General features: G+C 34.6%; 46 protein-coding genes and 2 pseudogenes. 12 read left to right on the forward strand and 36 right to left on the reverse strand.

The features are described 5' to 3' along the window. Positions 1-186 precede the first annotated feature (186 nt). A complete protein-coding gene (gene aspA, locus ACQKP0_RS24390) occupies positions 187-1617 on the reverse strand; it encodes an aspartate ammonia-lyase (RefSeq protein ID WP_427408408.1) in 1431 nt (476 codons plus the stop codon). Positions 1618-1805: 188 nt separating this feature from the next. Continuing rightward, the gene (locus tag ACQKP0_RS24395; protein ID WP_427408409.1) at positions 1806-1943 is read right to left on the reverse strand and encodes a hypothetical protein; all 138 of its coding nucleotides are present in this window, start codon (positions 1941-1943) and stop codon (positions 1806-1808) included. A 240-nt stretch (positions 1944-2183) separates the two neighbouring features. Between ACQKP0_RS24395 and ACQKP0_RS24400 the strand changes: the two genes are divergently transcribed. Continuing rightward, entirely contained in the window at positions 2184-2486 is a 303-nt protein-coding gene (locus ACQKP0_RS24400) for a hypothetical protein (RefSeq protein WP_427408410.1), read from the forward strand. 29 nt (positions 2487-2515) lie between these two features. Here the strand turns inward: ACQKP0_RS24400 and ACQKP0_RS24405 are convergent. After that, positions 2516-2737: pseudogene (locus tag ACQKP0_RS24405) on the reverse strand (VOC family protein); the annotation flags it as partial. A gap of 94 nt (positions 2738-2831) precedes the next feature. Continuing rightward, positions 2832-3728 (reverse strand): DMT family transporter, encoded by an 897-nt coding sequence (locus ACQKP0_RS24410; protein WP_427408411.1) that lies wholly within the window; start codon positions 3726-3728, stop codon positions 2832-2834. A gap of 159 nt (positions 3729-3887) precedes the next feature. Here ACQKP0_RS24410 and ACQKP0_RS24415 point away from each other — a divergent pair, with 159 nt between their 5' ends. Continuing rightward, positions 3888-5336, forward strand: coding sequence for a PLP-dependent aminotransferase family protein (locus ACQKP0_RS24415; RefSeq protein WP_427408412.1), 1449 nt, complete (start codon positions 3888-3890; stop codon positions 5334-5336). A gap of 179 nt (positions 5337-5515) precedes the next feature. On the opposite strand, the gene ACQKP0_RS24420 is transcribed toward ACQKP0_RS24415, so the two are convergent. The 6 genes from ACQKP0_RS24420 to ACQKP0_RS24445 all read right to left on the reverse strand — a co-directional run bounded on the left by ACQKP0_RS24420 (position 5516) and on the right by ACQKP0_RS24445 (position 13051). After that, on the reverse strand, positions 5516-6031 hold the full coding sequence (locus tag ACQKP0_RS24420) for a GNAT family N-acetyltransferase (protein WP_427408413.1): 516 nt from the start codon (positions 6029-6031) through the stop codon (positions 5516-5518). A gap of 191 nt (positions 6032-6222) precedes the next feature. Continuing rightward, positions 6223-7062 (reverse strand): PRD domain-containing protein, encoded by an 840-nt coding sequence (locus ACQKP0_RS24425; RefSeq protein ID WP_427408450.1) that lies wholly within the window; start codon positions 7060-7062, stop codon positions 6223-6225. A gap of 26 nt (positions 7063-7088) precedes the next feature. Further along, positions 7089-8516, reverse strand: a complete 1428-nt coding sequence (locus ACQKP0_RS24430) for a glycoside hydrolase family 1 protein (RefSeq protein WP_427408414.1) — start codon at positions 8514-8516, stop codon at positions 7089-7091. A 14-nt stretch (positions 8517-8530) separates the two neighbouring features. Then, positions 8531-10417, reverse strand: a complete 1887-nt coding sequence (locus ACQKP0_RS24435) for a beta-glucoside-specific PTS transporter subunit IIABC (protein ID WP_427408415.1) — start codon at positions 10415-10417, stop codon at positions 8531-8533. A 511-nt stretch (positions 10418-10928) separates the two neighbouring features. Next, complete coding sequence (locus tag ACQKP0_RS24440; RefSeq protein WP_427408416.1) at positions 10929-11399, reverse strand: DUF523 domain-containing protein; 471 nt, start codon at positions 11397-11399, stop codon at positions 10929-10931. Positions 11400-12232: 833 nt separating this feature from the next. Then, positions 12233-13051: a lipid II flippase Amj family protein gene (locus ACQKP0_RS24445; RefSeq protein ID WP_427408417.1), complete on the reverse strand. Its 819-nt coding sequence runs from the start codon at positions 13049-13051 to the stop codon at positions 12233-12235. A gap of 338 nt (positions 13052-13389) precedes the next feature. Between ACQKP0_RS24445 and ACQKP0_RS24450 the strand changes: the two genes are divergently transcribed. Beyond that, complete coding sequence (locus ACQKP0_RS24450; RefSeq protein WP_427408418.1) at positions 13390-13872, forward strand: DUF2716 domain-containing protein; 483 nt, start codon at positions 13390-13392, stop codon at positions 13870-13872. 139 nt (positions 13873-14011) lie between these two features. Here ACQKP0_RS24450 and ACQKP0_RS24455 read toward each other — a convergent pair whose 3' ends face one another. The 14 genes from ACQKP0_RS24455 to ACQKP0_RS24520 form a co-directional block, all read right to left on the reverse strand. Continuing rightward, positions 14012-15214 (reverse strand): macrolide family glycosyltransferase, encoded by a 1203-nt coding sequence (locus ACQKP0_RS24455; RefSeq protein WP_427408419.1) that lies wholly within the window; start codon positions 15212-15214, stop codon positions 14012-14014. Positions 15215-15347: 133 nt separating this feature from the next. Continuing rightward, positions 15348-16076, reverse strand: a complete 729-nt coding sequence (locus ACQKP0_RS24460) for an MOSC domain-containing protein (protein ID WP_427408420.1) — start codon at positions 16074-16076, stop codon at positions 15348-15350. A 63-nt stretch (positions 16077-16139) separates the two neighbouring features. Beyond that, positions 16140-17225, reverse strand: coding sequence for a DUF3626 domain-containing protein (locus ACQKP0_RS24465; protein ID WP_427408421.1), 1086 nt, complete (start codon positions 17223-17225; stop codon positions 16140-16142). Between the two features lie 87 nt (positions 17226-17312). Further along, positions 17313-17663, reverse strand: a complete 351-nt coding sequence (locus tag ACQKP0_RS24470; protein ID WP_427408422.1) for a hypothetical protein — start codon at positions 17661-17663, stop codon at positions 17313-17315. A gap of 237 nt (positions 17664-17900) precedes the next feature. After that, complete coding sequence (locus ACQKP0_RS24475; RefSeq protein WP_427408423.1) at positions 17901-18314, reverse strand: DUF4064 domain-containing protein; 414 nt, start codon at positions 18312-18314, stop codon at positions 17901-17903. A gap of 231 nt (positions 18315-18545) precedes the next feature. Then, the gene (locus ACQKP0_RS24480; protein ID WP_427408424.1) at positions 18546-19115 is read right to left on the reverse strand and encodes a TetR/AcrR family transcriptional regulator; all 570 of its coding nucleotides are present in this window, start codon (positions 19113-19115) and stop codon (positions 18546-18548) included. 358 nt (positions 19116-19473) lie between these two features. Continuing rightward, complete coding sequence (locus tag ACQKP0_RS24485) at positions 19474-20115, reverse strand: TVP38/TMEM64 family protein (protein WP_427408425.1); 642 nt, start codon at positions 20113-20115, stop codon at positions 19474-19476. Between the two features lie 142 nt (positions 20116-20257). Then, positions 20258-21337, reverse strand: a complete 1080-nt coding sequence (locus ACQKP0_RS24490; protein ID WP_427408426.1) for a sensor histidine kinase — start codon at positions 21335-21337, stop codon at positions 20258-20260. After that, the gene (locus ACQKP0_RS24495; protein ID WP_427408451.1) at positions 21334-22020 is read right to left on the reverse strand and encodes a response regulator transcription factor; all 687 of its coding nucleotides are present in this window, start codon (positions 22018-22020) and stop codon (positions 21334-21336) included. Before ACQKP0_RS24495 ends, ACQKP0_RS24490 begins: the two co-directional genes overlap by 4 nt. A gap of 19 nt (positions 22021-22039) precedes the next feature. Beyond that, the gene (locus ACQKP0_RS24500) at positions 22040-22612 is read right to left on the reverse strand and encodes a class I SAM-dependent methyltransferase (protein ID WP_427408427.1); all 573 of its coding nucleotides are present in this window, start codon (positions 22610-22612) and stop codon (positions 22040-22042) included. A 203-nt stretch (positions 22613-22815) separates the two neighbouring features. Continuing rightward, on the reverse strand, positions 22816-23136 hold the full coding sequence (locus tag ACQKP0_RS24505) for an AzlD domain-containing protein (protein ID WP_427408428.1): 321 nt from the start codon (positions 23134-23136) through the stop codon (positions 22816-22818). After that, complete coding sequence (locus ACQKP0_RS24510) at positions 23127-23792, reverse strand: AzlC family ABC transporter permease (protein WP_427408452.1); 666 nt, start codon at positions 23790-23792, stop codon at positions 23127-23129. Before ACQKP0_RS24510 ends, ACQKP0_RS24505 begins: the two co-directional genes overlap by 10 nt. 111 nt (positions 23793-23903) lie before the next feature. Beyond that, on the reverse strand, positions 23904-24020 hold the full coding sequence (locus ACQKP0_RS24515) for a hypothetical protein (RefSeq protein WP_427408429.1): 117 nt from the start codon (positions 24018-24020) through the stop codon (positions 23904-23906). A 63-nt stretch (positions 24021-24083) separates the two neighbouring features. Continuing rightward, complete coding sequence (locus tag ACQKP0_RS24520) at positions 24084-24899, reverse strand: TrmB family transcriptional regulator (protein WP_427408430.1); 816 nt, start codon at positions 24897-24899, stop codon at positions 24084-24086. A gap of 230 nt (positions 24900-25129) precedes the next feature. Here ACQKP0_RS24520 and ACQKP0_RS24525 point away from each other — a divergent pair, with 230 nt between their 5' ends. The 4 genes from ACQKP0_RS24525 to ACQKP0_RS24540 all read left to right on the forward strand — a co-directional run bounded on the left by ACQKP0_RS24525 (position 25130) and on the right by ACQKP0_RS24540 (position 28689). Then, positions 25130-25585, forward strand: coding sequence for an AraC family transcriptional regulator (locus tag ACQKP0_RS24525; RefSeq protein ID WP_427408431.1), 456 nt, complete (start codon positions 25130-25132; stop codon positions 25583-25585). A 202-nt stretch (positions 25586-25787) separates the two neighbouring features. Beyond that, a complete protein-coding gene (locus ACQKP0_RS24530) occupies positions 25788-26261 on the forward strand; it encodes a DinB family protein (RefSeq protein WP_427408432.1) in 474 nt (157 codons plus the stop codon). A 477-nt stretch (positions 26262-26738) separates the two neighbouring features. After that, positions 26739-27596 carry an aminoglycoside phosphotransferase family protein gene (locus ACQKP0_RS24535; protein ID WP_427408433.1) on the forward strand — a complete coding sequence of 286 codons (858 nt, stop codon included), beginning with the start codon at positions 26739-26741 and terminating at the stop codon, positions 27594-27596. 595 nt (positions 27597-28191) lie between these two features. After that, positions 28192-28689: a DinB family protein gene (locus tag ACQKP0_RS24540; protein ID WP_427408434.1), complete on the forward strand. Its 498-nt coding sequence runs from the start codon at positions 28192-28194 to the stop codon at positions 28687-28689. Here the strand turns inward: ACQKP0_RS24540 and ACQKP0_RS24545 are convergent. Beyond that, positions 28689-28808 (reverse strand): annotated as a pseudogene (locus ACQKP0_RS24545) (transposase); the annotation flags it as partial. The gene ACQKP0_RS24540 and the pseudogene ACQKP0_RS24545 overlap by 1 nt on opposite strands. Positions 28809-29222: 414 nt before the next feature. Between ACQKP0_RS24545 and ACQKP0_RS24550 the strand changes: the two are divergent. After that, on the forward strand, positions 29223-29747 hold the full coding sequence (locus ACQKP0_RS24550) for a GNAT family N-acetyltransferase (RefSeq protein WP_427408435.1): 525 nt from the start codon (positions 29223-29225) through the stop codon (positions 29745-29747). Between the two features lie 296 nt (positions 29748-30043). On the opposite strand, the gene ACQKP0_RS24555 is transcribed toward ACQKP0_RS24550, so the two are convergent. The 6 genes from ACQKP0_RS24555 to ACQKP0_RS24580 all read right to left on the reverse strand — a co-directional run bounded on the left by ACQKP0_RS24555 (position 30044) and on the right by ACQKP0_RS24580 (position 33664). Next, positions 30044-30367: a dihydrofolate reductase family protein gene (locus tag ACQKP0_RS24555; protein WP_427408453.1), complete on the reverse strand. Its 324-nt coding sequence runs from the start codon at positions 30365-30367 to the stop codon at positions 30044-30046. Positions 30368-30480: 113 nt separating this feature from the next. After that, on the reverse strand, positions 30481-31089 hold the full coding sequence (locus tag ACQKP0_RS24560; protein WP_427408436.1) for a class I SAM-dependent methyltransferase: 609 nt from the start codon (positions 31087-31089) through the stop codon (positions 30481-30483). A gap of 159 nt (positions 31090-31248) precedes the next feature. Next, positions 31249-31767 carry a GNAT family N-acetyltransferase gene (locus ACQKP0_RS24565; protein WP_427408437.1) on the reverse strand — a complete coding sequence of 173 codons (519 nt, stop codon included), beginning with the start codon at positions 31765-31767 and terminating at the stop codon, positions 31249-31251. A gap of 215 nt (positions 31768-31982) precedes the next feature. Continuing rightward, the gene (locus ACQKP0_RS24570; protein WP_427408438.1) at positions 31983-32618 is read right to left on the reverse strand and encodes a nitroreductase family protein; all 636 of its coding nucleotides are present in this window, start codon (positions 32616-32618) and stop codon (positions 31983-31985) included. A gap of 79 nt (positions 32619-32697) precedes the next feature. Then, positions 32698-33129 (reverse strand): MarR family winged helix-turn-helix transcriptional regulator, encoded by a 432-nt coding sequence (locus tag ACQKP0_RS24575; RefSeq protein ID WP_427408439.1) that lies wholly within the window; start codon positions 33127-33129, stop codon positions 32698-32700. 106 nt (positions 33130-33235) lie between these two features. Then, a complete protein-coding gene (locus ACQKP0_RS24580) occupies positions 33236-33664 on the reverse strand; it encodes an organic hydroperoxide resistance protein (RefSeq protein ID WP_427408440.1) in 429 nt (142 codons plus the stop codon). Between the two features lie 209 nt (positions 33665-33873). On the opposite strand from ACQKP0_RS24580, the gene ACQKP0_RS24585 reads away from it, so the two are divergent. Further along, positions 33874-34323 carry a MarR family winged helix-turn-helix transcriptional regulator gene (locus tag ACQKP0_RS24585; RefSeq protein ID WP_427408441.1) on the forward strand — a complete coding sequence of 150 codons (450 nt, stop codon included), beginning with the start codon at positions 33874-33876 and terminating at the stop codon, positions 34321-34323. A gap of 195 nt (positions 34324-34518) precedes the next feature. Here ACQKP0_RS24585 and ACQKP0_RS24590 read toward each other — a convergent pair whose 3' ends face one another. Beyond that, positions 34519-35127 (reverse strand): histidine phosphatase family protein, encoded by a 609-nt coding sequence (locus ACQKP0_RS24590; protein WP_427408442.1) that lies wholly within the window; start codon positions 35125-35127, stop codon positions 34519-34521. A 312-nt stretch (positions 35128-35439) separates the two neighbouring features. After that, positions 35440-36303 carry a LysR family transcriptional regulator gene (locus ACQKP0_RS24595; protein WP_427408443.1) on the reverse strand — a complete coding sequence of 288 codons (864 nt, stop codon included), beginning with the start codon at positions 36301-36303 and terminating at the stop codon, positions 35440-35442. Positions 36304-36415: 112 nt separating this feature from the next. On the opposite strand from ACQKP0_RS24595, the gene ACQKP0_RS24600 reads away from it, so the two are divergent. Continuing rightward, positions 36416-37330, forward strand: coding sequence for a DMT family transporter (locus ACQKP0_RS24600; RefSeq protein ID WP_427408444.1), 915 nt, complete (start codon positions 36416-36418; stop codon positions 37328-37330). Positions 37331-37492: 162 nt separating this feature from the next. Here the strand turns inward: ACQKP0_RS24600 and ACQKP0_RS24605 are convergent, their stop codons facing one another. Then, entirely contained in the window at positions 37493-38479 is a 987-nt protein-coding gene (locus ACQKP0_RS24605) for a 3-oxoacyl-[acyl-carrier-protein] synthase III C-terminal domain-containing protein (protein WP_427408445.1), read from the reverse strand. 128 nt (positions 38480-38607) lie between these two features. Next, on the reverse strand, positions 38608-38973 hold the full coding sequence (locus ACQKP0_RS24610) for a hypothetical protein (protein ID WP_427408446.1): 366 nt from the start codon (positions 38971-38973) through the stop codon (positions 38608-38610). Between the two features lie 213 nt (positions 38974-39186). On the opposite strand from ACQKP0_RS24610, the gene ACQKP0_RS24615 reads away from it, so the two are divergent. Then, positions 39187-39345, forward strand: coding sequence for a hypothetical protein (locus ACQKP0_RS24615; protein WP_427408447.1), 159 nt, complete (start codon positions 39187-39189; stop codon positions 39343-39345). Positions 39346-39622: 277 nt separating this feature from the next. Here ACQKP0_RS24615 and ACQKP0_RS24620 read toward each other — a convergent pair whose 3' ends face one another. Further along, positions 39623-39754, reverse strand: coding sequence for a hypothetical protein (locus ACQKP0_RS24620; RefSeq protein WP_427408448.1), 132 nt, complete (start codon positions 39752-39754; stop codon positions 39623-39625). A gap of 145 nt (positions 39755-39899) precedes the next feature. Here ACQKP0_RS24620 and ACQKP0_RS24625 point away from each other — a divergent pair, with 145 nt between their 5' ends. Next, positions 39900-40043: a hypothetical protein gene (locus tag ACQKP0_RS24625; RefSeq protein WP_427408449.1), complete on the forward strand. Its 144-nt coding sequence runs from the start codon at positions 39900-39902 to the stop codon at positions 40041-40043. Positions 40044-40392: the final 349 nt, after the last annotated feature.

Raw genomic sequence — 40392 nt, forward strand, 5'->3', positions numbered from 1 at the left:
AGTACCTTGCGCTTCCTTAGTGGTTGGACGATGTGTACCCCCACAGTGGACTTTCACCACCAAGATAGTTGCCATGCCTGGCACACATAAAAAAGACCCCGGTTCCATCCCCGAGGTCATAATTATATGGGGTACACTCATTTTTTCGTACCCTCTAATTCATCATCTATTGATTATCTACTAATTTTACTCTCTATCAAACAGTACTGCACCCGCAATCCCAGGATGTGTCATTTCATACGGATCTAGAATCAAATCAAGCTCTTCCTCTGTTAGAACATCATATTTCAGACAAAGTTCTCTTATCGGAGCCCCGCTTAAAATTGCCTCTCTTGCAATTCGAGCTGCAACTTCATAACCAATATGAGGGTTAACCGCTGTTATCACACCTACACTCTTTTCTACATATTCTTTTAACCGATCTTCATTTGCTTTAATCCCTTTTAAGCAGTGGTCTGTGAAAACACGGAATCCATTATTCATAATACTTATAGACTGAAGCAGGTTAAATACAAGGACAGGCTCCATGACATTTAATTCAAGCTGACCTGCTTCTGATGCAAGACAAATAGTATGGTCATTACCAATTACTTGGAACGCTACTTGGTTAATCAGCTCGGCCATAACCGGATTTACTTTACCAGGCATGATGGATGAACCTGGCTGACGTGCTGGTAACGTAATTTCCCCCAATCCAGCTCTAGGGCCCGATGCCATTAAACGTAAATCATTCGCGATTTTTGACATATTCATCATACAAACTTTCAATGCAGCAGATACTTCTGTGTAGGCATCTGTATTTTGAGTTGCATCCACAAGATGTTCAGCACCAACTACTGGTAAACCGCTAATGTCGGCAAGATGTTTGACAACTAATTCAATATAACGTGGGTCCGCATTTAATCCTGTACCGACTGCAGTCGCTCCCATGTTCAATTCATATAAATGTTGGCGGGATTGCTTAATACGCGTCATATCACGTTCAATTACACGTCCATATGCTTCAAATTCCTGACCAAGACGAATCGGTACAGCATCTTGAAGATGGGTACGACCCATTTTGATTACATGATTGAATTCTTCTGCTTTTTGTTGGAACACACTATGCATATCTTCCATAGTTTTCAACAATTTTTCAAGTAGATTTAATACTGCTATATGAATGGCTGTCGGAAATGCATCGTTTGTAGATTGAGACATATTCACATGAGTATTAGGACTGCAATGGAAGTAATCTCCTTTATCTTTCCCTAGTATTTCGATGGCACGATTGGCAATGACTTCATTCACATTCATGTTTATCGATGTACCTGCTCCACCTTGAATAGGATCAACGATAATTTGATCATGCCATTGCCCTTCGATCATTTCTTCTGCCGCTTTCACAATGGCTTCCCCAATTCCTGAATATAGACGTTTAATGTCCATGTTTGCTTGTGCTGCTGCTTTTTTCACCATTGCCATTGCTTTAATTAATTCTTCATGTATTCTATATCCTGTAATCGGGAAATTCTCAACTGCACGTAAAGTTTGAACTCCGTAATAGGCCTCAACAGGTACTTCCTTTGATCCTAAAAAATCCTTCTCTACTCGCATGTGTTCTTTTACAGTTGACATATTAATCTCTCTCCTCTATTAAACGCAAAATCCTATTAAGATATTTAAAATCATGTATAATCTTCTAATCTTAAATCGTTAAACCACTTACTAATGAGGGTTCAATAATCACATTAACCGCTTTCAATTTATCAGTTTGTCCATATGCACACATCAGTTTCGTGACAATGGCTTCCGTGTTCATATCTTCAGATAACCACCCTCTGTGAACTGTTCTGCAAATCAACGTGTATTGTGGTTGTTCCTGCTTCTAATAGTTGTTGATACAGCTCTTTCATTTCATTTGGTTCAACCATAATTTCTCCTTTATGGTCTAATAAGTTCATACTTAATATTAATGAACAACTGGAAGATATTCAAGTATCCGAATTCCTTATTTTAATAAGAAAATCAATAACAGATTTTAAGAGAACCTATAGGAAATTCCCACAATATTTTCATCCCCCAATAATTAAAAGAGATATTATGATATATAATACATCATAAGGGGAGTGAAAAACGTGAAGATAATTAAAATGATAACAATTTTTTTCGTGTTTTTTTATCTTATGGGTTGTTCACGAGAAATGAGTACTGAACAAACAATAGCTAGGAATGAGATTAACCAAGATCCAGAAGCTGACCTATTCATTCATAATTTCTCAGTTTATAAAAAGGTAAAAAATATAAAAGAAGATATTGATTTGAGCGATTACTCAAGTATTGGAAAGATTAATAGTGTATTTTCGGGGAAGGGATATCTAGAAGAGAATATGTCAACAAAGTTACCGGTAAATACAGAAATTTTCAGGGCAAAAGCTGATTCTCAAGTAGTAATTGCCAAGACCTCTGAAGGATATATTCTTTATCAATCTATACCTGAGGGATAAAAATACACTCTAATAGCTCTTTAGGGTTTAGTATTTAAATGAAAAAGTGGAGTTTTGAAAATAGTATCCTCTGAATAAATCTTGCTGTCTAATACAATTCCTGTTCCATTCATAGGTAATACATATAAATGCCCAAATAATATCTCGCCATTTGCAGGTACCCCTAATATGTCACAATACCAATTACGAGCTTTTTCAACGTTACTTACAGGGATAAATATTGTTCCTACTTGATTTAATATAGGGTTCATACCTGCTGCCTCCGAAAATGAATATGGATATATTTAAGATTAATTCGCTAAAAGTTTAATATTTCCTTCTCGGTGAATGTTCCTGCTTTTTTATTTAAGAAAAGTGTACCTTTCTTTGTAATTTATCTACCTTGATATGAATGAACATGACCCCTGATAGTGCGATGATCCCTCCTACCATTGAGAGGAGAGTTGGTATTTCTCCAACCCACATCCACGCTATCACAAATGACAGAGCCGGTGTTAGGTAAAGGGAACTTGTTGCCTCTGAAGCTCCTATACGTGATGTAACATACGATAATGAGAGATAAGGAATAACCGTAGGGAAAAGACCTAAGTACATAATGCTAAGTGTTGATTCTATTGATGATTTTGCTATTTCACTTGCTAATCCCGGGAGAAAGAAAAGTAGGAAAAACGTACCTGCCCAAATCGTATATGTAGTAAATGCAAAAAATCCATATTTTTTTAAATATCGTGTTTGAAAAACGAAATATAAACTTTCTGAAAAAGATGCTAATAGAATAAACAAAATCTCACTAGTAAATTCAAAATTCCCCCCTGTGCCAAATGAGATCAAAGTCACTCCAAAAAAGCTTATTATAGAACCCATCCACCTTGATAATCCAAACTGTTCACGAAAAAAACAAGCTGCTAAAAGAGCTGAAAAAATAGGAGTCATGGACACAAGCAAGCTTGCAACACCTGAACTAACCGTTTTCTCTCCAATGTTTAAAGCCATATGATAGACTGTGAAACCTAAAAAACCAAGCAATAAAATCGCAGGAATATCTTTTAATTCTGGTAAGCGCATACGAGTAATTATTGCAATGACTACAAGCGCTAAAGAACCAACCAGTAATCGAAAAACAGCCAGATGTTCAGGAGTATAGGATTTTAATCCAACCTGAATTCCAGGAAAAGCTGTAGCCCATAGAAAAATCGTAAGACTATAAGCAACTATAACTCGAGAATCCCATTTTTTTGTCATCTAATCACACCTTTTGCTAAATTGGAAACCAACCAATATAGTTGCTTCCTCTTATTATTTCTCATATTAATCAGCATTTGATAAAATGTCTTCAACCAGTAAGGAAGTTAAAAACCCAACCACTTTAGATAAAAAGATTGTGAAGGAGAATTTTTTATAATGATCAACATCGAAGGGAAACAAAAGAAGCAATCTCCTAAATATCAACAAATCGTGGATTATATTAAAGAGAAAATCGCCAACGGGGAATGGCCAATTGGGAGTAAAATTCCTAGTCAGCGACAACTAGCTAAGGAGTTCGCGGTAAATCGAAGCACTGTTATCACTGCTTTAGAGGAATTAATGGCAGATGGGTTGATTGAGGGGAAAATGGGAATGGGCACAATCGTAGTTAATAATACATGGACATTACTAGCTACAAATCCTCCACCCGATTGGAATGAACATGTCAAATCAGGATTACACAAACCGAGTCAAGCGACTGTTCAAGAGATTAATCAAGCCGAATCAAACAATAACCTCATTCAATTAAGTAAGGGGGAACTTTCAACAGAGGTATTTCCTTTGGATACAATGAAACTCGTCATGCGGAGGGTATCTGAAAAAATGGAGGCTTTCGGATATGAAGAACCGAAAGGATTTCTGCCTTTACGTGAAGCATTAAGCAACTATTTAAGAACAATTGGAGTTCATGTTTCACCTTCTTCAATTTTAATAGTTTCTGGAGCATTGCAAGCTTTACAATTGATTTCAGTTGGACTTCTACGCAGAGGATCAACCGTTTTACTTGAAAATCCTTCATATCTTTATTCTCTGCATGTGTTTCAATCGGCAGGGATGCAGCTTAAAGGTTTGCCGATGGATGAACATGGCCTATTGCCAAATTCAGTTTCCATATCAAAAAACAAGCGAGGCAGAGCGATTTTATACTCAATTCCTTGTTTTAATAATCCAACTGGAATTTTAATGTCAGAAAAACGACGTCAAGAGCTCATTCAAATATGTAAAATAGAACAACTTCCTATGATTGAAGATGATGTTTATCGGGAGTTATGGATCGATGAGATGCCGCCTCCCCCATTAAAGGCAATGGATAAACATGGACATGTATTATATCTGGGCAGTTTGTCCAAGACATTAAGCCCAGGTCTAAGGATTGGTTGGATTGTCGGACCGGAGCCTGTAATTGATCGATTATCCGATATTAAGATGCAAACCGACTATGGTTCTAGTTCTTTATCTCAAAGAGTCGCTGCTGAATGGCTAACAAGTGGGTTATATGAACAACACCTTGAGTCAGTAAGAGAACAACTTAAAATACGGAGAACAATAGTATTAGAGGCTTTAGAAATTCATTTTAAAGATATAGCGACATGGGATGTACCAAAGGGTGGGTTTTTTATTTGGTTAAAAATCCTACCAAAACTTTCAATGAGGGAACTTTACATAAAGGCATTATCTGAAGGAATCCTTCTTAACCCAGGGAATATTTATGGTCAAGAATCCAATCATTCTCTTCGCCTATCATATGGTTATGCTCCATTAAAAGACTTAAAGAAAGGAATCTACCAAATTAGTCGAATCATTCGAGAACTAGCAAAAAGTTAAAAAATTCCTCAACCCATTTCTATCGGAAAGAGGAGTATTAAAAACCATTACCTTTCAGCTCGAGCGGTTACTACCATGGAATGATAGTCAGAGGACCGGGAATTCAATTCAACTAATATGTTAGGTAGTAACCAATAAATACTCTTAGAATATAAATAACAATGCTTTCTACTTTACTTTTATAAACTATAAAGTTTTTTAGTGAAATAGAGATTTAGATCATCATCTACACAAACTTCTTTTCCCGGACTGACTGGTTTTTGATTATACATTAACCCTCTTCCGTCAGGTATATACCCTCTCTTTGCGTAAAGTCGTTGTGCACTACCATAACTTTCAAATAAACCAACTCCAATGCCAACAACGCCATATCTTTCGAATGCGATCTTCTCAATTTCATCCATTAGAGCATTTCCAATACCAAGTTTCCGAAATGGAGGAATAACATTAAAATCATTGATTTCTGGTATGCTATTCTCCTCAAAGTATGGATAGAAAGATTTTGTAAGTAAATGCAGACTGCCAGCAAAGTTACCTTCGTAAAAAGCTAGCAATGTTATTCTTTCACCAGATTTATTTTGTTCCCAGCATTTTGTAATGTAATCCAATGATTTTTGAATCTTATGTTTGGTAAAAACACGATATATAATATTTATGTCATCAAATGTCATCGGTCTAATTTTAATTTGATTCATTACTTTTCCCCCTTTTATTAATTTTTATTTTCGACAAATTCCCAATTCATTCCTGCTACCTTGTGAATAAAGATGTCTTTTTTTGTGGAAAAAAAGAGGACCTCTGTTTATTAATCAGAGATCCTCTTCTTGAATCTTTAACCTTTTACTGTCATTTCACTTAAAAAAGTTCGAAATCTTAAGCTCTTCATCTATTCTTCCTGAGTTGTTAGACGGACCAAATGAATCATTAAATAAAGCTTTTCTTCATCGGTAACGTCATGACCAGTCATATTCTTGCTGTAACTGGCAATGGATTGAGCACATTTATGCTCAGTTGGATATTTCATTTTAAATTGTTCATATAAGAATAGATCCTTTGTGTTTAACTGCTTATTTTCCAAAAAGCGGCGAATAAAATATTGCAGATGAGTTACAAACCTATTGTATCGCATAGATCGATAGTCAAGGTGGACTTTTAGTTTATATTTGACTAGATTCAACATGTCCTTCAACATCTTCATGGACAAAACAGTATTACCAAAGTTTTTGTCCTCTGTCTTCGCGTTAACAAGGTGAAAGGCAATATTCCCCGCTTCTTCCTCGGGTAAATTTACGTTAAATCGCTCATTTAGGTTATTTACTACCGCAAGACCTGCTTCAAATTCTTCTGGATAATGAATTCGCACCTCATTCAATAACTTGTTTTGTAATACAATCCCCTTTTGCACTCGCTCAATCGCAAAAGCGATATGATCTAGTAGTATAAGGAAATATCGATCATCAAGCTCTCCTTGCCAGTAGCCCTTTAAATTTTCCAAAGCGGTATTAATTCCCTCGATATATTCCTTAGGCACACTTTCTAAAATACGAACATATTCTTGTTTACTACGCTGATCATTTGGGACAAAGACCTTCTCAATAGCATCCTCATCAATGGGATCTCCTTGCTTACTCTTAAAACCAATGCCCTTTCCCATTACAATGACTTCATGTCCGTCCTCATCCTGTGAAAGAACAAGGCTATTATTCAATATTTTTTCCACCTTCATATGATCACCAACTTTATTCCTAACGTTCAATCGTTATGGAACAATCCATCAACACCGTTGGATTCTATAACACGCTTGTACCAGAAAAAGCTATCTTTCCTTATGCGTTTTAAATCTAGTATATCGAACTCTCCTCGATTGACATAGATAAACCCATATCGTTTTCCATATCCTTGATGCGTGCTGACAACGTCAATCGCAGCCCATGGACAATATCCCATGACTTCTACACCATCCGTAAGTGCCCATTGAATCTGTTCCAAATGTGATTTGATAAAATCGATACGATAGTCATCATGGATTGTACCATCTTCATTTAATTTATCAGAGGCACCGATTCCATTCTCAGTAATTATTATTGGTAAATTGTATCGTTCATACACTTTTCTCAAAGTTAGACGTAATCCTACAGGATCAATTACCCAACCATATTTCGTTTTATCGACATATGGATTTTCCTCTGCTCGGTAAACTCCTGGCTCTCCAAGCATAATTTGTTGATCGCCTGCCCTTGGGCTTACATCACTCGCATCACCCGTACTTTCGGCAATTGTTGCTGTGGAGTAATAGTTAATGGCAATAAAATCAGGATTCCCTTTCTGAATAGCAAATAGGTCTCCTTCTTCAATCACTGGTTGCCAATTCCGATTTTCTAGATAACTCCATAATAATCGGTTATATCTTCCATGTACAGCTAGATCGAGAAAACTCCAGCCACGAATTGTTTCCCAGTTATGAGCGGCGATCGCATCCTCTGGCTTGCTTGTCGCTTGATACATAGATGTCATATTTATAGCAGGACCTATTTGAGCATGAGGACACATTTCATGGCATAGCGCCATTACCTTTCCTTGTGCAACAAGCATATGATGATTTTGTTGATATAAATCATTTTTAGAAGGGAGTTTTCCACCTTTTGGAATACCTACTGCACCTGGGTGAAGAATAAGTGTATTTTGCTCATTTATAGTTAACCAATAGGAGACTTTCTTGCCAAGGCGATCAAACACTACGCATGCATACTTTACAAACGCATCAATTGTCTCTCTATTGCCCCATCCACCTTTTTCCTCTAAGGCATAAGGTAAATCAAAATGATACAAAGTAACAATTGGCTCAATTCCATAATGAAGAAGTTCATCAATCAATTCCTCATAATGGGCTAACCCCTTTTCATTGACTTCACCTACTCCATCAGGAAAAATACGTGTCCATGCAATAGAAAAGCGATATGCCTTTAACCCTAATTCATGAAATAAACGAATATCCTCTTTGTAACGGTGATAGTGATCACTGGCAACAGTAAAACCAGCTGTACCATCTGCATGATCCATCATATCGATAACGGATTTTCCTTTTCCATCAGCATCCCATGCTCCTTCTACCTGATAGGCAGACGTGGAGGCCCCCCAAAGAAAATTCTTTGGGAATGGCCTTAATTCTTTATATTGCATTTTAAATCCCCCTATTATCTGACGTTTATAATTGTTTCACCAAAGGAAACTTGTTTTCCAACAACCAGTTCAATCGTTTCAAATTGATCATGGTTAGTAATAATGACTGGTGTAACTACTTCATACCCTTTATCGATAATTGTTTGGCGATCAAATGTGATAAGTAGATCCCCTTGCTCCACACGGTCTCCTTGTTTCACATGTGCTTTATAATGTTCGCCATTTAGATTTACTGTATCAATACCTACGTGAATGAGTAATTCCACTCCAATATCACTTTTTAAACCAACAGCATGCTTGGAGTCGAGTAAAGTTACTACTTCTCCAGAAAATGGTGCTCTTACATCATCTTGATCTGGTAAAATAGCTATTCCTTTTCCAATTAGACCGCTAGAAAATACATCATCATTCACTTCTTTTAGTGCAATTGCTTGTCCTGAAAGTGGGCTAGCTACCTTTTCTCCTTTTGTTGAAACGGATGGTTCATTATCTTCAAGTTTTGCTTGTTTCTCATTTCCCCCACTAACAATTTCTTCTTCCGTTGGGTCTTCAAAACCTAGTACCCATGTAACAGCAAAAGTAACAACAAATGCGATCACAATTGTAATTAAAGCATGGACAATGTTCATTGGATTACTTCCGATAAAGGCCGGAATAGCTGCTAGTCCTGGAGATACAAATGCATAGCGAACAAGTCCAGAAAGACCCGCATAAATACCAGCACATCCTCCACCAATCATTGCGGCGATTAATGGTTTTTTCAATTTAAGCGTTACCCCGTATAAAGATGGCTCAGTAATTCCAATTAATGCTGTAAAACCAGCTGAACCAGCTAATTGTTTTAATTGCTTGTTCTTTGTTTTTCCTGCCACGGCTAGTGTTGCTGCACCTTGGGCGATATTAGACGCAAGCATACCTGGTCCATTGATCATTTCATATCCCTTATTTGATAACTGTGTAGTTGCAATAGGTGTCATCGCCCAAGCTGTTCCGGTAATAATCAAGAATGGCTGTAATGTTCCCATAAGCATTGGTATTAACCAGCTAGCATGCGCATTAATTGATTCAGCTCCCAATGCAACTAAATCATTCAAATAAGTTCCAATTGGTCCGATAACTACAAGCGCTAGAGGCGCAGTAATTAACATGATTAACATTGGTTTCATAAAGAATTTAATAATAGAAGGTGATACTCGTTCTGCAAAACGTTCAATATATGACATAATCCATATTGTAATAATAATTGGTAGAACAGAACCTGCATAATCAGTCAATCGAACAGGTACACCAATAAAATGTAGAGTCTCCCCAGATGCTAATACATTCGCCCAGTTTGGATGTAGTAACACACCAGCAATCGTCATGGACAAAATGGGGTTCGTTTCAAATTTGATGGAAGCTCCATACGCTAGTAATACTGGCATAAAGAAGAATGCTGCATCTGCAACTGTATTCAGAATAAAATAAGTCTGACTTTGCTCTGTCAAAATACCTAATAATACAAGTACTGCTAAAATCGCTTTAATCATACCAGCACCAATAATTGCTGGAATAAACGGTGTAAAAGTTGTAGAGATCACGCTAATCAATCGGGAAATAAGACTTTTCTTTTCTTTATTTTTACCTTGTTTATTGCTGTCTTCTCCAGCTCTCTCAGATCCCATTTCATTTTGTATTGCACGGTATGCTTGTTGCACCTCGTTGCCAACAATCACCTGAAATTGTCCACCTTTATCTACTACTGAAATAACACCAGGTAATTGTTCAATCTTACCTTCGTCAACCATAGATGAGTCATAAAACTCAAATCTTAATCGAGTGGCACAATGTGTTAACATGGATACATTTTCTTTGCCACCAACAAGTTTTAGTACGTCTTTACCTAGTTGTTTATAATCCATCTTCTTTCTCCTTTATAAGGTATTTACACTAAGTTATGGGACAAAAAAAAGACCAAAATAAGATGCAACTTCCCCCATAAGGAAAAAAGTGCAAATTATTTCGGTCTTGCCTGCTTTACCAGTAACACGCCAACATAACTTGTATTATATTCAATTAAATCGCTTACACAGATATTAGCATACTAAATTAAATATAACAATATGCTAATTTAACTTTTATATTGTAGTACTTTCAAGATAAACAATAATTATTAAATAAGGCTGTTTTCGCACAGATTGTTGTTTTTCGAATGTGAAAATATATCCGTACAAAATATAGTAGACGGGGCATCTTTTCGTAAATTTTATTCATTACTTATTTATTAGAAGTTTGCATTAACAGTTTATTAATATGTCTAAAAGCAACAAAGTTTACGAAAAGAGCCTTATATAAAAAAAGGCCCTATTTTCGTTTATAATAGGGGCTTTTGGCATTTTTATTAATTTAGAGAATTAACTAAGGTGTTGGTGCTTATTCAAGCAAATCTACCGTTTGTTCCACAAATTGTTCTTCTGATATCACTTGTATTCCATTTCTTTTAAGTAAGGCAGAAGTAACTCCATTTCCAACAATTTTTTTACCTTTAAATTCACCATTGTAAATCATTAAACTACCGCAGGATGGACTATTCTCCTTGAGAACAACTAATGTTGCATTTATTTTTTGAGCTATTTCTAATGCAGCATAGGCTCCCTTTATGTAAAGTTCGGTTACATCTTTACCAGATTTCTCAACAACTTTAGCCTTTCCATCCAGTACATCTTCTCCGTCTCCACCTACTATTTCAGCAGGTTCCCTTGGGGTTGAAAATCCTCCAAGCAATTCAGGACAGATAGTTTGAGCTTTATTCTCTTCGACTAATTTATTTATCCTATTATCTAAGCAGTGCGTAGCATTATACCTGACTTTTAACCCTGCTAAACAGGAACTCACTAATATCATTAACCCCACCTCTTTAATAAAAATTGAATCATATCATAACAATTCATACAAGACATATTGAATACGCTGTTCTGATATCCATCCATGAATCGTAAAACCTGATCTTAATCACATTTTATTGGTAATACTGATAATACTTACGTACATAAGGTTTAATTTTAGAAACTGCCTTTAAAAAGTCACAGATATGTTCTCAAATAAACAGAACCAAAATATATAACGCTCATAATTAAAAATACAAATGCAAATGTCGTCAATCCTTTTGGTAATTTACCGTAAAAATATATTAATACTAACCCAATCAATATGTGGATAATAACGAAAAGCATAGGACTCATTTAGCTTCACCTCTTACCTAAATTGCATCATTTTTGCTATAATAAAAGACCTTCTATCACTGATCTTTTTTCCTTACTTCAACAAAAAAGAGGACTTTACTTGAAGAACAAGTGATTCCGATAATGTGGAGAAAAACTTAAAAACATAACAAATAACTCGAATACAAATGAACAAATATAACACAAAGAATTATCGCTCCTGAGGTGAAGAAATTAATAAATTAATATCATAAGCGGACAATAAATCCGCTATTTTTATTATATGACCTAATTTAAGGGCTCAGCGGACACTAAGTACTCTATTTATGAAAAAATACAAGGAAACTGCTGCTTTTTGACAAAATAGCGGAATCTATGTCCGTAAATATAATAAATTAACCCATTTTGTAGAAAATAAAGGAACTAGTGTCCGCCAAACTCTCTTTGTCCAATATTGCTCCACAAAAACTGAACTACCACTTGATACCCACCTGGCTACCTGAATAAGAATTTTCTTTAAATCATCTCAGCAAACCAAGCTACATAATAAGCAGCAGGGATAAATAGAAGCTGAGCCACAATTGTACCCAACAATTTTGAACTAACCATTGTCAACGAGTAGCTCTTTAAGTAGATATATTGACTTTGTTTTTTCATTACTTTATCTGCTAATACTGAAACTTTAGGATCAATAAACAATGTTAATAAAATTGTTGCTATTCCATTTATTATCCCAGATGACAATAATGCAGCTTGTGAATATTTTGCGGGAACTAGCATTGATGCATATATAGAAGAAAGAACACCAACAGTAAATACGGCTGAGATGATTACATTAATCACAAAAAGACGTTTAGGAATCGTTTTTAAGGTAATTCCTTTTAGGAATGTAAGTCTTGGTAATCTAAAACACATAATAATTTTTTTAAAACCCTTACGATTAAAATGATTAATAAATAGTGCTATAATTGAACCATTTTGATTTGATAATTGAACAATGGCTCTTGAAAAGATATTAATAAATGTTGGAAAAAGAAGTATTCCAAACAAAACTCCAACGGTTGTTACACAAATTAAAATTCTATATTGTTCCTCAATAAAGTTTAATGGGTTTGAATGTTCAGGTACCGCTGCAATAAGTTTTCCTGTAAGAGGTTGTTGGATCATAGTGGAAAACCTCGAAACAATCACTAATGTACTAAATAAAGATACGGCGGTTGCAATTAATCTCACTCTTGCTCCTGAAATCCTAGTAGAATAGGCTAGAGTCTCAATCATTGTTATTATCAATAAAAATAAAGCTATAATAATTAATTTACCTGTAATTAATTCCATAAAAATCTCCTTTAAAAATTTATCACAGCTATATTATAACTCTAATTTCATAATTCGAAATATTTTTAACGAAAATGTATTCTGGATTATTTTCAAAACTACTAATTTAATAAAACTCGTGAATACTCACCAAAGATCGTACATGAAGTCACTAAATACATTACTCCATCAGAGATACATTGCAATAAACAAGTATTTTACCGGAAACATGTATATTTTGTATAATATTGTTTAATTGTTATTTATTCAAGTATAAGGATGACATAGTAATTAATATTAAACAATTAATCTCCCTCATTATTAAAATACAGCATGGTAAAAGGAAAGGTGGTTATTTCATGAAGAACTGGGTTACGTTTTCCTACAAAGAGTACAATCAAATTTGGGACAGGATATATACAGATTTTAAATTTAATCCAAGTATTTCTAAATTTCCGTCATTTAAAGTGCCACACCCTTTTATAACATATGATATTTCCGATTACTTCGGAGAGTCAGATGCTTATGATGACCTTGAAGAAAAGGCATTGCTTGTATTTAAAGAGAACACATTATTTGACGAATATATATTGGCACTAGATTGGCAACACGAATGTTATTGGGTAAATCCACACTTAAAATTCGAAAGAGATGAATTCGGAGAATGGACAATACCAATTTTTCCAGATGGGGATTACTATTTCTTTATTCAGAAGGATTTTAAGTGGGGTTATTTAGGACATCCTTGGGAGAGGAGTATAACTATATTTGGAAAAGAAATAATAGAAGCTTTCGGTAAACATAAACCAAATATGTTTCATAAGATTTTAAGACAAGGCTGATTTTTCACCTTAATATAAAGGACCCATTTTGGGTCCATTATCGTTTTTAGTAATATCAACATATCATTTAACAAAGTCAATAAAAAAGAAATTGGCGTAACCATTACAAAAAAAGTTAACAATAATGGCAGCTGAGAAATTAGATCTCATATCGACTCTTAAATTCGAAAATCTCATCAACAGCTCTTTTGTACCCGCCCGATTTTTGAAAAGATTCCTTAATATTTGCAACAGCATTATGGAAAGATGGTTGGTTTAACACATGATCGACTGCTTCACGCAGTTGATTTGCAGTCAAGCTTTGCATTTGTAATTGAATACCTGCTTCGATTTTGGCAACTTGCCCCGCAATTATCGGCTGATCTGCGCTTTGCGGGATTACAATGAGCGGAACCCCGTAATAAAGACCTTCATTGGTGCTGTTCATTCCACCATGTGTAATAAATAATTTAGTGTATTTTAGCAGCTCAGTTTGTGGAACATAATTTTTTACAACGAAGTTTTTAGGAATCTCCCCTAAATCAGATACTTGAACTTTATTCCCAATAGACATGACAACGGAATAATCTGTGTTCCCCAATGCTTTAAAACAAAGCTTATAGAAATCAATTGCTTGGTTTAAGACTGTACCAAGTGATATGTAAATGGGGCTTTTTCCCTTGATTGCAGTAAGATCGATGTTTTCTTGATTAAAGCGTGAAGAGATGGATGGACCTACAAATTTGTAAGTTTGGTCGAATGATTCTCCAAAAGGTTGAAACTCCCTAGTTGTATAAACAAGTGTAAGTGGTGCTGGATTACAAAAAACTTCGTAAGGAGAATGGATCTCCACACCATATTTTTCTTTCACCATTTCCGTAAGTCTTTGATATTCATCGAATATCGGTTTACCTATTTCTGTAGGAATTTTTTTAGAAAGCTGTTCCAACATATTCTCAAATGATGGTTTTGTCTCCGCAAACGAAGTACAAGAACTGATTGCGGGAAGCTTAAGGATTTGGGCCAGTAAACGTCCACAACCAAACATGGAATCGTGGATGATGTAATCAAAATGCTCTCCTTTGATCTGTTCAAGAACACTAGGTACGACGATATCTGCCGTATTTAAAAGACCATTGATTCTTTCGTGTAAATAATTTCTTCCACCTGAGATAAAGGCTTTTATAAATTTTTGACTGTCAATTGTTCGTACAGTTGCTCCCGTTTTCTCAATACGTTCCCGAAAATCTTCTATCGTAAAGTACACTACCTCTTCGCCGCGCGAAATAAGCTCTTGGACAACTCCAATAGTTGGATTTATATGTCCTTCTGATCCACAATTAATAAATAACACACGTGCCATTTACACCACTTCCTTAAGTAAATTTATGAAAGAGTTTGGGTTATTGTCCCATACTATTGTTCTTAGTTGAGTGACGTCTTTTACTTAAATGTCTTTTGTTAATTATTTCGCTTTTATTTGCCAAACCAAAACTTCATTCAAGTAGAAGAACTTCATCACCCACATGAATTTCACCAGTTTTTATGACAGAAGCATAAACACCAAAATGATTATTTCTTTCTTTTACAACTGTTTTAAGCAAAGTCGAATCTCTTTCTGCACTTTCGGGATTAACGGTTATAATCATACATCTTTCGCAATGCCTTTTTAATTCTATCTCCACTTCATTCCCTATTCTAACACGTCTGCCAAACCATTTTTCTTCTACAAACGGTAGTTTTTCCTTTAATGATATAAGCAAATTTGGACGAAAACGTCGATAATCTATCTCTGTTTTTCCCCAAATTTGTTTCAACTTTTGTAATGAAGCGTCCGTTACAAGCTGAAGGTGTTCTTCTTCAATTACTCCTAAAGGTACATTCGAAGGTGAATATGTAACAAGGGAAATTTTTCGTTTAGATTTGTTTTCGATTTCTTTCGTTAATTCTTCATCACCCCAATTAAAAATCTTACCTTCTGGTGTCATTATTTCGACTTTAGGATACGCCTTTTCTAGCTCTTCCCCTACAAATCTTGATTTATATCGAACCATTTCTGGAAATTGCGTAATGGTTAAAAATTTCCCTGGTCTTTTTTCATCTAAAAAAGCATGGCTACGGTCTCCGTACAATCCATATTCCATTACCCTTGTTTTCTGTACGCTCTCTCCGTAAAAGGATTTCACGGGATGGCGGACAATTTCCCTGATATGCCCGATTAACATTAATTTCCCTCCAGTTTTTTATTCAATTTTTTTATTCCTTGCTCAGTTAAACACTTCTATTAGTTAGTTACTAAATGGACGACCATATCTAACTAAAACATGCCACAGCAGTTTTAATTCTTGAAGGACCTCTTCAATTGATCCACGATCTAGCCAAGATTTTGGATTCTGTTTCAAGTCCATGACAGCCGCTCCTATTATACTCGCATCAATATAATTATTTTTCGCAATACGTTTTGCTAATAATGGCATTGTTGGACCTCTAAAATCTGCTGGAACTTCTTCAACCATTAGTTGAAAGCCCTTATGCCAATAAAGATCAATTGAATATTTAAGGCACATATTTTCTAAAGTTTTCCCTACAGTAGTACCTTTGAATGATGGATCTGCAACAAGCACTTCTACGTCTTCTTTAAGTGATATATCCCCATGAATCTGAGCTTCAATATAGTGGTTAAGATTACGGTTTGGTTCTCTCTCTGCTGGGTTTTCTAAACCTTTTTGAAGATTGAACAGCAGATGATTTATTAATCTTACAGGTGTTAGATTATTTTCGCCGATTGCAAAATCTCTTGTGAATGTTTCTTCTAATAGTGCAGACAAAATGAGGTCAAACTCTTCGAAAGTTCCTTTTTCTTTTGGATTTTGATGTGAATCTAAGTAGGTGTATGTTGAACGTTTGGACACTTCAGGAGATAGTAAAAAATAACATGAGCCAAAACGCGGTGCGGGACCATCTGAATGTAACATTAAGTTTAATGCTCCATACTTAGGACGTAGGTCAGTGGACGCCCCCTCTATTTGGTATGCTCCACCAAACATTTCCTTTTCCCAGAGGTCCCGTTCACCACCAGGATAAGCAGATACACTTCCATTTGATAAACGGGTTTCAAACTGACTCTTATAGATCCCCTGCTCTAGAAGGGCATCGGCCACAGTTTTCATAGATAAATCTGGACGGTCAGGGTGAAAGTGTAACCCAATCATTGTGTGATTCTTTAAATTCTCAACAGCCTTTTCAAAAGTTTGACTTGATATGTTTGACATTTTAAGGATATGGTTAATCGTTACTCTAGCTTCGTTTTTATTATCTCTTGCGTGATTTGTAATATGCTTTAAGGCCAATAATTGAGATTTTGATAATTTCATAAATTAGACCTCTCCTTTTCTAAATCAATCCCATGGTAAGAATTAAGATAATTTCTTAAATCCTTGAATCTGAAATATAGATACCTCCTATATTTGATATTTGAGTTTAAACTGTTGTGGCTTCTTTTTATTATAAAGAATCGTTACCCTTTTTCCTTCTTCAAAGAAAGAACGATTCTTCGTATACGTCCACACTTTGTTCGTGACGGTGATTGGTTTATTTTGTAATGATGAAAATTGCACTGTTAACTTTACTCTTCGCTGTGATTCCCCGCTTGCATACGTAATCTCATTGCCCACTGTCCGATGTGAAAATCCACTTTCAATAATTTTTGCGTTTGTCTCAATCCATTCAATTTTTTGATACTTCAATGGTAACAGCCATAACATAACTAGAATGATTAGAAAGAAGACACCTAGCCCAATTAAAATGTACATTTTCATTCCCACCTATTTTTCTTTTATTTTATTAAAAAAAAGACTGTAGGCAAACTCGAAATTCTTCGAAGTGGGGTAGCGTCAGGAAAATACGGATTTACAACGTTAAGGAAATTACAATATTAAAAAGCCCAATTTCTCAGTGAAATTGGGTAATTGGACTTTTTTCGTTACTCCAGAATAGCACGATTCTATTCAATCATTTGGGTGGCTTTTAAGAAGTTGTTATATCAGCCCTTACATTCTCATTTCTTGTTTCTTTTTTACATTTGGCTTTCTAACCAATGTTAATATTCCAGCTATAACAAAGAACGGGGCAGGAAAGTATCCGAACACCGAAATAATACAAACCACCACCGATACTATAATAAGTAACCATCCTGTTAATTTCGGGCTACCATTTACTTTTAACAAAATTATGGCAATAATCCCTAGCGCAATGCCAATAATTCCGGGGAGAATCCACAATGTTCCTGCTTGATTCATTTGATCGAGTGTATTAGCTACTGCGCTTTCACTCCATTTTGAATGTAAATATTCGAGATATGCTTCATTATCTTTGAGGTATAAGAAAACAAAACCGATTACAACCATGATGAAACTTGTTACAGCTCCAATGATGTTTAATACAATTTCCACTGTTCGCTTCATATTTAAACCTCCATTATAATTTTAGCAACTCTTTTCTAAGATACTAGGTTCAAGACTTACCTCCAAATGCTTTGTAGAAAATGTGCACCGTATGAGAATTGGCATGCGAGGAAATTAACCTCTTGTTCTATCCTCGCAAAACGTCCGTTGTATACCCACCAGATAACGAAGTAATATAACTCCAAAAAATGAATGAATATTTTTCTTATTCATTCATATTCGAACGAAATATCAATCCGTCAATCCTTTCATGATAAACTCCACTAGGTATTGCATGACCTTTGGAAAATGGTGAATCCCAATGTCTTCCTTATGAGTATCGATATAGGATAAAGAATCAAATATGGCGAGTATATGTTCATCCTCTATATCCCCCCTAATCTTCCCTTCTGCTTTCCATCTTTTAAATAATTCAGCATAAAAGTTACGGATGGAAGTATCAGTGTTTTTCTCTTCTTCATGGTAATGAATCTCCAGCTCACGAAAGAAATCCCGGTTATACCATTCCTTCAGGATAAGATTAGAGTTCATAGCATTAAAGTTTTGTGCTGTAATATTTGTCACAATCGTTACGGGATCTTGACTCAGGTCAAGAGATTCCATAATTTGTTTTTTTATGTTTTCGTTTTCCTTTACGTAAATTTCCAAGAACAACTTCTCTTTTGAGTCGTAGTAGTTATAGAAAGTCCCTACCCCTACCCCCGCCATTTTTGTGATATCCGAAATATTTGTATCTTTAAATCCTTTGGAGTAGAATAACTCCCTAGCGCAATTAAACATCTCTGCTTTTTTATCTTTCAATTAATCAACCCCTGAATGAATTAAATTTTTATTCATTCACATTTATTCATAGTTTAAATTTACCGTCAATACCCATATTTCAGAAAATTCATTCACCCGCTAATATAGAATAAAAATGACACAATTGAATTATGGAGGAATAAGATCTGAACAAAAAATTGAAAATGTAAAAACAAGTGATGTCACTTTCTGAAACGGGTATGGTGAAAATAATTAGTATTCTAGCAAACTAATTGTGCAACAGCCGCTCTTACGGCTGTTTTTTCACCAGAACCCAATAACAAAAACCATAAATCGGCTCTTTTTCTGATTTGCTCTTAAGTATATCTACAGATAGACACCACTGTACAAAAAGTGATTAACCGTTTTGTGAATTTGCCTCAGATTTCAGTTTTTTTAAGATATTTAAAGAAATAGCGGTAATTCCTACAATCATAATGATACTCACCACAATCCCGGAAACAGATTCGCCAAAACTTCCGCCCAAGGTGCTATACAATGCCATCATAGGAATATTCGAAATGATGATGGTTAAAAGGTACAATGGATAACTGATTCCCATTGATGCTGATAAATAACAAATTACATCTGTCGGTAAAATCGGACAAATAACACCCAATGCCAAAAATTTATAATGATATGTCTCCAGCAGCCCCTTCAGTCGAGGTTGTTTTACATTTAAATAGTGGTTAATCCTAGCACTGGTAAAGGTTTTAGCCATCATAAAAACCAATGATTCACTTATCACCATACCTACCATAGACAGAGTAAAGCCAATCGTTGGACCTAAACAAATTCCCCCTAAAATCATAAGAGTAGATCCCGGCAAGAAAATCAGAAGTCTGAATACCCATAATCCTATAAAAATGAAAAATGTGTATTTCGGATATCCTGAAATAAATTGCTTTAACGCATCTATATCAATTGATAATAAGTGATTTTGTTTAAGAAAATAAATGAATATAGCCCATATAAAAACTAAAAATATTTTCTTCCCCATCTTACATTCTCCTCTACCTGCTGTTGTTTACAAATCTATCGTAAGCAAAAAAGGTTAAGAAAAAGTCTCAAAAATTCTTAAGGATTATGAAGTGCAGTTAAATATTAAAACAGCTTACAGGAAATAATGTTCCCGTAAGCTACTACTCTTTCAGTCTATGTTCAATAATAAAGGTCAGCCATCCTGCTTTATAATCCACTGTTATGGTTCCACCATGAATCTCAACAATTCTTTTTGATATCGCGAGCCCAAGACCTGCCCCTCCATCTTCTATTCTAGCTTGATCCCCCCGATAAAAACGTTCAAATAATAGATTCACATCTTCAACTGGAAGCTCCTCTACCTGATTGGAAATCGACAAAAACGCATTTTTTCCGTCTGAATCAAGATTAATCTTTATAAAAGAGGGTTTTATACTGTATATTTTTGCATTCATGAAGAGGTTATCATACACACGGACCATTTCTTCAACATCCATGGTTACGAGAAGATCTTCAACAGGGATTGATTTCTGAATACGTAACCCTGCCTTTTCGAAAATGGGAATGTATTCCCCGATTATCTGTTCCAATAGACCTCCTAAGTCTATGACAGTAAGGTTTAATTTGATATCAGGGCTTGTTAGTTTAGTGTATTCAAAAAGTTCGTTGATCAGTGATTTAAGCTCCTGTGATTTAGAATAAATCGTTTCTACATAATCTGTTAATTGCTCGTCATCTTTATATTCTTTTTTTCGCAGCAAATCCAAATAACCGATAATCGATGTTAATGGGGTCCGCAGATCATGTGAAATATTAGTAATGAGTTCATTTTTGGCATTTTCTATTTGCCTCTCATGTTCAAATTTATTTTCAAGTTCCTTTGACATTAAGTTAATATTTCTTGATAGCTGAGCTAACTCATCATCCCCTTTAATCACAATGGTAGAACCTAGTTTTCCATTGGCAATATTTTGGACACTGCTGGTGATTAATTTTAAATATTTTATTTTATTCCTGATGATTAACAGAAAACTTATGATAAAAGATAAAATGACAACAACGGTCAAGGTATTCACAATGAGATTGTATTGATCGACGCTAAGCCGGTTGGGGGGTAATAAATGAAAACGGTTAAGATTGTATAAAATAATATATGCGATGAAAAGTGATATGGCAAAGCTTATAATAATAGCGATGAGGAGCTTAATACTTATCTTATTCCAAAACCGTTTTACCCTCATATTTTATAGCCTACTCCCCAAACAGTTTTTATATAAATAGGATGTTTAGGGTCCTCCTCAATTTTTTCTCTTATTTTTGTAATATGAACCATCACGGTATTATCCGATTTAAAGAAATCTTCCTTCCATACAGCTTCGTAAATCCGGCTAACATTCAAGACAATCCCCTTATTACGGGCAAGGAGTTCAAGAATATCAAATTCCTTCGGTGTAAGCCTCACTTCTTTTTTCCTCACCCATATTTGTCGTGTATCTGTATTGATAATAAGGTCGCCAATTTCAATGACGCTCTTATTGCTGTCTGCATCCACATTGTATTTTTTATATCTTCTAAGCTGGGATTTAACTCTTGCCATTAGTTCCATTGAGTTAAATGGTTTGGTGATATAATCGTCTGCACCAGAGGAAAGACCTTGAATTTTATCAATATTTTCCGATTTAGCCGAAAGCATGATGATAGGCATATTCCGTTCTTCCCTTATTTTCAAACATGCCTCGATTCCATCCATTTTCGGCATCATGATATCCAAAATAATAAGGTCAAACTCATCCTCTTCCAACCATTTCAATGCTTCAAGCGCATCGCCCGCTGTTTGTGTTTGAAAGCCCTCATTTCCTAAATAGATTGATATTAATCTTCGAATTTCATAATCATCATCCACTATTAAAATCTTCCCATTCAATATCCATTCACCATCCATTTCAAAAAACAGTTGACTGGTTGCTACATGAGAATACATAGGCTGGGGGTATATTTCGAAACTCCCTCTTAATTTCAATCCGCTCAAAATATTGTTGAATGAATCTTTTCTTGAATTGAGTATATTGGAAAGTAATAAATTTCCCATGATCACTCAACAGTCTCTTTGTTTTTATTAAAATAGTATTTGATACACTTTTAGGCAAACTCGCAAAAGGTAAACCTGAGACCACATAATCAATATAAGGGATTCCGTATTCATTTAAATATTTGTCGGTGTCCTCGGCAGAACCATTTACAATAAATATATTCTCTTCGTTCTCATACCTTTCCTCTAACAGCCTGCAAAATTCCTGATTACTTTCAATCAGCAACACAACTGTATGCGGTCTTCTGTTTTCGATGATTTTATCAGTAAAGACTCCAGTTCCTGGGCCATATTCAACGATATATTCAGCAGTTTCGAAATCAATATGATCCATCATTCTTTGCGCAAGATTCTTTGAACTTGGCAAGATAGCCCCAATAGTTCTTGGGTTTAATAAATATTGGAAAAGAAAAAGAAAAGACTTCATGAGTTGATCACTCCATAAGTTTGAATGTATTTAATGTTTTTTAGAATACAGTTCAAACCTAAAGAAATAGTGGTAAAAGTTCTTAAGAATTCTTAAGTAAAAATAAAGAGCATGTTTTGAAAAAAGATTGATCAAAACATGCTCGTCATTATTTTTACTAAAGCTATAATTTCAAATTCTAATAAACTACTAAGAATATTAACTTATAAAAATGTGTCTAATAGAAACAAAGCGACTACACCGGCCCCTACTGTAAGAAGAAGACTTCGGGTGAAGATGGCAACAACGAGGGAAACAGCTGCTGCCAATAACCGCATTGGCTCCCATTCACTATTTTCACCTAAAGGAAGCAGTTCCTTAGCTATCAATGCAGCCATAATGGCGACTGGTATGTGATTCAACCAGCGCAGCCCCCAATCGGGTATATTCATTTTACTTAAGACGACCATAGGAAAAACACGGGGTATTAAAGTCACAATCGCCCCTCCGATGATAATTAAGAGCACTTCCGGCCTTACTTCCATCTTTCTATCACCACCCCTAAAGCTGCAGCCACAACTGTGGCCAAAATTACATCAATCCCTGTTGGAACAATAAAACTTGCACAAACAGTGAATAAAACAGCACCTGCAGCAACTAGCAAATCCATACGTAATTTAGAACGAGCAATAACTTGCAATACGACCAGTCCAATAAACATTGCCGGCAATGCAAAATCGAGCCCAAATGCCTCTGGATGAGGGATCCATTTTCCTAACAATCCTCCTAATACATTCGCTAATGTCCAATTCAAATAAGCCGTCAAATTTAATCCAAGCATCCAGTTGTTGCTTGCATATTTCTTATCCGACAGATAACTTGCAGCAACACCGAACGTTTCATCCGTTAGCAGAAATCCGTGTACCGTATTTTTCCATGCACCTAAATGACGGAAATGCGGAGCGAGTGCTGCACTTAGCAAGAGATACCTAAGATTGACAATAAATATTGTCAAAATAATAGACATGATCGGTGCTCCCGAAACCAACATCCCTGCTGCAATAAACTGCGCTGAGCCGGCATAAAGAAGTAAAGACATGAGTGCAATTTCGAAAAGGCTTAACCCCGCCGTTTTCTCTACAACTCCTGCTGCAAAACCGATGCTTAAATAACCAAGAACGGTTGGTAAACAATCCTTCATCCCTTTTAGGAAGCTATCTTCACTTTTAAACAAAACAACATCCTTTTTAAGTTCCAAGCTCACCCCTCCTTACAAGAAAGCTATTTAATACTACAGCACATCAACTAGAAGTTACAGCGAGACTTCCAGCTGCATATTGTTCTTCCCCTTGCTTTTTACTTTTGATAGAGCCATTTCCCCGATTTCATTCATATTTGAAACATGGGTTCCCCCGCATGCCGTGTTCATATGTCCATCCCCTTTTAGATGTTATGATTATAACTACTATAAACATATGAAAGAAAATACGGTTCATGTTGATTTGAACCGTTTTCCTGTTACCACATGAATGAGATCATGATTCGTCCGCCAAAGTGCATCCAATTTATCAGGACCAAACTCTTTTGTTATTTCCTCTATCATAATGTCATGCCTGATGTATTCAATCGCAACAAGCACAAGTGCTGGATCCGTTGTCTTTACAGCCCAAGCAGATGCAGTATCCGAAAAATTAGCAATCACCACTTCTTCACCATCACGTGCAGCAACACTTAGACGGCCGCCCATTCGTTCTTGAACGATTTCCGGGGTCATGTAATTATGATGATAAGTTAACCCTAGTTGAGTATTCGGTGATCCAAACAAGATAGTGAATACATTTACTCCTTCCGCTACTTTCCGATCTACCGCTTCTTTTATTTCAGGCACTTCAGGCTCCCAAACAGAAAGCCATAACTCGTCTTTCGAATTGTTGATTATCGTCAACATGTCTTCTATTACATGGTCATTGCCTCGAATTCTCCAAATAACATCTGTTTCTTGTTCACTTTCTAAAGATGATAATTCTTTTTCCAAAAAGTCAAAAGAAGTTTCAAACGTTTTCCGTAATCGATCAATCAACTCTTTAGCCGGTACCGGTGAGTATTTAACCGGCTCGGAGGGTACTGTATAGATGGCTCCCTTATCTAACAATTTACCCAAAACTTCGTAAATCATCGAACGTGGCACACCAGTACGTTTACTTATTTCATAACCAGTCACAGGTGAATTTCTTAATAAGCCAACATATGCTTTACATTCATACTGTGAAAATCCTAATTTTTGAAGTTCTTTATAAATATTTTCCATAATACTCCTTACTATGTAGTAGTGATATTACTACCTACCATTAAAAATAATTATCAGATTTTTGTCAATAATTGAACGGGAAATTTCAAGTAAAATACTTTTATAAGTAGGAAAATTACTATTTAAAACTTTTTTGGAAAATTTTTAAAAATATAATGTATATATTTTTAAAGCATGCTACATTCGAACTGTATCAATCAAAAATAACAGAAGAAAGGAAGAATAAAATCATGAAATTTAAAGTCGAAACACTACCAAACTATCGTATCGCTTATATGCGACGAGTTGGTCCATATGGTCCCGCCAATATTGAAGTAATGGAGAAGTTAAAAAAATGGGCTAAGGAGAAAAATCTTCTTGAATCGGCAATTTTACTTGCAATTCCACAAGATAACCCTGAAAAAACACTTCCTGAAAACTGCAGATATGATGCATGTATTGTCATTTCAAAGGATTATCAATTGGATGATTCAATTTGTGAAACTGAACTCTCTAGTGGAAAATATGCTATTTTCAAAGTCAAACATACAGCAGAAGATATTCAAAAAGCATATACTGATATTTTTCCATCTCTACAAAGCAACGGATATCAAATTGATAACAAACCCATTATGGAAAGATACACTGTTGATATGGTTAATAACCATTATTGCGAAATATGCGTACCAGTGGAATTTGACAATTAAGTTATGTCCTAACATGTTCTGAAAAACTATTATTTTACTTGTAGTGCAAACTGGGTGAACGGACTTATTACTCACATTTTAATATTAAAGCAGGAAATATAGTGTTTAAGACAGAATTATGTAAAAGAAAATAGATTGTAAAAAACACACCTAAATAAATCAAGAATTACCGATTAAGAAATTTTAAAAGGAGAGCAAGAAGATGGATGTATTCGTTAACCAGTTTGAGTGGATACGACGCACCAGGGAATCATTATTTAGTTATTGCGAAACCGTATCTCCATCAGATTATGTTAAAGAACTTGAAACCTTTGGAGGAGATTCTATTCGCAGTCTGCATGCCCATGTTGCCGATTGTTATCGGGTATGGTTGGGGAGTCGAGCTCTTGGTAAATCACTTCCCAAAATATCACCAGATTCCATTAACAGTGTTCAGGAGATGCGTGAAGTTTTTAGGAAAACTGATGACCTTGTTCAAGAATTTCTGAATGAATTTATAGGTAAATGGGATAACACCGTTCAAGTATACTTTGAGGAGGGTGGAATTGCGAAGATATCTTCATTATGGCTTTTTACGCATACCATCACACACGAATTTCACCATAAAGGACAAATTGTAAAAATAGGCAGACAACTAGGATATATCCCCCCAGATACGGATCTCATCGGGTCTTAAAGAATTCACTTAAATACAATACGCTCAATTGCCATTTTGACAGCATTTTTTTGTTATTCGACTAACGTGGCAGTTTAGCATTAAGAAAATAGATACACATAAATTGATATACAAACAAATAATATAATAAAGGAAATGACAGAATGTGGAGGGAACGTGACCGGAACGATAATATCTATTGCGTTCATTGTTTTACTTTTCTTTCATCGCCTAGCAAAAGTACAAATAAGCACAAGAGGCCATAGAAACAGTGGAAAGGTCGAAAAAATTGGTCATTTTGTTGAGTGAGTAAAATTTGTTCAATTTTGTAAAAGTGAGGGAATGCTTATGTCATCTTATATCTTTGAAAACGCGTTACATGGGGAAAATGCTCATGTTGACCCCTTGGAGGTGTTTGAGGGTTTACAGTGGGATATGGCTGGGGTAAAACCCGCAAACTTTTATAATGGTAACTAATACAATTAGTTTGGAGGACTTATGAATATAAGTGTAGAGTTAGTCGAGAATTTAATTTCAGAACAATTTCCTCAATGGAAAGATTTAAAAATTGAGCCAGTCAAAAACAGCGGGCATGATAATCGTACATTTCATTTGGGTGAAAAAATGACTGTACGATTGCCTAGTGGAAAAGCATATGAACCACAAGTTCAAAAAGAAGCAAAATGGTTACCCATATTAGCAAAGAACTTAACTCTTCCTATTACTGAACCTATGGCAAAAGGGCATCCAACTACGGAATATCCTTTCGAGTGGTCTGTTAATAAATGGTTATCAGGGGATACAGTTAATAAAAATAATGTTAATTTATCTTTATTTGCGGAAGAATTAGCGAAATTTTTATTAGAATTTGAAAGAATTAATGCCTCAAATGGACCAATCGCTGGTCCTCATAATTTTTATAGGGGTGGAGATTTAAGTGTCTATGACTCTGAAACAAAGGAAGCTTTAATTAAACTTGAAGGAAAAATTAATATAGAAAAGTGTCAGTTGATTTGGCAGCAAGCTCTCTTAAGTAAATGGGAAAGTGAGCTTGTATGGGTACATGGAGATATAGCTCCAGGAAACTTATTGGTTCAAAATGGACATCTGGCAGGTGTTATTGATTTTGGAATCTTAGGTACAGGAGATCCTTCTTGTGATCTAGCAATGGCATGGACATTTTTTGATAAAGATAGTCGAGAAGTATTTATTAAAAGTATGAATTTAGATGAAGGTACCTGGAATCGTGCTAAAGGTTGGGCATTATGGAAGGCATTAATTACTTACAATAGCCTTGATAAAAAATTAAGTGAAAACGCTCGTTATACTGTTAATGCAATTCTAAATGATGTGTAAATCCTACATAAGGATGTTAGATTTATATTTGAGGTTATTTGTAGAACAAATAAGGATAGAGTGAGAGTATTTTCTACTGCTCACCTATCCTTTGGGATTTTTCCCTTATAATGTCTGACATGAAATACAAATTAACTGTTGATAAGGGTGATAAACAATATCTTTTGCAATCGAAGGATTATCACTAATGGTGATAGGAAGAAAATGGGGAAACCTAAGGAATTAAAACTGGATGAGTCGAATAAATTATAGTGAGCTTGGTTTTGTTGTATTTTCAAAATAAATGATTGGAGGATTTGACTGAGAACATCTTTTCGTTATATGGTCGACAGTAGCAAATGAAGATGATTTTGATGCGTATGAATGGCTGTTTTCGAAATCGATTGAGGATTATTGTTATCGTCACCCGGAAGATTAGGATTACCCTGCAATGGTGGTGAGAATTAGAAGTTGGAGAGAAATGATCTCCAAAATGGAAGGGACACACTTGGTTCTGGTTTATACCTTTTTAGGAACGATTAATTTATACTATATTCGGATTTTTCATATCTTTTAACCTTGAAAGATTACACTAAACATTGAGGAGATTGGTATTATGCAAGTTGTAGCCAAAATGTTTTTAGAACAACTCGACATGCATTGTTATAATAATGAGTGGTTTGCATCCATGGATCAGGCGCTTCATGGAGTCACCGCAGCTGAGGCAGCATGGACAAGTTCGGAGATCAGCAATTCGGTTTGGCAGATTGTCAACCACTTGATATTTTGGAATGAAGACGTGATCCATCGAATTAAGGGCACAGAGAATCCGCATAAAGCAGAAGACAATGATGAAACCTTTGGAAATCCGGAGGATCCAGAAGACGAAATTGGGTGGGCCCAGACAGTGCAGCGCCTTTATGAAGTCGTGAATAAATTAAAAACGGTCATAGCAGACCTTGACGATGAAAAGTTATCAGCTCCGTATGCACCTAACAGTTACTCTATTGAGCGTTTACTCAGCAATATCATGATGCACGATACGTATCATCTCGGCCAAATTGTTCTGTTGCGGAAGTTACAATCCTCTTGGAGTGGCGTTGATTGGTCCTAACGAAATGAATGAGCTGTTTCCGTTAATGCAGAACTTAAATACTTGTTTCCTTTTTTGGTCTTGACCGATTTCCTCTTACCTGCACTTTCATTCTGTTTTGGTACAAGGCCTGAAGTGGATCCTTTTACAGGTACACACGGTAACTTGGAGTTTAAAAATACCTGTATAAAAGATCCCGATGGATATAACATCGTATTAGGATCAATGCGTGAAGTATAGAATGGGATTTAAATAGAAAGTTTATATTATATTTTTTTATTATCCTTTATTCTGTTCGGTATAAACCTTATGGGACCATTAACTGTAACAAAGAGTGTTTCTGTTATTTTGGCATCCCAATTACTTCTTTGATTTTGGGAACCAAACAGTTTGTCAACAAATGTACTTAAAGGGTAGCGTTAATTAAGAAGGATTAACGCTTTTTTTGTTGAAGTTATTAAGCTAACGAAGCAATTCAAAAAGAATATGAAATCTTATGTAAGGATATATACATAAAATTAATGTATTTCAATGCTTATTTAAGGGGTGGTAGAATGTTTCCTATGCTTGAAACGGAACGATTAGTGTTAAGGGAATTAGTTGAAAATGATGCTCAAGATATATTAAAGTGCTTTTCGAATGATGATGTATTACGTTATTACGGTCAGAAACCTCTAACAAGTATAGAGCAGGTAAAACAAATCATTAAAAATTTCGCAGGACAATTCAAAGAAAAAAATGGAGTGAAATGGGGCATTGAACTAAAAGAAACAGGCATAATGATTGGCACTATTGGTTTGCAAGAGTGGTCACTTGAGCATAAAAGAGCGAACATAAGCTATGCACTTTTCCCAGAAAAATGGGGTAATGGATACGCTAGTGAAGCTGTTGATAAAGTGATTTCTTATGGGTTTCAAGAACTTGGATTAGAGCGTATAGGTGCAGTTGTTTTTGTTGAAAATATAGCTTCGAGTCAGTTATTAATAAAATTAGGGTTTACAAAGGAAGGTACGCTAAAAAAGTATATGTATCAAAATGATATATCATATGATACGGATGTTTACTCACTGTTAAAGTAAAGAAACAGGCTTACTGATTTTTTTCAATACCAATAATCTAAAATGCTATTGGTACTAAACTATCGGGTGGCGTTAGTTGAAGAAGAATTAATCGATTTACATGTTAAAGTTCAACATAGTATATAATACAATCTCATCAAAAAAAGCTGGTTCTCCTTAGTGTAAGGGGAATCAGCTTTTCCATCATGTTAAATAATGCCCACCATTATTACTTGTTTTTTTGTGCTTCACCATATCGATTATCAACAATTGATACAAGCCACCCTTAGTTGAAGAAAAATCTTACTCATCATCAATCATTTTCTCACTTTATAATAAAGCCATACAGCTCCTTTACCAACCTGCTTCATATTAATTAAATCTAGTTTGGTCACATCATCCAAAGTTTTTAAACTCTCGCAATCAAAAATGGAAGGAGTATTTCTCCCCCCTATTGCTATAGGTGAAATAACAAAGCTAATCTCGTCAATTAATCCTTGTCTTAAAAAAGCTCCATTTATGGCTCCGCCACCGCTTAGCCCTAATCTTCTAAATCCCATTTTATATAGTTTATGCAAAGCAAGAGGTATGTCAATATACCTTCCTGTACCTGCAGAAATGTAATTAAACTTGTTTATTATTTTAAAATAATCTAAAAAATTATGTCAGTGTTTTTTCTACATAACAGCTACGTAAGTAAAAAAGCGTTCCTGCTAATTAGAAACCCACCGTTCGTTTAATAAGAATCGCACTGTTACTTAGAGGGTCTTGCCTGTATTAAATAGAGGATATCTGACCAATAACGTTCGATATGATCGACCTGGAGATTAGATTTTTCAATTATCTTATCGATCTTTCTATTACAATGACACCCAGATATTTTAGTATATAGGGGGTCAATCATTTTTTGAGTAAAGGATAGTAATGGATTAGAGCTCAGACCATGTTCCATTAACAATATAATCCCATCCTCACGGCACCAATTATTAAATTTATTTAATGTTGCAATTGGGTCAGGATAACTGCAAAGTGATAGGGTTGATACGATACAATCATAAGAATTGTGTTCTACAACCAACTCATCAATATCTTCCTGTATAAATTCTGCTTTCACCTGAAAAATTGATGCTGCTCTTTTAGCACTCTTAATCATCTCCGAACTAAAATCAACTCCGGTTACCTCAACATTATTCCTATCATAGTAAGGAAAGTTCGCCCCAGCTCCAACTCCGACCTCTAAGACTTTTCCATATGCGTTTTTTATTATTTTATTTCTCCATCCTGCAAGTTTTTGATTAGTACGATTATTTTCATACGTTTTTACCTGTTTATCATATTTTTTAATTAGCTTTTCTTTTTTCATTTGCTCACTTCCTGAAAGATTGAATATTAAACTCTGTTGATTTCAGTGACATTTGGTTGTTGAAAAGTAATAATATCAATTATATGGTTCAGACAAGGAATTTGATAAACTACAATTTGAATGCTTTTAAAGTCCCTAAAAAAGATGAGTTACATTAAATTACTCTAATGACCAATGATAATAAATAAAGTCATAATTTTCATCATCTATTTCATTTATTGAATGGTTATGTGGGTTAACAACTTTAAAGCCATTCTTTTCTAATACTTTTTGAGAACCAACATTATCTGTAGTTGTTTTTGCTGATAACTGTGTTATTGACTTTTCTCGAATAAGCATCTCTTTTAGTATATTTAATGCTTGACTTGCAATCCCCTTTCTAGTGTACGAAGAGCCTATTCTATAACCAAGGTACCCATGACCGTTGGTTCGATCAATATCAACAATATTAATCCTTCCAAGAATTGAACCTTCCACATTCTTGATTAAGTAAAAATACGAATCTCCTTTATTTTGTTCATCTATTAATGAGTCTAAGATAATTAAAAACTTATTAAAATCGTAATAATCATTACTTCTTGGTGGTACTGATTTCTCAAAGAAGTCTTTGTTCTCGCGTTCAAATTCAAACAAGACATTCGCATCACTTTTGGACAATTTTTCTACCAATAGTTCCATACCCTTTTACTCCAATTCTCTTAATTATTTTTAAAACTAGTTAGAATATATATATTATTATTCTCTTTTTTATTGTCGATTACCTTTTTTCGTAAATTAACAGTAAAAAAAGAGACAGAAAGTACGATGACCTTCTGTCTCTACGCTTTGTTGTATTAGTTTAGTATAGTTAATGGATACTCTTATGTTTTTGTTGTCGTTTATTTGTATCTTAATTAAATAAAACGTGCTACTTGTTCTAATGGCAGACGTGATGACCCATATGCAGGAGCAGCGGCTTCACCAATGGCAATTAGTAGAATAGGTATTTCATTTTGAGGAAGGTTAAATTTTTCAGCAAATTTAACTTTGTCAAACCCACCCATTGGTACTGTGTCATAACCCATATCTTTTGCTAAGAGCATAATTTGCATCGATACTAGCCCTGCATCAAAATGAACAAGATTTTTTAAAACATCCTTTGGTAAATTGCTATATAATTCAAGCGAATTTTTAATCATAAAATCAGATACTTCTCGAGGCATATAACCTAGTTCATAATTGGCATCATAAATTTGTTCGGCATTTTCATACATGTTAAGATCACCGAGTACAGCAATAATCGCTGATGATGTCTCTACTTGCTCCTGATCATTGGCAATCGCACGCAGTTCTTTTTTCACTTGCTGATCCTGGATTACAAGGAATCGCCAAGGTTGCATATTACTTGATGAAGGTGCAATAATCGCTTGTTCCAGTAAATATTTTAACCTTTCTTGTGGGATGACAACCCCTTCTTTATAGTTACGTACTGATTTACGTGCGTGCATTACTTGTTCTACTGCTGTTTGTGTTGTTTGTGTCACTGGCATCAAAGATACCCCTTTCTAGTTGTATTAGATAATATAAAAATGTTCAATTGCTACAATCAGTCCGAGTACTGTTGAGTAATTATTTCAGTATATCTGCGTTACGATTAAGCTTTTTTACTAAGATTTGCAGTTGTTTCATCTCTTGCTCTGTAAAACCACCAAACAATTCATCCATGAAGCGTTTTTTATCTAAATAACAATTTCCCAAAATATCTTTACCTGCCTCTGTAATTTGCACTATCACTTCTCGATTATTTTGTTCATTGCGATTACGAGTGACAAACCCTTTTTCCTCAAGGATTTTTAAGTGTCTCGTTATTGCAGCTTGATCTATCTTTAACTCATGTTGTAACCCCATTTGAGAAAGTCGGCCTTTTTCAAATAATGTAAACAAGATTTCATATCTCGTTAAGCTAATGCCTGTTCGCTTTTCAAAATGCTGAGTTACATGGATATCAATATTTTTGATCATGAGGAAAATTTGTTTCATTTCCTGATGAGAAATTTGCATACGTTTTGACACCTCCACACATGATTAATCAATAGTTGACAAGTCAATTATAAGACACAGAAATCCATATTCAAAATGATTGAACTTATTCCCTAATGAAGAAAACCTAAACTGCTTCACATTCCAGTATGACGTCGATATTTCCTCGTGTTGCTTTTGAATAAGGACAGAAGCTATGTGCTTTATGGACAAGATCTTCAAGAACACCCTGTTCGATTCCGATTCCTCTTACATGAAGCGTTACCCCTAACTTAAATCCTTTATCACTCTCATCTTTAAGTAAGCTAACATTAGCAGTGACTTCGGAATCAAATTTAACACGTTCTTTACGTGCTATAACTTGTAGAGCACTATCAAAACAAGCAGAGTAGCCTGCAGCGAATAATTGCTCAGGGTTAGTTGCTGTAGGAATTGACTTTGCACGTGGCGTTCCTGGCATCGCAACATCTAAATTAATTTTCCCATCTTCTGACTGAACGCGTCCTTCTCTTCCACCTACTGCGGAAGCACTTGATGTAAATAATATATCTGACATAAACAAAACTCCTTTTTGTTTAATTTTGTAAAATTATATTTTGCACAACTTAATTTGTGTTGGCTTTATATTAAAATAGATTAATTACATTGTCAACAATTTAATTTTGTAAAATATAAATAGAGGTCATCTTGAATTAATTTATTGCATACGTTATAATTTTGTAAATTTAAATTGTGCACAATAGCTATAGAAAGAGGAATCAAAAAATGACGAAACTCCCTAACTTATCTTTAGATAAACATCTTTGTTTTTCTTTATACGCAGCCTCAAGAGCGATTTTACGACTTTATAGACCATATCTCGATGAAATCGAACTTACTTATCCCCAATATTTAGTATTAATGGTATTATGGGAGCAAAATGAAGTGACGGTTAAATCATTAGGAGAACGGTTAGACCTTGACTCTGGAACGCTAACACCCATGTTAAAAAGAATGGAAACAAGAGGGCTTTTAAAACGTCAACGTGCTGAGGATGATGAACGTGTAGTAATTATTCGCTTAACAGAGGAAGGCAAAGCCCTAAAAGACAAAGCAACTTGTATACCTAAATCTCTTCTAGAAAGCACTGGATTATCTGAGAAAGAAGTTGAGGAGTTTAACGGAACGGTTAAAAAAATATTATCAGTTGTTAATGCAGTTACAAAAGATCAGTGATATAAGTATATAAACAAGACTCATTCAACCTTAGGATACTATACACCGAATGAATTTGAGCAATTGTATAGAAATTCTGCAGATTGATTTTACCTTCATAAAAAAGTTTAAATGCGAATTTAATTTATACTTTTTTATGAAGGCCACCAAGCGAAAGGCGGTAGAAAAATCTGTGCCTATTTTCTTGACGAAGTATCAAAATTCATCGTATTCATAACAAAATCTTTCAATATTATTATTAGTCAATTTAAAGAAAGTATTTTGAGATACCTCCAACCTTAATGCTTGATCTTTTTCTAAATTTCGGTAAACTCCTCTTATTATTCTACCTGTTAGTCCGTGCGATACAGCGATGACTTTCTTTTTCTCCCTTATACTTCCTAACCATTCTGATACTCTCTTCACAACTGAATCATAGCTTTCGCCATCTGGAGAATTGAAATACCAATTGTAGTTATCGGTATTTTCAAGCAATTCTTGCCATGAAGATTCAATTTCTTGTGTAGTTAAGCCCGCCCAAGAACCTACTGAAACCTCTGTTAATCGGCTATCAGTAGTCACTTTATTAAAATCATATCCAAATACTTTACATATAATTTCTGTACTTTGTATAGCCCTTCCTAATGGGCTCGAAATAATTTCCCATTCATTAGGCTCATCAATGACAAGTTTTAATAGCCTTGATATATTTTTCACTTGTTCGATTCCGTCATCAGTTAATGGTGAATCAAGTTCTCCTTGGTATCTCCCTTGTGTATTTAAAACTGTTTCCCCATGTCTAATTAAATAGATTGTTTGCTCCAAATTGCCATCCTCCGTCTTGTAAAAAATTAACAGTTTCATATGAAGTCTACCAATATAGTATCTTATTACTATAAAATTATTCCATTTTTTGCAACTAAGCTGCCCTTCAATAAGAAAATATGCATTTCTAGTTAACCGTACGTGCGGTTTTCACAGCATACGGTGTTCCAACTAATCCAATTCATTCAATATTCTATGTATATTAATGAAGTGAAATTATATTTCAAAGTCAGATTGTTTCATTATTGCACTGTTTTCGGAATTTCTAGTGTTGCTTTGTAAATAAGTTTAGTTAAAATTCATAAGCAACAGTTAAAAAAGCTTTTTCGCTGTATCAATAAATAATTGAGCAGCTAAAGAGGTATCACCTAAAGAAGGAACAGCAAGATTGATTTCTCTCAAAATGTTTGGCTGTACGTCACGAATTTGTACATTTGGCGGTAGAGTTGTTAATGACAATTCTGAAATGATCGCTACACCTAAACCTTCTTGTATCATATTTAATAATGCATTTGTATTATGCACAACAAATTTTACTTTGAGAGTTGTTTTTGTCTCTTCAAATATATGAACGATTGGCAATTCATTTCCGCCTTTACAAATAATAAGAGGGACTTGATCCAAATCATTGATATGAATATGGGCTTTTTTTTGTAAAGGATGATCGTCTCGTAATACAGCAATCATCTTATCTTGATAAAATGGAATCATTTCCAATTCTTCATTAGAAGAATTGATAATACCAACATCTATAACTCTGGATACAAGCCATTCTTCTACTTGATTCATGATTCCTTCATAAAGCTCAAACTGTAAATTTGGATACTTTTGTTCGATCGCCCGAAGGATTTTTGGTAAGAAAAATGCAGATGCAGTTGGAAAGGCACCGATACGAATGGTTCCGATTTCAAGTCCTTTTTCAGCAGCTATTTCCTGCTCCATCTTTTCAAATCCTTGCAAAATTTCACGAATTTGAATAAGCAGACGCTTGCCAACATCAGTTAGCATAATGCCGTTTTTTCGATCACGAATAATAAGTTTCACGTCCAATTCAGCTTCGAGATTAGAGATGGCACGGCTAACAGCAGGCTGAGTCATATGAAGAACCTTCCCTGCCTTTGTGAAACTACCTGTTTCAGCAACTTTTAAAAATATGGTTAGTTGTGTAATTGTCATAACCTTTTTGGTATGCTCCTTATAAAAAACATGCATTTTATTTATATCTATAATTAATATAACATAGTAGAGTGATTTCTAATCATACAAAGTGATAAGGAGTGACATAAAAATGAAGCGTTTTGCTAATAAACAAACAATGATCCTTCTCATATTTCTTGTCTTTATGTGGGGATTGAATTGGCCTTTAACTAAGATTGGGCTGTTGTATGCGCCACCGCTTTTATTTGCAGGAATTCGAACATTTATAGGTGGGCTTGTACTACTTCTGTTTGCCCTTCCGCGATATAAACAGTTACATTTTCAGCAAACTTGGCATATTTATTTTATTTCTGCTGTGTTAAATATTGTTTTATATTATGGTTTAATGACCTTCGGACTTAAGTATATGCCAGCAGGGTTATTTTCAGCAATTGTCTTTCTTCAACCAGTTTTACTCGGTATTTTCTCTTGTATGTGGTTAGGTGAATCAATGTTTACATTAAAAGTAATTGGTTTAATATTAGGGTTTTTAGGTGTTGCTATCATTAGTATAGCGGGTATAACGAGCCATGCTTCCATACTTGGTATCATACTAGCTTTAGGTACTGCCTTTGCTTGGACTTTTGGTACGTTGTATATGAAGAAAACAAGTGGTGCAGTAGATTCATTTTGGACGGTTTCACTTCAACTTATAATAGGTGGGCTATTCTTAATAGGGTCAGGTTCTATCATGGAAAGTTGGTCAAATATCATTTGGAATCCTACATTTATTTGCAATCTATTATTCATCGCAATTTTTGTTATAGCTTTCGGATGGCTAACTTATTTTATATTGATTGGCTCTGGAGAAGCAAGTAAAGTAGGAGCTTATACATTTATGATTCCGGTTATTTCAAATATAGTGAGTATTATATTTTTACATGAGAAAGTCACGATGAATCTAATAGTAGGATTACTTCTTATATTTATAAGCATTGCTTTTGTTAATAGAAAACCATCGCATATCGGGAAAGAAGGAGCAACCGTACCGGGAAGTGCAAAATAACTTTCCATTAAGTGTATTTTGAAAACACAGAGATTTTTCACCTCTGTGTTTCTTCAAGTTTTTTTTGATGGACTGTTCGATAAAGAGAACCTTGTGATTTTCAGTTCCTTCTACAATTTCTTTAATGGCATCATTGAACAAATTTTTTGTTTTAGGTATTTACTAATATTTAAATAACATTGCAATAAATTGATGTCCAGCACCTACAGTCCAGAATAGAACATGATCTCCGCGTTTTATGCGTCCGTCTTTTATTCCTTGATAAAAAGCAATAAATGGGCTACTTGTACCTGTATAAGCAAAACGATCACCAATATAGATGACTTTATTCTCTTCAATGCCAAAGTGTTCTTGGATTTTAATTTTATCGTTCAAGGTAAATTGAGAAAGACAGAACGCACTAATATCTGAAATCTCTAATTGATGTTTAGATAATAGATCATGAATTAAATCACAAGTGATAGGTGTGCCAAAGCTTGCATCAAATAGTTCAAAATGAACGAACTTAGAATCGGAACTTCCTCTAAGAGTTTTTGTTAGCCCATTTTCTGGAAAAATAATTTTATCTATATTTTTTGTAAAAACATGATATTTTGCATCAATAAATCCTGTATCTTCTTCTGTCTTTTCTAATATTACTGCACATGCAGCATCTCCGTATAGAGCATATGTAATTTCTTCTTCTGGATTGGCTACCAGTGATAAATAATCTGATCCTACCACTAATGCGGTACTTATATCATCATTTGATAACATGTATCGACATGCTTGCTCTACAGCAATGGTCATACCAGCACAGTTTCCGTTGCTATCAATAGAGATAGTATTTTCTTTTGCTCCAATCGCATCGTGAACATATAATGCGTTCGTAGGGAAAGTCATTTCAGGAACTTGTGTTGAAAATACAATGTAGTCAATATCTTTTCCGCTCATATTCGCTTTTTTAAGTACACGTTTGGCAGATTCAATGCCCATTGTCAATCCATTTTCCGTATCGTTATCAATAATATAGCGTTCCTTTTTTCCCATTACTTCTAAAAATTCCGTGATGTCTTTACCTTTTTCTTTAAAGTGTTGGATGTAATGATCGTTGTTCACAACATTTTCCGGATGATAAATTTCTACTTCTTTTATTTTAATACTTGTCATTTTGTATTTTTAACCTCTTTTCTATGATGAAAATCTATAATATGTTCAAGAAATGTGTTTTTTAAATCATTATCCTTCTTTTTAAAAACGAAAAGACCCCATGGGAAGATCAGGGCCTTTATATGTAATTATAGTTCGATAATCTCATAGTTTGGTAAATCAATATTTTTAGCGATTCTGTTTAATTGCATTTTTATTATTGGATTTTTAATTATTTTAAATTCAATTTTCCCGAATCCAGAAGTCTTATATAGTTCGTAAGACTTAGTTAATAGAGGAATCATATCTTGCTTTATTACCTGCATATCAGTGCAATCTATATCTAATGTATAATCTTTAGCTGATATGGAATTAACTTGTTTTTGATAATCTGTGTGAAATTGAACTGCTTGTTCTGGTGTAAAAACACCCTTTACATCAATATTCATTAACTTTTTGATGTTATTTACGTCAATTATGTATCCGCCTTTTTCTGTCATGTTTTTAATTTCCATTTTGGAACATCCCCTCTGTATTTTATTATCCTTATTAATATCGGTTAATGAACATAAATATTAACTAATAATTACAAACGTTATTTTATCGATATCTCATAATCAACCTTTTTTCTGAACGAATTATATGTGATATTCGTTCAAATCCTGAGGATAAACCTAGTGTATTTGTAAATAATAAGATTGTTAAACAATAATCTGAGGAGGACTTGTATGCAACAGGGTCAACAAGCTAAAGAGAATTTGGGTTCTATTGCGAAACCAGAATTTTCCGGAACTGATGCACAAAAAGTAAAACAAGAAATTCAAAAAGATGTAAGCTCAGGTCAAGGTGCAATGACTTCACGAGAGGCAGGAGCAATGCGCGATTAAAAAAATCACTCAGAGTAACAGATTCCGTTTTCGAGTACAAAATATAAATTATCATAAGAAAAGGGACATCAAATCGCAACGATTTGGTTGTCCTTCTTTTTGTTGTTATTGAAGGATTTCTAATAAAATTAGAAAACTTTTGGTATGCAAAATCACACCTAAAAAGGTTGTGTTACAGAACTTTCTGTAACGGTGATAATTAATAAGCCTTTATATGCTCCATTTCGGTTCTGTTATGGTATTTGTGAAAAAATGTACTTTCATTTAAAGAACTTTATTATTCCTGAACAATAAGTTGAATGGCTTTTTCCTTAGCCCATCTAGTTGACCTACTTTTACATAAACTAGATATTTTATCTGCCAGTGTTTCTACAATTACCTCTAAAATATCTTCAGATGACGGAAACACTGAAAAAGTTAATATAAAAGGGTAATTACGTTATTTGAAGCTTTACATTCTCCTATGGTAGTTATTTTTGTAGTGATGGATGCAAATGATTTTGACAGGGGTAAAAACACTAAACTGAAACTAAAGAACTTTCAATAAATCCTTATTGTATAGGTTAAACAATCAAATAAAACCATATATTTTTCCCGAAGATAACGAAGAAGGAATATATAAAACACATAGATTTACACTAAAATGTAAAACAATTGACTTCAAATACATTCCTTTGCTAAAAGCAATTGGTTTATGACTGTTATAGGGGGAGGAGTAATAAGGATAAGTTCCATAGACTATGTAGACTTAATAAGTGGTATACTTGTCGGCATTGCACTTATGATGTTTATTGTTGTACAACAATTTCTTGTGAAAAAAAATAGATTTAAATAAGTGAATACTTTATCAATTACTTTGGAATTTATCCAAACTTTATTTTAAAGTCATAGACTGAATGATCTTTTTAAATTCGACACCAAAGAAGCAATAAAATAGGAGCTGATTTTTTGAGTTTAATAGCAATAGGTAAGACTTTGATGTAATCTCCATCTTTTCCCCTGCTCCACACCCAACGTGCGATTTTCACCGCATTAGGCGTTCCATCT

This window comes from Heyndrickxia sp. NPDC080065 (assembly GCF_050281185.1).
Classification (GTDB): domain Bacteria; phylum Bacillota; class Bacilli; order Bacillales; family Bacillaceae_C; genus Heyndrickxia.

Excerpts from the sequence above, each read along its gene's own strand:
- ACQKP0_RS24530 (WP_427408432.1), top strand. The coding sequence starts at position 25,788 with ATGGATGTATTCGTTAACCAGTTTGAGTGGATACGACGCACCAGGGAA.
- ACQKP0_RS24615 (WP_427408447.1), top strand. The coding sequence starts at position 39,187 with ATGCAACAGGGTCAACAAGCTAAAGAGAATTTGGGTTCTATTGCGAAA.
- ACQKP0_RS24400 (WP_427408410.1), top strand. The coding sequence starts at position 2,184 with ATGAGTACTGAACAAACAATAGCTAGGAATGAGATTAACCAAGATCCA.
- ACQKP0_RS24460 (WP_427408420.1), bottom strand. The coding sequence starts at position 16,076 with ATGTTAATCGGGCATATCAGGGAAATTGTCCGCCATCCCGTGAAATCC.
- ACQKP0_RS24420 (WP_427408413.1), bottom strand. The coding sequence starts at position 6,031 with ATGAATCAAATTAAAATTAGACCGATGACATTTGATGACATAAATATT.
- ACQKP0_RS24535 (WP_427408433.1), top strand. The coding sequence starts at position 26,739 with ATGAATATAAGTGTAGAGTTAGTCGAGAATTTAATTTCAGAACAATTT.
- ACQKP0_RS24600 (WP_427408444.1), top strand. The coding sequence starts at position 36,416 with ATGAAGCGTTTTGCTAATAAACAAACAATGATCCTTCTCATATTTCTT.
- ACQKP0_RS24465 (WP_427408421.1), bottom strand. The coding sequence starts at position 17,225 with ATGAAATTATCAAAATCTCAATTATTGGCCTTAAAGCATATTACAAAT.
- ACQKP0_RS24595 (WP_427408443.1), bottom strand. The coding sequence starts at position 36,303 with ATGACAATTACACAACTAACCATATTTTTAAAAGTTGCTGAAACAGGT.
- ACQKP0_RS24500 (WP_427408427.1), bottom strand. The coding sequence starts at position 22,612 with ATGAAGTCTTTTCTTTTTCTTTTCCAATATTTATTAAACCCAAGAACT.
- ACQKP0_RS24410 (WP_427408411.1), bottom strand. The coding sequence starts at position 3,728 with ATGACAAAAAAATGGGATTCTCGAGTTATAGTTGCTTATAGTCTTACG.
- ACQKP0_RS24485 (WP_427408425.1), bottom strand. The coding sequence starts at position 20,115 with ATGGGGAAGAAAATATTTTTAGTTTTTATATGGGCTATATTCATTTAT.
- ACQKP0_RS24605 (WP_427408445.1), bottom strand. The coding sequence starts at position 38,479 with ATGACAAGTATTAAAATAAAAGAAGTAGAAATTTATCATCCGGAAAAT.
- ACQKP0_RS24440 (WP_427408416.1), bottom strand. The coding sequence starts at position 11,399 with ATGATATTAGTGAGTTCCTGTTTAGCAGGGTTAAAAGTCAGGTATAAT.
- ACQKP0_RS24415 (WP_427408412.1), top strand. The coding sequence starts at position 3,888 with ATGATCAACATCGAAGGGAAACAAAAGAAGCAATCTCCTAAATATCAA.
- ACQKP0_RS24470 (WP_427408422.1), bottom strand. The coding sequence starts at position 17,663 with ATGTACATTTTAATTGGGCTAGGTGTCTTCTTTCTAATCATTCTAGTT.
- aspA (WP_427408408.1), bottom strand. The coding sequence starts at position 1,617 with ATGTCAACTGTAAAAGAACACATGCGAGTAGAGAAGGATTTTTTAGGA.
- ACQKP0_RS24510 (WP_427408452.1), bottom strand. The coding sequence starts at position 23,792 with ATGAAGGATTGTTTACCAACCGTTCTTGGTTATTTAAGCATCGGTTTT.
- ACQKP0_RS24435 (WP_427408415.1), bottom strand. The coding sequence starts at position 10,417 with ATGGATTATAAACAACTAGGTAAAGACGTACTAAAACTTGTTGGTGGC.
- ACQKP0_RS24455 (WP_427408419.1), bottom strand. The coding sequence starts at position 15,214 with ATGGCACGTGTGTTATTTATTAATTGTGGATCAGAAGGACATATAAAT.
- ACQKP0_RS24575 (WP_427408439.1), bottom strand. The coding sequence starts at position 33,129 with ATGCAAATTTCTCATCAGGAAATGAAACAAATTTTCCTCATGATCAAA.
- ACQKP0_RS24395 (WP_427408409.1), bottom strand. The coding sequence starts at position 1,943 with ATGAACTTATTAGACCATAAAGGAGAAATTATGGTTGAACCAAATGAA.
- ACQKP0_RS24515 (WP_427408429.1), bottom strand. The coding sequence starts at position 24,020 with ATGAACACGGCATGCGGGGGAACCCATGTTTCAAATATGAATGAAATC.
- ACQKP0_RS24580 (WP_427408440.1), bottom strand. The coding sequence starts at position 33,664 with ATGTCAGATATATTATTTACATCAAGTGCTTCCGCAGTAGGTGGAAGA.
- ACQKP0_RS24445 (WP_427408417.1), bottom strand. The coding sequence starts at position 13,051 with ATGGAATTAATTACAGGTAAATTAATTATTATAGCTTTATTTTTATTG.
- ACQKP0_RS24520 (WP_427408430.1), bottom strand. The coding sequence starts at position 24,899 with ATGGAAAATATTTATAAAGAACTTCAAAAATTAGGATTTTCACAGTAT.
- ACQKP0_RS24565 (WP_427408437.1), bottom strand. The coding sequence starts at position 31,767 with ATGGAACTATTGGTAGAAAAATTGTCCAAAAGTGATGCGAATGTCTTG.
- ACQKP0_RS24550 (WP_427408435.1), top strand. The coding sequence starts at position 29,223 with ATGTTTCCTATGCTTGAAACGGAACGATTAGTGTTAAGGGAATTAGTT.
- ACQKP0_RS24430 (WP_427408414.1), bottom strand. The coding sequence starts at position 8,516 with ATGCAATATAAAGAATTAAGGCCATTCCCAAAGAATTTTCTTTGGGGG.
- ACQKP0_RS24505 (WP_427408428.1), bottom strand. The coding sequence starts at position 23,136 with ATGGAAGTAAGGCCGGAAGTGCTCTTAATTATCATCGGAGGGGCGATT.
- ACQKP0_RS24475 (WP_427408423.1), bottom strand. The coding sequence starts at position 18,314 with ATGAAGCGAACAGTGGAAATTGTATTAAACATCATTGGAGCTGTAACA.
- ACQKP0_RS24450 (WP_427408418.1), top strand. The coding sequence starts at position 13,390 with ATGAAGAACTGGGTTACGTTTTCCTACAAAGAGTACAATCAAATTTGG.
- ACQKP0_RS24560 (WP_427408436.1), bottom strand. The coding sequence starts at position 31,089 with ATGAAAAAAGAAAAGCTAATTAAAAAATATGATAAACAGGTAAAAACG.
- ACQKP0_RS24610 (WP_427408446.1), bottom strand. The coding sequence starts at position 38,973 with ATGGAAATTAAAAACATGACAGAAAAAGGCGGATACATAATTGACGTA.
- ACQKP0_RS24585 (WP_427408441.1), top strand. The coding sequence starts at position 33,874 with ATGACGAAACTCCCTAACTTATCTTTAGATAAACATCTTTGTTTTTCT.
- ACQKP0_RS24570 (WP_427408438.1), bottom strand. The coding sequence starts at position 32,618 with ATGCCAGTGACACAAACAACACAAACAGCAGTAGAACAAGTAATGCAC.
- ACQKP0_RS24525 (WP_427408431.1), top strand. The coding sequence starts at position 25,130 with ATGAAATTTAAAGTCGAAACACTACCAAACTATCGTATCGCTTATATG.
- ACQKP0_RS24490 (WP_427408426.1), bottom strand. The coding sequence starts at position 21,337 with ATGAGGGTAAAACGGTTTTGGAATAAGATAAGTATTAAGCTCCTCATC.
- ACQKP0_RS24540 (WP_427408434.1), top strand. The coding sequence starts at position 28,192 with ATGCAAGTTGTAGCCAAAATGTTTTTAGAACAACTCGACATGCATTGT.
- ACQKP0_RS24425 (WP_427408450.1), bottom strand. The coding sequence starts at position 7,062 with ATGAAGGTGGAAAAAATATTGAATAATAGCCTTGTTCTTTCACAGGAT.